This window comes from Yersinia thracica, from assembly GCF_902170565.1.
Lineage (GTDB): Bacteria > Pseudomonadota > Gammaproteobacteria > Enterobacterales > Enterobacteriaceae > Yersinia > Yersinia thracica.
Genome location: NZ_CABHXX010000012.1, coordinates 1 through 43192, shown reverse-complemented (window position 1 = coordinate 43192; position 43192 = coordinate 1). Strand labels below are relative to the sequence as shown.

Below are 43192 nucleotides of genomic sequence, written 5' to 3'. Positions count from 1 at the left end.
TTACCAATAATCAGGGTGGTGCACTTTTACACCATAATTCCCCGATCCCTTGGTCTACTTTTGCACAATATTTAACAAGTGGTGAGCATTTAAGCAAATTCAGTGGCATTGTCACATTTCTGGCACACGACACAGAAAATGCTGATAGTAAAAACAGAATGTTTATCGTAAGTTGATGTATTTAAAATAAATTACTGCTCACTATCAATCATGCAATAAGTAACATAATCAGAGAAACAGTCTGATGTTGCTATTGCCTGATCACACAACAAGCGTGACCTAAAATTTACGGGGTGACCGGCTCTTGCGGTGCCCGTGGATTACGGCTGATAAACATGGCATCGCCGTAACTGAAAAAGCGATATTGCTCTGCAACCGCCTGCTGGTATGCATTCATAGTATTTTTATAACCAGCAAAAGCAGAAACCAACATTATCAATGTTGATTCAGGCAAATGGAAGTTGGTTATTAATGCATCCACAATCTGATATTGATAGCCCGGATAAATAAAGATGCGAGTATCACCAAAGAAAGGGGCTATCAAGCCGCTATCACAGGCCTTAGCGGCACTTTCCAATGAACGTACTGATGTGGTGCCCACTGCGACGACGCGATTACCACGGGCCTTACAGGCTAAAACCGCATCAACCACCTCTTGCGGCACTTCTGCATATTCAGAATGCATGATGTGCTCTTCAATGGTATCGACTCGCACTGGCTGGAACGTCCCCGCACCAACATGCAAAGTCACAAAAGCCATCTCAATGCCTTTTTCCCGCAAAGCCGCCAACATCGGTTCATCGAAATGTAAGCCTGCGGTTGGCGCTGCGACTGCCCCAGGGCGCTGGCTGTATACCGTTTGGTACAGCTCGCGATCAGCATCTTCATCAGGGCGATCAATATAAGGAGGCAAAGGCATATGGCCGACTGCATTCAAGATAGTAAAAACATCTCGCTCATCGTCAAAACGCAGCTCAAACAGTGTGTCATGACGCGCCAACATGGTGGCCCGAATGCTCTCATCATCACCTAACAGTAACTCAGTGCCGGGTTTAGGGGCCTTTGACGCTTTGACATGAGCCAAGACGCGATGATCATCTAAAACGCGCTCCACAAGCACTTCAAGTTTGCCGCCACTGGCTTTGCGACCAAATAAACGCGCCGGAATAACCCGCGTGTTATTGAACACCAGCAGATCACCGGGCACCAGTTTATCCAGCAAATCAGTGAAAATGCCGTGCGTTAATGTTCCCGTAGGGCCATCCAGTGACAATAAACGGCAACCGCTACGCTGGGGCTGGGGGTAATGGGCAATTAAAGATTCTGGGAGCTCAAAAGAAAAATCGGCAACACGCATGGCTTTCCACTTCATATCAGAACAGACCCGGCCAACAGATATCAGGGGCCGGTTCACAAAAACAGGCGGCTAGTCTAGAGCCCTCAAGGGCTGGCTGCAAGAAATAAGCATATTTAGCCTCTATTTGCATTATACTCAGCGGATGAATTTTCTTGCTCACCTCCATCTTGCGACACTGGCTGACAGCTCTTTATTGGGCAATTTACTGGCTGACTTTGTGCGCGGTAATCCACAAGGGGAATATTCCCCTGAGATAGTCGCTGGCATCATGATGCATCGGCGCGTTGATGTGATGACGGACACATCGCCGCTCGTTAAAGAGGCCCGAGGTTATTTCAGTGCAGATTATCGCCGGGTTGCCCCCATTACTCTGGATGTACTCTGGGATCATTTTCTGGCGCGCAACTGGGATAAACTAGTACCCGCCTGCTCGCTGCCCGATTTTATCGAGCAAGCGCAATACCAAATTTTGCCACACTTGTCACTGACACCGGCTTGTTTCCAGAACCTTAATGCCTATCTGTGGCCAGAGCGTTGGCTGGAACGCTACGCTGAACTACCCTTTATAGCTGATGTGTTACAAGGTATGGCTAACCGTCGGCCTAAATTAGCAGCGCTTGCAGGTTCTTTTTACGACATAGAACAACACTATCAGCCGCTAGAAAGACTCTTTTGGGATTTCTATCCTGCAATGATGCAGCAAGCACAGCATAAACAAATTTAGACAAAAACATCTTTATCTATATGGTTATCGGCTCTAAGTCACTTGCGCTTTCTGTCAGAATGGGTATCTTAACAAGAGTACGAAACTAAAATCGTTGTAACAATAGGTAAAAGCTATCACAGCGATTGGTATTTATCTCTTTATTCATTGCGTTTAAATACCTATGCTGTGCCGATACTTTTGAGACAAATGGTTAATCCATCCCTAATTAACAGGAGTAATTTATGGTTCTGGTAACTCGTCAAGCCCCTGATTTTACAGCAGCTGCTGTTCTTGGTAGTGGCGAAATCGTTGAAAACTTCAACCTGAAAAAACACCTGAACGGCCGCCCTGCCGTCCTGTTTTTCTGGCCAATGGACTTCACTTTCGTTTGTCCTTCAGAGTTGATCGCTTTCGACCACCGTTACGAAGAATTCCAGAAACGTGGTGTTGAAGTTGTTGGTGTTTCTTTCGACTCCGAGTTTGTACACAATGCATGGCGTAAAACTCCGGTTGATAAAGGCGGTATTGGTGAAGTTAAATACCCAATGGTTGCTGATATCAAACGTGAAATTCAGAAAGCTTACGGCATTGAGCACCCAGATGCTGGCGTTGCACTGCGTGGCTCTTTCCTGATCGACAAAAACGGTATTGTTCGTCACCAAGTGGTTAACGATCTGCCTCTGGGCCGTAACATTGACGAAATGCTGCGTATGGTTGATGCACTGCAATTCCACGAAGAACATGGCGACGTTTGCCCTGCACAGTGGGAAAAAGGTAAAGCAGGTATGGGCGCATCTCCAGATGGCGTTGCTAAATATCTGTCTGAAAACGCCTCTAAACTGTAATAACGGTTTATGCCACCCCTGATTGACTCGGGGGTATCAAGCCAGTCAGTTCATTCTGACTGGCTTTTTTATTCTTATGTAGATTGAACATGGGTGCTTGAAAACTGCTACCTGACAACGAAAGGCGGGGATTGCTCCCCGCCCCGGTTGCCTTACCGTTCAGATTCGTAGGCTAAAATGGCCGCAACCTCTTTGCTTCCATCTTTTAGGCGTAATTCACATAGTGATTTATGCGTAATTAATGTAAATGCCAGCACTGTTATACAAACAATTAACAGGCATATAACAAACGTATTTTGTGGCATATTCAGCCTCCTTGCCTTGCCTTTCGGCGGGTATAAGGCTACCGTAACGTTGTCTGGCGTTACAGAGAGCCTCGTATTGATTAATTTTAATACGGGGCTTTTCTCTGCCTGCCTTCAGCCGGACATAAGCACTTAAAGCAGACAGCTTCAAGCACCCGCCGCAGAGTCTATATAATAATCAGTTTTATTCCCAGCTTATCTATTTTGAGAATATATCTTTATTTTCAATTGGTTATTTGCATCCATCTGAACTTCACCTGAGTAAAAATCACCCTATCAGTTTCAGTAAAACCCTCTCCCTCCCCTCCTGTTGCCAATTAATTAGCAGCCATAAACATTAATTCTGCTATTAATTATTACTGGCGTGTGTTTTGCACACACCATAAGCAGCGCTTTTAAGCTGCCAGACAAAAATGACCGGGTAACCCTCGGCGGGCAGGAAATAACAGGAGTCAGAATGCATTTGCAAAAATGGAACAAACCCTTGGCTGCATTGGCTTTACTGGTCAGTGGAGCACTGCATGCGGCCTCAACACCCGCAGTGGAAGCGAAAAATGGCATGGTGGTGACATCCCAGTATCTGGCTTCACAGGTTGGGACTGATATCTTAAAAATGGGTGGGAATGCAATTGATGCTGCGGTGGCCGTGGGTTATGCCCAGGCGGTAGTGAACCCTTGCTGTGGCAATATTGGCGGTGGCGGTTTTATGACCATTCACCTTGCAGATGGGACGGATACATTTATAAACTTCCGTGAAACCGCCCCTGCCGCCGCCAGTGCCGATATGTATTTGGATAAAGAGGGTAAAGTCACCAAAGATGCCAGTCTGTATGGCTATCTGGCCGCGGGCGTGCCCGGCACAGTCTTGGGAATGGACAGCGCGCAGAAGAAATACGGCAAATTAACTCGTCAACAGGTCATGGCTCCGGCAATCAAACTGGCACGGGAAGGATTTGTGTTAACCCGCGCCGATACTGACATTTTGGACACAACGGTTAAGCGCTTTCGTCAAGATCCTGAATCGGCGCGTATTTTTCTACGAAAAGACGGCGAAGCTCTGCAACCGGGTGACCGCCTGATTCAAGCTGATCTGGCTGATACTCTGACAGCTATCTCGGAGAAAGGGCCGGATGCATTCTATCAGGGGAAAATACCGCAAGCAGTTGAAGCCGCAGCCAAAAAAGGCGGGGGTATTTTGACTGCGGCCGATTTTGCCAATTATAAAATCACGGAAACCGCCCCTATTACCTGTAGCTATCGTGGCTATAAATTCGTGTCATCCCCTCCACCTAGCTCCGGTGGCGTGACCTTGTGCGAAACTTTAAATGTCCTTGAGGGCTATGACCTGAAGAGTATGGGTTTTAACTCTGCCGCTTACATCCATACACTGACAGAAGCTATGCGCCATGCCTATATGGACCGCAATACTTTCCTCGGTGATCCCGAGTTTGTTAAGAACCCGACGGACCGCCTGCTGAGTAAAAGTTATGCCGCTGATATTCGTAAACAAATCGTCGCCAACAAGGCCACGCCATCAGCAGAAGTTCAGCCGGGCATGCAACCACATGAAAAACCTGAAACAACACATTATTCCATCGTTGATCATGATGGCAATGCTGTCTCCACCACCTATACCGTGAATGGCCGCTTTGGTGCGGTAGTGATTGCACCCGGCACTGGCTTTTTCCTGAATGATGAAATGGATGATTTTACCGTCAAAGTCGGTGAGCAAAACCTGTATGGTTTGGTTCAGGGAGCTACCAACTCCATCGCCCCCGGTAAGCGCCCACTATCGTCTATGAGCCCGACATTAGTGACCAAAGACGGTAAGACATTTATGGTCTTAGGCTCACCGGGTGGTTCGCGGATTATCACCATTACCTTGCAAACGGCATTGAACGTCATTGACCAGGGTATGGCACCACAAGAGGCCGTGGATGCACCTCGCATTCATCATCAGTGGCTACCCGATGAGGTCTATTATGAACAGCGCGGAGTGTCCGCAGACAGCCTTAATCTGCTGAAAAATATGGGATATAAAATGGTCGAGCAGAATCCATGGGGCGCTGCGGAGCTAATTTTGGTCGGTTTAGCCGGTGTTGAGGGCGTCAGCCCTGCGAACTCGGGTAATGATTCAGCGGTCTCCGGCAAAGTCCGCGAGGGCTATCTGTATGGCGCTAATGATGTTCGCCGCCCCGCCGGTGCAGCCATCGGCTACTGATAGCTATTGATTACCAATGTCACTCATCCCCCATCAATGTATTGGTGGGGGAAGTTTATCATTCTATTTATACCCCAAATTATACCCCAAATAATTCGAATTGCAGGAAGGCGGCAATTGAGTAAATCCCGATGAGCTTACTTAGGTAAGTGATTCGGGTGACAAATCTGCCGGGAGTAGATTTGAACGCTGTTTGCAGCGGCCTCGCAGAGGCGAGGCCCATGGACGGGCCGAGTAACGAAAGCAGCCAACGCACATGCAGCTTGAAGTATGACGGGTATATATTACCAAGGCAATGTATGCCCCTGGTAATCAATAAAGCCGTGACCGCCCTTACCGGAAGCGCGCTCGATTTGGTCAACAACCCCCCTCACACTGGTCGCAATCGTCAGTGGCGCAGCATCCCCGCCCATATCCGTTTTTACCCAGCCCGGATGAATGGATAATACCGTCAGTGACGGGTCGGCTACCTCAGCAACCAAATTGCGCGTCATCATATTCAATGCCGCTTTACTAGCTGAATACAAAGGCTTATGGCCGGAAGCATTATGCCCAAGACTCCCCAACTGCGAAGACATAAAGGCTAATACACCGCGGCTTGGATTGCGCTGTGCCAGCAGATGCTGGGCAATACGGATGGGTGAAATCGCATTGGTTTGGAATAATTCGAGGATTTCCTCTGGTTTGGCATCAACCGCTGATTGATGTTCCGGCCCAGAGATCCCGGCATTAATAAATATCAGATCAAAAACCTGCCCCTGCACCTGTGGTAAAAAAGCTTTAATACTTTCAGGCTGGTTAATATCCAATGTTAACCAATGGGCAGCATGTGCCGCGGTATCTTTTGCTACACCGCGAGTCGTCGCCGTCACTGACCATCCCCGGCGGTTAAGCTCATCAACCAGCCCCAGACCCAAGCCCCGAGAGGCTCCGATAATCAATGCCTGTCTTTTAGTTGTGCTCATTATATTTTCCCTTCGGTGGATTTACCTGGCAACTGTCGGTGCCCGTCATATACATCATATCTCACCCAAAGAAAAAGCGGCGCTTAGCCGCTTTTAATATCTTTATACTGCGTGGCCAACTCTTAAGTTAGCACTCACTATGGCTAATAACTAAGATTGACCGCGCCACAATGTGACACTCTCGCCAGACAATTGCAGACTGATGCCCTCGTCAGTGATATTCAGCTCGGACGCCCCCTCCAAACGTTGCCATTGCGTAACATTCAGTAAAGGAGAAACCGGCAAGAAGATATCACTAGCATGATTGCGTTGTATGGCGACCATCACCCGCTCGCGCTGATAACTGCGAATAAAGACCAGAGAATCGCCATTGGCGTGAATAACTTGGCAGCCGCCACGCCGCAATGCCAAACTATTGTGCCGTAAAGCCGCCATGCGCTGACATAATTTCAGCAGATCGCCATCCCACAGCGCCTCATCCCAAGGGAAAGGTTTACGGCAGAATGGGTCATTGCCGCCATCCAAGCCGATTTCATCACCATAAAATAAGCAGGGCACACCAATCCAGCTAAACAGCCATATCAATGCCATTTGCATGCGCGTTTTATCGCCATTCAGCAAAGTGATAAAACGGGCGGTATCATGGCTATCCAATTGGTTAAATGAACGCAGCTGATGACCATGAGGTAATCCGGCGCGGTATTCATCCATCCAATAAGCACAATCCTCGGCGCTGAGTTTTATGGGATGGTAGGCAACATCACAACCCGCCAGGAAGCTACGTACTGGCAAAGCAAATCCCATATAATTCATTGCCGCGTCTTCCACTCCGGCATGTAACCAATTTCGTGCATCGCCAAAGTGTTCGCCCAGAATATAAGCTTGAGAATTTTCCGCTTTCGCCGCCTGATAAATCCCCGCCAAATGGTGTAAATTCCCTTTCGCGCCGCCCTCTTCTCCTAGCATGTGCACCACATCCAGCCGCCAGCCGTCAATACTGTAAGGCGGCTTCAACCAATGGCGCACCACACTGTCTTCGGCACGATAAATTTGATTAACCACCTCTTCATTAGCGAAGTTAAGTTTTAGCAAGCTGGCATGGCCTTTCCAATCCAGTGCCCGCCCATCGGGGAAGAAATTAAACCAGCCCCGATAAGGTGAGTCGGGGTGATGACAAGCGCCATTTTCCCCTTGCTGATGGCGATCAAACCAATGGTGGGAATCCCCGGTATGGTTAAACACGCCGTCGAGCACCAATTTGATACCGGCATCGCGGGTGGCGCTGCGTAGTTGTAGAAATGCACTCTCGCCGCCCAAGTAGGGATCAACCTGATAATAATCTTGCGTATCGTATTTATGTACACTGGGCGCGGTGAAAATAGGGTTGAGATAGAGCGCGGTCACCCCTAACTGTTGTAAATAGGGGAGTTTTTGGCTGATACCGGCTAAATCACCGCCATAGAATGTCGAGGCAGCATTCACATCATCCAGTGGCTGTTGCCAGTCACGGCGTGCGACCGGATGACCGGCGGCCTGATGAATATAACTGCCATTTTGCACCCCATGCTCACCCTGGCTGCTGGCAAACCGGTCGGGGAAGATTTGATAAAAAATCTGGTCGGCAACCCAGTCTGGGCCGCTATCGGGTAACTCAATAGCAAACTGAGCCAATTGCGCCGGAGGAACGACCGAAAATCCTAATGGGCCGAACCACTGTTGGTCATCATTCCACAACAGTTTGAAGCAATAACGCCGCGCGGGCTGACCTTCATGCAACTGCAATTTCGCGCGATAACGCCAGAAGCCATTGATCAGCTCGCCCTTCATACTGAGCAACCATTCTTCATTATCTGGCTCACAGCGTAAGAAAACCTGTGCCGGTAAATTATCACCCTGTAACCACTCGCCATCTAACCACAGTGTGATATGTAACGCATCGCCGCGCTGACGGACAAAAGGCGCAACCGGTAAATGCCAACCACTAAGCATAAAACTCTCCTGCTTTAACCAAAACGCTTGCTGTTAAGGCTATCTGGTGCAGACATTAACGCCGCGACACATTCACCTGTATGAATAAATAGGTATCAACAATGCCATGTTGTGAATAGGTATCCCTCATCTATCAGCATAAATATTGAGGATGAGGGCGGGGGCGGAGAGAATTATTGAGTTACTCAATAAAAAAGACAAAAAAGCCGGGACATCTCCCGGCTCAGACTGCTGACTAAATCAAATGAAGGGGAAACGTGCCGTTGGGGCCGTAGTTGCGTAAGCGACCGGAGCGCCCCTAGGTACGGTCAACCCTTCACTCACGGAGCTATAAATCGCGTTGTCATTAACCTCAAGCCGGGACATTTCCCGGCTTGATACTCGATATTGATTCGGTGTTACTCTGCGGTTTTCAGCGCCGCCGCTTTCTTCTTCTGATGACTGACCTTAAAGTAATATCCCACCAGCAACAGGACAATCCACACCAGCCCGACATACAATGAGATGCGCGTTGTTGGGAACCAGCCAATCAGCCCAATGATAAACACCAAGAAAATGATAGCCACCACCGAAGTAAAGGTGCCGCCACGCAGCGGGAAATCCAGCGCCTTAACTTGATCTTTGCTCAACGAGCGGCGGAAACCAATTTGGGAGAACAGGATCATAATCCACACCCAAACAGTCGCAAAAGTCGCGAGCGAGGCAATCACCAGGAACACATTTTCCGGCATAATATAGTTGAGATAGACCGCCGTTAGCATCGCCCCCATCATCACCAACACCGTGACCCACGGCACTCCGCGTTTAGAAATGGCGGCAAAAGCTTTCGGCGCGTGGCCCTGTTCGGCCATCCCGTTAAGCATACGGCCCACCCCGAACACATCACTGTTAATGGCTGATAATGAGGCGGTAATCACCACAAAGTTCAGAATCCCAGCAGCAACAGTAATCCCCATGTGCTGGAAAGTCAGGACAAATGGGCTGCCGTTAGTGCCAACTTGGTTCCACGGGTAAATAGACATAATGACAAACAAGGTGCCGACGTAGAACATCAGAATACGCCATGGCACTGAGTTGATAGCTTTCGGAATAGACTTTTTCGGATCTTCAGCTTCACCGGCAGTAATACCGATAATCTCAATCCCACCATAAGCAAACATCACCAGTTGCAATGACAGAACCATGCCGACAAAACCGTTGCTGAAGAAGCCGCCATTAGTCCATAAGTTATGAATACCGGTCGGCTGCCCGCCATTACCAATACCCCAAACAATGATACCAATACCCGCTAAAATCATGATGATGATGGTGGCAACTTTGAAAAATGAGAACCAGAACTCCAGCTCGCCGAACACCTTAACACTCATCATATTGACAGCACCAATGATGAGGACAACACTTAGCACCCATATCCAATGGGGCACATCCGGGAACCAGACCCCCATATAGATACCGAATGCGGTCACATCAGCAATAGCAACAATCAGAATCTCAAAACAATAAGTCCAGCCGGTGATATAGCCCGCCATTGGCCCAAGGTAATCTTGTGCATAACGTGAGAAAGAACTGGCTTGCGGATTATTGACTGACATCTCGCCCAGGGCGCGCATGATGATAAATGCCACCACGCCACCAATCAGGTATGCCAATAATACGCTTGGCCCCGCCATTCTTATCGCATCAGCCGAACCATAGAATAAGCCGGTACCTATTGCTGACCCCAATGCCATAAAGCGGATGTGGCGTGTCGTCAGACCGCGTTTCAGCTTATTTTTGACTGGTAATTCCATGAACTTTGTCCCGTCTTTTTTCAGCAAAAAGCCACGGGGATGAGCCGTGGCTAAAAATATCCAATGACTGTGCCGTTATTGCTTAGCAGCAATTTCCTGGCGACAGCACAGGCGATCGTACAACCCAATGACGACGAATACCAGTAGGGATGGCGATAACCATGCCAGACCTTGCTCAGCCAATGGCAGATTCTGAGTCCATTCCGGCAGGTAATGTGCAAAAGTCGAGGCTTTTACCGCATCAAGGATACCGAACAGCAAGCTGACCAACATGACCGGGGCCACAATACGGGAAGCATGATGCCACCAGCGCAATGTGAAACTCATCAACACCAATACAATGCAGGGTGGATAAATGGCGGTCAGCACTGGAATAGAAATCTGAATCAGATGGCTCAGCCCCAGATTCGACACCATCATTGAGAAGATACCGAGGATAAACACCAGTGCGCGATATGACAGCGGCAAGTACTGCGCAAAGAATTCAGCACAGGCGCAGGTCAGGCCCACCGCGGTCACCATACAGGCGATGAAAATCAATGCAGCCAGGAACACGCTGCCCAGACCACCAAAGGTGTGTTGAACATAGGCATGCAATACCACCGCCCCGTTTTGGGCATCGGGTACCAAAGCACCGCTGCTTGAACCCAACTTAAACAAGCTCAGGTAGACCAACGTCAACCCGACACCGGCAATTAAACCCGCCCAAATGGTATAGCGCGTCAGCAATCCAGCAGAAACCACACCGCGTGACCGGGCAGCATTGACGATGACGATACCGAACACCAAAGCGCCCAAGGTATCCATGGTCAGATAGCCATTAACGAAACCAGAAGAAAACGCAGCATTCTGATAAGCATCAGTAGCCGGAATCAACGGGCCGGCGGGCCAAATCAAAGCAGCAAGACCTAAAAGAGCCAGCGCCAGAATCTTCATTGGGGCCAAGATATGCCCGACTGTGTCGAGCAAACGCCCGGGGTACAAGGAAATCCCGATAACCAACGCGAAGTAAACCACACTGTAAATAAACAGTGGCAGCGGGCCATTACCGGTTAAAGGCGCAATACCCACTTCGAAAGAAACTGTTGCCGTACGCGGGATAGCAAACAGAGGGCCAACGGCCAGATAGCAGACGGTCGCCAGCACCAAACCGGCACCGCGGCCAATGGGAGAACTCAGAGCATCAATCCCCCCGCCCACTCGAGCCAGCGCGATGACGGTGATGACCGGTAATCCAACGGCGGTAATCAAGAAGCCCAGAGCGGCCCACCACACATGTTCACCCGACTGTAAACCGACCATCGGTGGGAAGATGATGTTGCCAGCTCCAACAAATAAGGCAAAGGTCATAAAACCTAATGCAATAATATCTTTAGATGATAAACGATGACTCATAGTGATGTGCGTTGCCTGGTTAAATGATCAAAAGAAAAAGTCCTTGAGTTGTGGTCTTTCCTACGTGATCGAAACGACACAAAGCTCTGATAAACGCAAACTCCGGCGGTTAATAAGCAATCTATTTCGTCAGTATGCAGTGTTTTTGGAGTTATTTGCAGGTGGAATAGGCCAACAACGGCGGTAAGTAGACCGTTTATAGCGGAGAAAGGCAAGTCAGGATCACAAAAGCAGAGTTTTCATCTATACAATTTCCTCAAACCAGTTAATCGTGCCAGATTTAGAGAAATACACACCATATGATTTGTATCATTTATACCCGTCATACTTCAAGCTGCATGTGCGTTGGCTGCTTTCGCTACTCGGCCCGTCCATGGGCCTCACCTCTGCGAGGCCGCTGCTAGCAGCGTTCAAATCTGCTCCCGGCAGATTTGTCACCCCAGTCACTTACTGGTGTAAGCTCCAGGGGACTCGCTCAATTGCTGCCTTCCTGCAACTCGAATTATTTAGAGTATATACCCAACCGTTAACAATTTATGGCCGGTACACTAGAACAAACCCAGCCAACTTAATAGGCGAAACCCAGCTCTTTTCGAGTGTCATTCAGGACGTCTGGCGGCAAGGGTAAATAACCGTCATGAGTCACGCGCTTTTGCCCTTCTGGTGATAAAACGCGCTCAAGAAAGGCGGCAGTCAGCGGTTCTGGCGGCTGGCCCGGTGCTTTATTGATATAAATATACAGATAGCGCGACAAGGGATAGCGGCCAGCTTTGACATTTTCGGCGGTCGGCATCACATAATCCTGACCATCCGCTGACAGTAATAGGGGTTTAACACCACTGTTGCGAAAACCAATACTGGCATAACCCATTCCATTTAATGAACCGGCGACCGCTTGCACCACAGAAGCAGATCCAGGCAATTCATTGATATTATTTGTAAAATCACCATTACACAGCACTCGCTGCTTGAAGAAACCATAGGTTCCTGAAGCTGAGTTTCGGCTATAACGCTGCAAAGTGCGCTCCGCCCACGGCCCTTTCAGGCCCAGCTCACCAAAGCGCTGGATCGGATGAGATTCGCCACAAAGGCGATTTTGCGAAAAAACAGCATCAAGCTGAGATAAAGTGATTTTATTCAGTGGATTATCTTGATGGACAAAAACCACTAAGGCATCCACTGCCACAGGAACAGCAAGCGGTGGATAGCCATAACGCTGGATAAATGCGGTGATTTCAGCCGCTTTCATTGGGCGGCTCATCGGGCCGAGTTGAGTTGCCCCTGCCGCCAATGCCGCAGGAGCAGTAGAAGAACCTGCCGCCTGTATTTGCAAATTAACGCCGGGGTAATGATGATTAAAATCATCTGCCCATAAAGACATCAAATTCGCTAAGGTGTCTGAACCGACACTGGAAAGATTACCGGATAGAGTATGTGGTTTTGGCGATTGAACCTCTGTGGCAGGTGAAACTGCTACAGATTGTGCTAAAACGCCGTAGCTAAACCCGAGCAGGGCATGCAGCAGCGCCAGTTTTCCCCATCTCATCAGCTTGATGTCCATGCAGTCTTAGGATTTGACTGCATTCTCGGTTAAAACCGTCGGAACAATCAATCGATTCGGCAAGGTAAAAATAAATCTCGTCCCCAGACCGATTTCACTCATGACATCCAAACGTGCGTCATGGTGGCTCAGAGCATGCTTCACAATTGCCAGCCCCAACCCGCTGCCCCCGGTTTGCCTTGAGCGGGCCTTATCCACTCGATAGAAACGCTCAGTGAGGCGCGGCACATGCTCAGGGCCAATGCCCGGCCCATTGTCGCTCACCTGAAATTGTGCGCCTTGCGCAGTTTTCTGCCAACACACCTCAATTTTAGTGCCATCAGGCGTGTGATTGACTGCGTTATAGACCAGATTAGACACCGCGCTGCGCAGTTGGTCTTCGTTACCAAATACCTTCAGTTGATCATTAACCCGGAAAGTAATTTCATGACGCCCACCACTTAGCGCCTGCACCTCATGCTGTAATATTTTCAGCATTCGCGGAATATCAACCTGTTCATTCATATCTACATTAGGAGCTGCTTCAATTCGCGACAACGTCAATAATTGCTTGACCAACCCATCCATTCTCTTGGTCTGTTCCTGCATCGTTCCTAGTGCTTTATCCCGCAATGGCCCCGCCAATTCTTGGTCGTGCATCATTTCCAGATACCCTTGTAGCACCGTCAGGGGGGTACGCAGTTCGTGGCTGACATTGGCAAAGAAATTACGCCGCGCCCCTTCCAACTGGCGCATTTGGGTAACATCGCGGGCGACCATCAATAATTGCCCTTCTGAATAAGGCATCACCCGAAACTCAACGTAATAGCCATTATTGAGTTGCAAGGTCAGTGGGCGGGAAAATTCTTGCTGTTGTAAATACTGACTGAATTCGGGGTAGCGCAATAAGTTAAGAATATGCTGGCCATTATCCTCCGGCCAGCGGAACCCCAGTAATTGCTGAGCCAAACCGTTGCACCAGAAAATATTACCGTCAATGGTGGTCATCACCACAGCATCGGGTAAAGATTCAGCACCACTGCGGAACCGTTTGATAAGTAAAGCTAATTCACGCCGCCGCCGCCGATTTCGCAGTTGCATCTGATATAAACCATAAAATAAAGGTTCCCAACTCCAACGCCCTGAAGGCGGAGTCATGCTGCGGTCTAACCACAGCCAGTAAGATAATTTGAGTTGGTTATAGAAATTCCAGACCAGCGCTGCAACCACTGAGACTAATAATAGCCAAGGAAGATACCCGATAAAGGCACCTAACAGTAATGCGGGCAAACAAAAAAGAGCCAGCTCTAAAGCCAGCGTTTTCCATGATAAACGTTCTAACACAACGAATTCTCCGGCACTGAAAACTCAGTAGCGCGTTGAGAAGCGGTACCCGGTTCCCCGGACAGTTTGTACCATTCTGTCATGACCATCAGTTTCAAGCGCCTTGCGTAGCCGACGAATATGCACGTCAACAGTACGATCCTCTACATAAACGTTAGTGCCCCAGACATAATTAAGCAACTGTTCGCGGCTATAAACTCGCTCTGGATGGGTCATAAAGAAATGCAATAATTTAAATTCGGTCGGCCCCATATCCAGCGCTTGCTCATTGGCCATAACCCGATGTGAAGAGGGGTCAAGGCTCAGCCCTTGCATTTCAATCACCTCTTCCACCGCCATTGGCGATATCCGGCGCATGACGGCTTTAATCCGCGCCACCAGCTCTTTGGGTGAAAAAGGCTTAGTAATATAATCATCAGCGCCCACTTCTAAACCACGAACTCGGTCTTCTTCTTCACCACGGGCGGTCAGCATCATCACGGGAATATCTCGGGTCAATGCTTCGCGTTTCATATGCTTAATAAACTGAATCCCCGAGCCTCCTGGTAACATCCAATCCAGCAACACCAAATCAGGGTAAGGCTCAGATAATCGGGTTACTGCGCTGTCATAATCCTCGGCTTCTAACGGTTGGTAGCCATTTTGTTCCAACACAAAGCACACCATCTCACGGATTGGGGCTTCATCTTCCACTACCAGTATGCGTCTTGCCATCATCAACCCTGCCAGTAAGTTAGTGGTCACTATTTGATTTCGGAAATCATTATGCGTCAGTTTTGTGACATTTTTATGAAAAACATCGCGCTCTTGCAAGCAATAAGCATAGTGATAAATTTTATGATAATTGCAAAATGCAGCACTCAAGTTTGCGAAGCGTCTCGGAGATTTCACTCACACTCTTTTTTTAGCCGCGACATCCGGCGGGCAGTGTTTATAATCAGCGCCAATATCTTTGGAAAACAACCTGCCCTAGCGGGAGATTTATGCGCATTATTCATACCTCTGATTGGCATTTAGGCCAGCATTTCTTCACCAAAAGCCGTGCGGCTGAACATCAAGCATTTCTGCACTGGCTCATTGAACAGATCAAAGAAAATCAGGTAGATGCGCTGATTATAGCCGGTGATATCTTTGATACTGGCTCCCCACCCAGCTATGCCCGTGAGCTGTATAATCGCTTCGTGGTTGAACTCCAACCAACAAATTGCCAGTTAATTGTTTTGGGGGGGAATCATGATTCAGTCTCAACATTGAATGAATCTCGGGGTTTGCTTTCTTATTTAAATACCACGGTCATTTCCTGCGCCAGTAGTGATTTAGCCCAGCAAGTTATTATTTTGAAAAATCGTCAGGAGCAACCAGCGGCCATACTGTGCGCCATCCCCTTTTTGCGCCCACGCGATTTAGTCACCAGTCAGGCTGGCGAATCCGGCGGGCAAAAGCAACTGGCATTACAAGAAGCCATTGCGGCTCACTATCAAGCACTCTATCAGCGAGCCGTTGAGTTGCGCACTGAGCTTGGCCTGCCCTTGCCTATTATTGCTACCGGGCATTTAACCACCGTGGGGGTCACCACCACAGACTCGGTTCGTGATATTTACATCGGCACATTGGATGCTTTCCCCGCTCAAGCTTTCCCCCCGGCGGATTATATTGCTCTGGGCCATATTCACCGTGCTCAGCAAGTTGCTAAAACCGAGCATATTCGCTACAGCGGCTCGCCAATTGCCTTGAGTTTTGATGAGTTAAGTAAAGAGAAAAGTGTTTATTTGGTGGAGTTTGCCCAGCAAGCATTAGCATCAGTGACCCCGCTATTCATCCCACAATTTCAGCCGATGCAGTTAATCAAAGGCGATTTAACCCAAATAGAGCAACAGCTGGCTGCATTTTCTGGCCATCAGGGGTTACCGGTATGGCTGGATATTGAAGTCGCCACAAAAGACTATCTCACTGATATTCAAAGGCGAATTCAAGCACTAGCCGCAGAGCTTCCGGTGGAAGTGGTATTATTGCGCCGCAGTAAAGAATTGCGTCATAACAGCATTGAGCGACAGGAAAAAGAAACACTCAATGAGTTGAGTGTCACTGATGTATTTGAACGCCGGCTGGCGCTGGAGGCGGATTTAGCCGAACCTCGTCAGGAACGCATGCGCCAAATGTTCAATCAGGTAGTTGAGGATATATCGCAAGATAAAGATGCCGCAGAGGAGCAATCAGCATGAGAATTTTAAGCCTGCGACTAAAAAACATTAATTCTCTACAGGGCGAATGGAAGATTGATTTCACTGCTGAGCCCTTTGCCAGCAGTGGTTTATTCGCAATCACCGGCCCGACAGGCGCCGGCAAAACTACCCTGCTCGATGCTATTTGTCTCGCGCTATACCACCAAACTCCGCGTTTGACTGTCTCGCCTGGCCAAAATGAACTGATGACCCGCCATACTGCGGAGTCGCTAGCTGAAGTTGAATTTGAAGTAAAAGGCACGCGTTATCGGGCATTTTGGAGTCAGCGTCGTGCTAAAAATAGCCCGGAAGGGAATCTGCAAGCCCCCAAAGTTGAATTGGCACTGTGCGAAAATGGCAAAATCCTGGCCGATAAAGTACGCGATAAACTGGATATGGTGGCGGCAATCACTGGGCTGGATTTTGGCCGTTTTACCAAATCCATGATGCTGTCGCAGGGGCAATTTGCAGCTTTCCTCAATGCCGATGCCAATGACCGTGCTGAATTATTGGAAGAATTAACCGGCACCGACATCTATGGGCGGCTATCTGAACATGTATTTGAACAACATAAGCTGGCTAAGCTCGCGCTAGATACATTGCACCAACGCGCCAATGGTATTGAACTGCTAAATGAAGAACAGAGTTTAGCCCTGACAAAACAATTAAACTCGCTCGAAGAACAAGAAAAGCAGCTTTCCTCAGAACAGCGGGTGAATCAAAACCAAATAAATTGGCTCACCAGTTGGCAGCAGCAGCAAAAAAATGCATTGGAATATCAACAACAACAGAAACTTATTGAGCAAGAATATCAACAAGCACAGCCCGAACTGCAAAGATTGGCCCGCAGTGAGCCCGCAGAAAAGCTGCGCCCCCTGTTGCGTGAGCGCTCGCGCAGCCTACAGGATTTGCAACAAATACAACTGCGCATCACCACACTAACCGGGCAACAGCAACAACTTCAGACGCAACTCACGCCACTGGCTCAGGCGCTGGAGCAAGCCAATCTTGCTCGCCAACAACAAGCCGCCCAGCAGCATGAACAAGAAACGCTGATCGAGCAAAAAGTCGTTCCGCTGGATAACCTTATTGCTCAGCAGCAACACTCATTAATGCTGCTTGGCACGCAATTACAGCAGTTACAAACTAAAGAACAGCAAGGCAAACAGCAGCTTGAGCTGAACGGGCAGCAGCTAAAGCAAACCCAGCAGCGCCTGCAACAACTGACTGAGTACAGCCAGCAGTATGCCCACCATCAGCACTGGGAAAAGAATCTGCCTTTATGGCGTGAGCAGTTCCGCCAATTACACATACAGCAACAACAAGCGGTTAACAGCGAGCAGCAGTTACAGCAACAGGTTGCGTTAATCACGACCTTACAACAGCAAATCGACACACTGAATAAACAAGATACACAGCAGCAAACGGCATTAGTACAAGCCCACTCACAGACAGGTAGCATTCAGCAACAATTGACCGCACTTGAGCAACAGCACCCCTCAGCGCAGCTACGCCAACAACTGTTCGATCTCCAGCAACAACGGTCAGTGCGGCAACAATTAGCGGCATTATCACCACTGGTGCAGCAAGTTCAGGCACTGCATGATAAACAACAACAGCAAGCAGTCAGCCAGCAGCAACAACTCATACTACTCGAGCAGCAATTGGCCGAGAAACGTCAGTTATATAAACAACAAAAACAACATCTGGCGACTCTGGAAACTTTGCTGGAACGCGAAAAACAAATAGTCAGCTTAGAGGCAGAAAGAGCCAAACTGCAACCGGGAGAAGCATGCCCGCTATGTGGTGCATTGGATCACCTGGCTATTACGGAATATCAGGCGGTAAAGCCCTCAGAGACCGCTATCCGTGTTGAGGAACAGCGCCTACAAGTTGAGCGGCTATCAACTGAGGGTTCCGAACTCAATGCCCAGACTCAAAGCTTGCAACAACAACTCAAACACCTGGAGCAAGAGTTACAGCACAGCAATCAACAATTAGCAGATTACCAACAGCAATGGCAAACACTGACCCAGCCATTAGCCCTGAGCTTTGCTTTAAATGAACCTGCGGCCTTAATCCTCTGGTTGGAGCAACAGGAACAATCAGAGCAACGCTGTCAGCTAAAACTGGCTGAATATGAACGGCTGAATCAGCAATACCAGCAAGCTAAAGATATTCTGACTCAAGCAGAACAACAGCAACAAAAACATCAGCAGCAGTTGGCATTAATCCTTCAACGCCAACAAGATACGCAAGAATCCCAGCAAAAATTGCTTACACAGCATCAGCATCAACTCGCTGAGTTAGCAAAAGTGCACCAAGACGTTAGCCATGCTCTGGCTGGGCTATCACTCTCATTGCCTGAAGCAGATCAACAACAAAATTGGCTGTCATCACGGGAAGAGGAAAACCAGCGCTGGCACCAATATCAGCAAGAACAACAACAGTTGGCGCTGGGGCAAAAAGCACTGGAAACTCAGATTGAAAATGAGCGCCGCCATTTACAAGAATGCGGGGAACAATTATCTCTGCTTACTCAACAACATCAACAAACTGAAGCCCTGTTACAGCAACAAAAGCAACAACGCCAGGCACTGTTTGGTGACGACAATGTTATTGAGGTACGTCAGTTATTACGTCAACAACAGCAACAAGCGGAGCAGGCGCTGCAAAATGCAGCACAAACTCTGCAACAAGCGCAATCTCAACTTAATTTACTCTCTGGTGAGCTAGCAGGCCTGGAACAGCAGCAGCACCAATATCAGCAGCGCGCGGCTACTGCTCAAGCGGAATTACAACAAGCACTGACAAGCAGTGAATTCGACGATGAGGCCGCCTTAACCGCCGCTCTACTGAGTGAAGAGGAAAGGCAACGTTTACAACAATTGAAACAACAATTGAGCGAGCGGCAACAACAAGCACATATCCGCCAGCAGCAAACCAGTGAGGCAATGGAGCAACTTATACAATCCTGCCCAGTTGGGGTCAGCCAAACATCTGAATTAGTTGTATTGCAACAGCAGTCAGAGCAATTACTCGCCCAACTAAAAGCCAATACATTACAGCAAGGCGAATTACGCAATCAGTTAGAAAGCGACACTGTTCGCCGTAGCAATCAACATGCGCTGTTTGAGCAAATTGAATATAGCCAGCAGCAATATGATGACTGGAGCTACCTAAATCATTTAATCGGCTCCAAAGAGGGTGATAAATTCCGCAAATTTGCACAAGGTTTAACCCTCGATCATTTAGTTTATCTGGCAAATAATCAACTCGGTCGGCTGCATGGACGCTACCAATTACAGCGTAAAGCCAGTGATGCACTGGAGCTGTTAGTGGTGGATACCTGGCAAGCGGATGCTATGCGCGACACTCGCACATTGTCAGGGGGGGAAAGCTTTCTGGTGAGTTTAGCGCTGGCTTTGGCGCTATCAGATCTGGTCAGCCACAAAACCAGTATTGACTCACTGTTCCTTGATGAAGGATTTGGCACGCTGGATGCAGAAACACTGGATACTGCGCTCGATGCTCTTGATAGCCTGAATGCATCTGGTAAAACCATTGGTGTTATCAGCCATGTTGAAGCTATGAAAGACAGAATCCCGGTGCAAATTAAGGTTAAAAAAGTCAATGGACTGGGGGTTAGCCGGTTAGATAATGTCTTCCGAGTCAATCAAGACTGAATATAGGCCGCCCAGAATGAGGGGCATCAATCCCGAATCACTTAATCAAGTCAGTGATTCGGGTGCGTGAGCGCCGCTAACAACGCTGCAGCGTCAAGGCCGAAAGTACTACCCAAAGTCATTGGCGTTGCAGCTAGGCAGCAAGCGAATAAATCCCGATGAGCTTACTCAAGTCAGTGATTCGGGTGCATGAGCGCCGCTAACAACGCTGCAGCGTCAAGGCCGCAGGGTAGGCCACAACCAGGCGGCCCCCCGCACACCACTAGAATCCCCATGCAAAGCTTTACGGATTGGGGTTTTGCACTCGCCACCAAAGACCCAAGGGCTGATTAACGTAGGCAATGTTTTATACAGGCGGTCAATATTACTCATTCCCCCGCCTAACACGACGATATCAGGGTCAAACAGGTTAATGACATGGGCTAATGACTTAGCTAAACGTCTCTCATAGTTAACCACCACCTGTTCAGCCAGCACATCACCCTGTTCAACTAACTCCATGATTTCATGCCCCTTGAGCGACTGCCCGCTCAAACGAAAATAATCAGTGGCAAAGCCAGTGCCGGAAACAAAAGTCTCAATACAGCCTTTTTTCCCGCAATAACAAGCGACTTCCTGCTGATACTGCCGCTCTTCCTCATCTTGCCAGGGTAGCGGATTATGCCCCCACTCACCGGAGATACCATTGCCGCCAGCATGTACACGCCCGTCAATGGCAATACCCGAGCCACAACCTGTCCCAATAATGACCCCGAATACCAGATGCTTTCCGGCTCCGGTGCCATCCGTTGCTTCAGAAACAGCAAAACAGTTAGCATCATTAGCCAGACGCACCTGACGGGAGAGTAATGTTGACAAGTCTTTATCTAGCTCTTGCCCATTCAGCCAAACAGAATTGGAATTTTTTACCTTGCCAGTAAAAGGAGAGAGTGTGCCCGGAATACCCACACCAACACTGCCCTGCTCCCCAGTCGCTTCTTCTGCATCGGCGACTAACGCCGCGATCGCCTGCAAAGTTTTTTGATAATCATGGCGCGGGGTGGAAACCCGTTTACGGAAAAGCTCCTGTCCATTATTTGCTAAAGCAATGACTTCTATTTTAGTACCACCCAGATCTATACCAATGCGCATAGCGCCTTACCTCATCGACAAGATTATTTGTTGTTTATGGTAACTGATTTTAACGATAAACATCCTTCGATATACCAAGACAATGATGATAATAAAAGCCTTATCCTTACAGTTTGTGACCGTGCGCTATAACGCCACAATATTTGTCACTCGCTATTGGGTATTCGATGGTGATTGAATCCCAGTAAAGAGGAAGAGGGTTATGCAAATTGCGAGCTGGCTCTGTTTTTTTCTTATTCTTTTTACTAGGGACAGGCGCGTCAATTCGTTATCATGCCGCACTGCGTCTGATTAACTCGCGCGCTTTAAGCGCGCCGGAGCCTGGGATAACACTATGTTGTGGTTTAAGAATTTAATGGTTTACCGTTTAAGCCGGGAAGTTTCGCTATCTGCGGATGAAATGGAGAAACAGTTAAGCGCCCTCAGTTTCACCCCCTGCGGCAGTCAGGATATGGCAAAAACCGGTTGGGTATCACCGATGGGTTCACATAGCGATGCATTAACACATACGGTTAATGGTCAAATCGTCATTTGTGCGCGAAAAGAAGAGAAAATATTGCCATCGCCGGTGATTAAGCAAGAGTTACAAGCCAAAATTGAACGCCTCGAAGGTGAACAACATCGCAAACTGAAAAAAACTGAAAAAGACTCATTAAAAGATGAAGTTTTGCACAGTTTATTGCCGCGTGCATTCAGTCGCTTTAACCAAACATTCTTGTGGATTGATACTGTCAATGATTTGATTATGGTCGATGCCGCCAGTGCCAAACGCGCTGAAGATACCCTGGCATTGCTACGAAAAAGCTTGGGTTCCTTGCCGGTGGTGCCACTGACATTAGAAAACCCGATTGAGCTGACCTTAACTGAGTGGGTTCGTAGCAAAGAATTACCTGCTGGCTTTGCACTGATGGATGAAGCTGAACTGAAAGCCATTTTAGAAGATGGCGGCGTGATTCGCTGTAAGAAACAGGATTTATTCAGTGATGAAATTGCGGTGCATATTGAAGCCGGTAAACTGGTCACTAAGTTGGCACTGGACTGGCAAGAGCGTGTTCAGCTAGTTCTGTCCGATGACGGCTCGCTGAAACGCCTAAAATTCTCTGACACCCTACGTGAGCAGAATGAAGATATCGATCGGGAAGATTTTGCCCAGCGTTTTGATGCTGATTTTATTCTGATGACCAGCGAGTTGGCTGCACTGATTAAAAATCTGATTGAAGCCTTGGGTGGCGAAGCTCAGCACTAATATTGGCTGGCATTAAGAACGAAGAATATCGCCCTCTCCATATTTGAGAGGGCAAGTTTGAAGAGTGAACTAGCTCAAGTATTTACACAAATATGAAGATGCTTCAGCAACTTGCAAATTAAACTCACTCTCCGCTGGGATATAAAAAGTCTCACCGGGTTTGAAAACTTCCCAGCCAGCTGAACCCGGAATCAGTACTTTTAAGCTCCCGGTAATCACTGTCATTTCTTCCGCTTTCGCTGTACTGAAAGTGTACTCGCCCTTTTCCATCACCCCAACGCTAGCTGGCCCAATACTGTCACTGTCAAAACCAATAGATTTCACTTTCCCGGTAAAATACTCATTAAATTTCAGCATAGTTTTGCACCCGCGTCTTAATCAAGATTGAGCTTTTATATTAGGGTCACTATAAATGTTCTGTCACTGATTATTATGGCGAAATGCGATCATAACCGAATTCACTGCTACAGTTGCGGATAAAGCATACAATTTTGCCTCTATCGGCCCTTTCTCCACCGGTAAAAAGTCGCTATTCGGCTAAAATGTAGGCAACGACAAATCCTTTCACAGCATAGGGTGAAGGTTGATAAGTCGAAAATGAGGAAATATTAGAGATTGCGTAGAATGTACAGCGCCAGCGAAGTTTCAAAAACAACAATCAATATTGACCAAAATGCTGGCATAAAATTGGTATGTTGCTGGATAAAGGATTTGAAGGTTTTCATCGGCCCGCCTTGGTGGCCTTGCCTTAATTGGCATTAATTGACGCAAATAATTTACGTCGAAATGATTACGTAGGTGATAATTGTACGCTTCGTATAATTAACAGGCAATCAGATAGGCGGGCAATTCCTGGCATAAACAGCAAATTTTAATTAAAGACCTATTGGGGCGCTTGGCTATTTCACCTTTTCATCGGCCAAAATCTGCAAAATATGTTCAACGACCACTTCAAGGGATTGAGTAGCATCCAGCACATGATGAGCAACTTCCTGATATAACGGCTCCCGACTGGCCAGTACATCCCGCATTTCCTCAACTATTGGTTTACCTGTCAGACTTGGCCGCTGGGCATCCTCAGGATCTTCCGCCAGACGTTCTGCCAGTACATGGGCTGATGCTCGCAGATAAATAACCACCCCGTTTTGGCGCATAAATGTACGGTTATCAAGAGATAACACCACGCCCCCGCCAGTAGCAACCACTGTTTTAGGCGCGGTCACGGTCTGTAAGGCTATGCTTTCTCGCAGACGGAAACCCTCCCACCCCTCGCGGGCGACTATTTCGGCCACACTCGACTGCAAAGTTTGCTGCATAAATAAATCTGTATCGATAAAGCAATATCCCAACGCCTGTGACAACGCTTTCCCTGTTGTTGTCTTACCTGCACCACGCGCGCCGACCAAAAAGATAGTCTGTGTCATTACTTGAAAGTCCTTTCGCATCCACTTTTGAGGATAAATTCTCGACATCAAAAAACCGGCCACTCTGGTTGGCCGGTTAAACTGGATAACACTCAGCCCTACGCTGTAGGTGCAAATCATACCGATAATTGAGGGTAGTGCAAACTTTACAATATTGTAAAATTAACGATACAGATTATAAGTAGTATATTTCGCCATCACCCGATGTGCAGTATCAATTCATATCGGGTAATGACTGTAATTAGAAATCAACACTGGCACGCAAAACAAATTGTCGAGGTTCACCAACAGCAACTCGCAAATTACCGCCACTTGATGGGTAATAGGTTTTATCAAAAAAGTTCTTCACATTGAGTTGCCATTTCACCCGATAATTATTAATCGGTAATGAATAGGAAATAAAAACATCGGCCACCCTGTAATCATCCAAAGTAAAACTGTTGGCTGCATCACCGGCTCGTCGCCCAACATAACGGGCACCCGCGCCAATCCGCAAATCATCACCGCCCAGCCAACCGGTAGACCCCAATGCTTGCGTCAAGAATAGAGACGCACTATTGCGCGCCACATTAGCCATCTGATTGCCTTTATTATCAGGACCTTCCGTGACTCTGGCATCAGTATAGGCATAAGTGACAATCGCACTTAAGTTATCCGTCAACTGCCCAGCGACATCGAATTCAACCCCCTGCGAACGTACTCGGCCCGCAGTGCGTGTTATGGTTTCGCCATTCACTAACTCATTGACCATGACATTTCGTTTTGCAATATCAAACAATGCCAAAGTCCCCGTGACCCCATTAACTAACTCCACTTTGCTACCTATTTCCCAGGATTGGCCTTGCTCCGGTGGCAGCGAATCTATTTGGGTAGCAATAGATGAATTAGGCTTGAAAGACTCACTGTAACTGCCATATAAAGAGACTTCAGGGGTCAGCTTATAGACTACGCCGGTGCGGGGAACTAATTTGCTGTCAGAACTATCAGTGTTGGTGATGAAAGGCCGGCCTTTACCCGCGAACACATCAAAACGATCGTAACGTAAACCTGCCAGTACAATCCATTTATCCGTCAGCTCAATAGAATCTTGCATAAACCAGCCATAACTTTTCAGGTTTTCGCGCTGGTCACTGTCTTTAGCACTGACGGCGGTTGAAGGTGGCATCAAGGCAAAAAACCAATATAAATTGAAAATAGCGCATGCATTTCACATCATTAAAAAAAACAGATGCGCTTGGTAATCATTATCATTGGTGTTTTCAATTGAATTGGCTGTCGCCTTGAGATATGAGGAAAAGTCGCCGAAAGTTCCCCTCAGCTTTGCCCTTGGTCAAGAAAATTGCGCTTTTCGCCTGATAATCCTCTGGCAAACCAGAGGGTATGGCGCAGTTAATATGAGGGTAATATCAAGATTACGCCTTTAACGAGGCTGGCAAATATAGACTAAAGCTGGCGGAAAATTACGCACCACGCGTATCTTTTTCCAAGTGAAATAACGGGATAATAAAGGCTCGGAAAGGTGGCTGTATTGGAATAAGACCAAAACGCCCTTATTTGCCCGTAAACGCTGCTGGGCCTGCTGTAATATCCTGATACTTATCTTGGTCGGGATTGATAACAGTGGCAGACAGCAAAACACCACATCGTAATCTTGATCCAATTGTTCGGCGGATCGAAAAGCGACCTGCAAACGTGGGTCATTAATCTGATGCAATGAATGTACAAAATGTGGCTGAATCTCGTAAGCCTGCAAGCGGGAGTTTTCTGACATGTGCGACAAAATTCGCTTTGTGAGCACCCCATCAGCCGCCCCTAGCTCAGCTATATTAAGGTTTTTTTTCCAATCTACCTGGTTCAACATCGCCTGACATAACCAAGGCGAAGAAGGTGCCAATGTCCCCACCGTGCGTGGTGAAGCAATAAAACGCTGTAAATAAGAAAACTGACTTTTAAAATTACGCCGGACAGTGTTTAGCATGGCCACTCCTCGGAAACCCGGATGGACTACAATAACACCTTATTTTCCGTAAGTTCTCATTAAGATTGCTCTAATAGTTAACTATTTTCTGCATATTTTTAGAAGAAATTTGTTTTTATGAATACCGGCAGCGCTGAAACAATCAAGCCCGATAAAACAATGAATTACCATTGTCATATCGGGCTTATAATCAATACCAATACTGTATCTAACTATTTCATTAACTCTTACTTATAGTGAAAGATTAACGGTAAATCTCAGCGCTGGCACTGTAATGACTCGAATCACCTGGGTTACTAATACCAATGACTCGGTAGTGGCTAGCACCATCGGCATCCGCTTTCGCATTCAGTGCCGACTCCACATCTGTCGGTGAACCACTGACATTAGAAAGAGAGATAACCCCCATGCTTTGCAATTTAGTCGCTTGTTCTGGGCTGACTTCTTGTGCAGCCATAGTGGCGAATGAGGCGGTAGCAATAAGTGCAGCGGCGATGATAGGTAATAGTTTCATAATATGCTCCAACTAACGGGTGATATATAATGTCTTTGTGAGGTTAATTATGAGCGAACCAATGCAAGGGGACGTAATGCTATGTAAAGAACATCAATCATTGTGAGGAGAATAAGGAGGAAATAAATTAATCTATGTCACACGAAAAAATAAAGAGGAATAACAAAGTGTGGGCATCGATATAATATACCGCAGCCCAACTTTTGATATATTTAGCTACGTTTTGCAACAATCATCATAATATCGCTGGTAAAAGAGCCATCAGCTTGAATCTCATAATGGTTAATCACGCTATCAGAGGCTAATTTTTGTAACTCACTGATTGCAGTGGCAAAATGTGCTGGCGTGCGCATTCTGGCAATCCAACTACTGAACTCCAAATATAACCGATCGGAAGTCACTTCATTAATAGCCAGTCCTGCCTCAGTAAACAGTGCCAGCCATTCGCCCGGAGCGTAATTACGGACATGCGAAGTATCACGTAGCACCTCCACAGTTTGTAGATAAATATCTAACACTGGATGACCGGGGGAAACCACGTCCATAAAGATAACTTTGCCACCGGGGCGTAATACGCGCTTAACTTCGCGCAAAGCCTGGCCGACATCATGCCAGTGATGGGCTGAGTAGCGGCTGATGACAACATCAAAGCTCTGATCATCAAAAGGCAATGATTCAGCCAATCCTTGTTTTACCTCAATATTTGTCAGTTTTTTATCCGCTGCCGCCTGGCTGACAACAGTTAACATTTGTGCGGAGAGATCATAAGAAACCACAGAGTTAACCACGGCCGCAGCGGCGAAGCTGGCATGTCCAGCACCACAGCCGAGATCAAGCAGACGGCCATCACCATGGGGTTGCAGTAGGGTCGCCAGGCGCTGTAAATCTTTACCCTGAGCATGTACCGCACTGGTCAAATAGGCATTTGCCTGATCACCAAACTGCCTTTCAACTGCATCTTTATGGCTATTTTGTGTTGTCATTACATTCCCACCGATAATTTATTTTATATATTTTACTATCTGAAAAGCGTTACTCTGTTTTTACCCAATTAAATCTGCTCGGATCAAGACTGAATAATCACAATAGCGCGTTTTCATTAGGAAAAACATCATGGTCACACTCAGAGCAATGCGCACTGACGAACTCTGCAACTATCGGAATTTATTTATTGCCGAGTATGCGCAAGATTTATCATCCAACAGCAACTATAGCGCCGAACAGGCCGTGGCTCATGCCACACACCTCTTTGATAGCTACCTACCAGATGGCGTTAATAGCTCTGGCGATCATTTGTTTTGTCTTGAGAATAAAAGTAACACCGAGCTTGATGAACAACTAGTGGGCTATTTGTGGTTTGGTTTGGGGGCAAATGATAGCGCGGCCTTTATTAAAGATTTCTATGTGCTGCCACAATATCAGCGCCAAGGTTATGGCTCGGCCTGTTTACAGGAATTGGAAAAACTGCTGGTTGCCCAAGGGATATTTGAAATAAAACTGCGCGTCGCGGCAGATAACCCACAGGCGAAGAGATTATATGAGCAAATGGCATTTGTAGTGACGGGATTTAATATGTCTAAATCGCTGAAATCGACTGACCCGTTATAAATAAGATAAAGTTATAAGTAAGATAAAGGCAATAATCAGAATGCGTTTGCAAGACTGCAAACGAAAACAGAGAAAAAGGCTGAGAATCGGACGAACAGTTCATCAGGTATTGCACCTGCTGTTCTTCTGATCAATCAGTCTAATTGATGTGTGAGTATTGGATTACACCATTTTGTCATCGCCCATCTGTTGCAGTTGATCCTTGTAAGATTTCACTTTCTGACGTTTTTTCATCCAGATTGAGAATGACACCACAAAAATCCCACCCGCTAAGGTTAATACACCCAATTCATGCTGGTAAAACAGCATAATAATGAAATAGATAGCAGAGATGATTGCTACCCATTTGGCCGAATGACCAATCGAGCTTTTCTCATCAGTCAGACGGCGGATACTCTCTTCTTCGCTGATCCCCATACTTAATCCTCCTTATTATTCTGCTTATAATATTGGGTCAGTTGCATGATAATTCAACATATTTTTTAGTTTTTATTTTGTTAAGTCGAGATAGCGCTGATTGACTCTTTGACTGAATCAGTCGTGTCTATCTCGACACAGTTAATCACCGTTACAAAATGATAATCAGTTCGTACTCTCCTCCATCCAACGCGACCCGTAATCCATCGGGCTGATAGGAGAGAGGAGAACCATTCAATGTCGCTGAACTGATCCCCTGGCAGCGCTGCGCCGGGCTTTCGACACGGATAGCATAGCGCGTATTCGCCAGGTTAATGCTCGCTTCAAACCCCGGCCAACTAGCTGGAATACAAGGATTAATCACCAATTCTTGCCCTTCGCGTCGGATCCCCAGAATACCTTCAATACCCGCACGATGCATCCAACCTGCTGAGCCGGTATACCACGTCCAGCCACCGCGCCCGACATGCGGAGCAACAGAGTAAACATCCGCGGCCACCACATAGGGTTCAACTTTATAACGCGCAATTCCCTCTGGGGTATTCCCATGATTTATCGGATTAAGTAAGGCAAACAAATCACGCGCTTTATCCCCCTCCCCCAACTCGGCAAAAGCCAGAATTACCCACATTGCAGCATGGCTATATTGCCCGCCATTTTCACGCAATCCCGGTGGATAACCCTTGATATAGCCGGGGTCATCCGGCGTTTTATCGAAAGGAGGAGTAAACAACAACGCCATTCCATCATCGGGGCGAATGAGATACTGCTCCAGCGAGGTCATGGCCTGCACAGCTCGCTGGGGATCGGCTGCTCCGGATAACACCGCCCATGATTGAGCAATAGAATCTATGCGGCACTCTTCACACGCTTTGGAACCCAACCAACTGCCGTTATCAAAAGTGGCACGCCGATACCAATCACCGTCCCATGCTTCCCGTTCCAATGCTGCAATTAATCCGGTGAGATGGTGCTGCCACTGGCTGGCCCGCTGCGGATCACGCTCTTGCGCCAACGAAATAAACATTTTCAGTGTCGCCACCAGCAACCAACCGAGCCAAACACTTTCGCCTTTTCCCTCTTCACCGACCCGATTCATCCCATCATTCCAGTCGCCGGTCCCCATCAATGGCAAACCCAGCTCACCAGTCAGTTCAATGCATTGATCCAGCCCTTTGGCGCAGTGTTCAAACAGAGAGGCGGTTTCTTGCGCCACTAATGGCTGGAAGAAAGCATCGTGTTCACCTGAATGCAATATTGGCCCTTCGAGGAAGGGCACGATTTCATCCAATACTCCGGCATCACCGCTGGCCAGTATATAAGTGGCGGTTGCATAAGAGAGCCAAACCCGATCATCAGAGATTCGGGTGCGCACCCCCTGCCCTGAATGCGGTAGCCACCAATGCTGAACATCGCCCTCAATGAATTGCCGCCCGGCTGCCCGCAGCAGATGGTGGCGGGTGGTCTCCGGCAGAGCAAAGGTGAGCGCCATGCCATCTTGTAGCTGATCACGGAAGCCATAAGCGCCACTGGCCTGATAAAACGCCGACCTTGCCCAGACTCGGCAGGCCAGTGTTTGATACAGCAGCCAGCCATTGAGCATGATATCCATTTGTCTGTCCGGCGTTTTCACCTGAACCGCTTCCAACACCCTGCGCCAATAATCAATAACTTCCGTCAGCACCGCATCCAGATTTACGGCGCGGTAGCGCGTAATCAATGTCTGCGCGTCACTCACAGAAGAGCTCTGCCCCACAAACCAAACCACTTCAACCTGCTCACCGGCGGCCAGTTCAAGGGTCTGCTGTAGCGCACTGCATGGGTCAAACCCCGCGCCTGTCGCACCTGATAGCGGTATTTTTGCCAACAATGAAAGCGGCGCGGCGCTATTGCCATAATGGCCGAGGAACTCGCTGCGATCAGCCGTCCAGCTGTTTTGCTTGCCATTAAGGTCGGCAAAAGAAACTCTGCCGGGGAATGCGGTGCTCCATGGATTACGCGCTAACATCGCACCGGTAGATTGATCCATCTCGGTGATTATAAATGGCCCGGAGGCACCGCGCGACGTCGCTAAGACCCACTCGGCGTAGGCCGTAACGGAGATACGCCGTGGTTTATCCGACATATTATGCAATGTCAGCCGAGATATCTTGATGGGGTCCGCCAGCGGCACATATTGCAGCAGCGCCATACCAATACCATTGGTCTGATGCTCAAACCGGCTGTAGCCATGACCATGGCGAGCAATGTAAGTGCCGCCATCACGGATTGGCTGCGCCGTCGGGCTCCACACTTGACCGGAATCTTCATCACGCAGATACAGGCATTCACCGGACGAATCGATGACCGGATCATTCAGCCACGGTGTTATCTGGTTTTCCCGGCTATTTTCGGCCCAGGTATAGCCACTGCCGGTTGCGGAAACTTGGAAGCCAAAGGTTTGATTTGAAATAACATTGATCCAAGGCGCTGGCGTATTTTCCCCATCATTGAGGTAAGTGACATATTCCCGCCCCTGTTGACCAAAACCGCCCAGCCCATTGAAAAACTCCAGATTGTCGGGCTGCGGTAATAATGTTTTCGCTAGCGGCAATGGAGAAGTTATCGGCGAATTGGCAGATTTAATCAGGGAGAAACCCATTTTTTTATCTTGTCCAATCAATCGCTTATCAGATAAGAATGATTTTTTATCTGATGTGAATAGCTTTTTATTGGACGGAAGCACTTTTTTGTCGAGAGTGAACAATAGATGATTCAGTTGATTACCCAAGGTGCCATAACGAGCGGAGAGTACCACCCGCGCAACCGAGCGCAATAATGCGCGCGTTTCTGCACTCATCAAATCAGCCCGCAAGGCATATGCCGACCCCTGGCGGAATTCATCACCAAAACGAGGGCGCGATTGGCTACTGCGCACCGCGGTTTCAATCGCAATTTGCAAATCCTGCACATAAGAAGAGGCCCGCTCATTGATGATAACTAAATCAACCGCCAGGCGTTTCATGCGCCAGTATTCGTGGGCGCGCAGTAATTGCCGCACTTGCTCAATGTCCTCAATATCTTCAATACGCAGCAAGACGATGGGCAAATCGCCGGAGATTGATTGCGCCCATAACATTGACTGGGCCCCCGCCCCGCGCATGATAGACGTGGACGGCGAACGGAAGCGGGCATCGGCATACAGAACCGGCGCAGCCAATTGCTGAAAATCGGCCGCTTCTTCCGCTTTGATGTCCAGATGGCGCAATTGTACCTGAGCCTGAGTCCAGGCCAGTGTTTTCGCCCGTTCATAGGCGCTGCGGTCACGGTGTCTATCCACACTGTCCAGCAACGCTTCTTTCGATGATGCAATCAATGTCCAGAAGGAGACAGTGACGGTCTTACCGGCCGGAACCAGTAAGCTTTGGCGCAATGAGAATATCGGGTCAAGCACCGTCCCCACGGTATTCGACAGTGACTCTCCCACTTGCATCGCTGTTGAGGTCGCCACCCGATTACCGCGGCCAATAAATTTCGCGCGGTCGGTTTCATATTGCAATACTGATACCGGCAAACCATCGGCCACCATGAAATGTGCCGCCCAGACCTGAGGTTCCTGCGCCGTGCGAGGCCGCCGTGTCGCAATTAATGCCCCCAGTTCCGGTAAGAATTCGGTGACCACAAACATTTTGGCGAATGCCGGATGGGCATTGTCGGCTGCCGCCGCAGTGAGCACCATTTCAGCATAAGAAGTCAGTTCAATCTCCCGCGCACGGCGGCCAGTGTTCAGCAATGAAATTCGGCGAACTTCACCATCGTCCTCACTGGAAATCAGCACATTCATGGTGCTGGTGAGTGTGCCATCGCGGCAGATAAACTCAGCATGATCTTCACCAAACATGACCTCGCGATGCGCATTATCACTGGCGGCTAATTGCGCCCCTGCCGACCAACTGCGGCCACTGCGCAAATCACGCAGGAAAATAAAGGAGCCGTAATTATCACAGGTGGCATCCTCCCGCCAGCGGGTGACCGCGACATCCAGCCAGCGGCTATAGCCTGCACCGGCGGTAGTCAGCATCACGGCATAACGGCCATTGGATAACAAATGAGTGATAGGCGGCCCGATAACCAGTGCCCCGATATCTGGTGCCCCTATAACGGGTGAATGAAAGCGCCGCACAGTGGGCAACGCGCTGTCTGCCACGGCGGAAAGCAAGACTTCCTCGGTACGCGGGTAAGCAATGGCCACATTGCGCGGCATGCGTTCTTGGAGCAATAATTCACAAGCTTGAATCATCGGCTCACGATGGAAGCGGTTGCGCATCCGCCCCTGCTGCACTGTGTTGGCGATAGCCACAATGGTCATCCCCTGATGGTGCGCCATATAATTGCGGACAATCACCACCAGCTGATTTTCCGGCAAGCGGGAGCGGGTAAAGTCGAGTGCTTCATAGAAACCATAACGCCCCAGCGCCCCCATCTTGGCCAGCCGCTCATAATTTTGCAATGCGCCATGGGGGTCAATCATGGTCGCCAAGCCGGTCGCATAAGGCGCGATGACGGTGTTTTCTGATAAGCCGCGTTTTAGCCCAAGCCCCGGCACACCAAAGTTAGAATATTGATAGGTAAACTCGATATCGCGCGCACTGTATGCCGATTCAGATATCCCCCATGGAATATTCAAACTGCGCCCATAAGCCTGTTGCCGCTCCACCACTAACTGATTGGTTTGCTCCAATAAACTCCCCGCTGGCGCTCGCATCACCAATGACGGCATCAAATACTCGAACATCGAGCCCGACCATGAAATCAACGCCGCCCCTTTGCCGATGGGGGTTGCTGCCCGCCCTAGACGGAACCAATGCCGGGTGGGCACATCGCCTTTGGCGATAGCAAACAAGCTGGCGAGCCGGGCTTCAGATGCCAGCAAATCGTAGCAACTTGGATCAAGGCTGTTATCCACCAGCGAATAGCCGATAGACAATAATTTTCGTTCAGGATCGAGCAGGAAAGCAAAGTCCATCGCCAGCGCCATATGGCGGGCTTCGGCGGCTAGTTTTAGCAATCGGTCAGCGACCTGTTCCTGCATCTCTTGGGTCAATCGCTGGTCATACTCATGTTCAGCGGCGGCCACAATCAGTGTTTCAATCCAATAACTTAAATCAATAAATGCATTGTCATCGATTGGACGAGCAACGCCATGCACCATCGCGGAGGCTTTCGCCAACAAAGGTTTCAATGTCAGCGGCAGCATTTCAGCTTCACCGACATTTTTTAAATCCATGCGGATTTGCGCCAGAATCGCCCAGAGTTTGCGTTTAAAATCATCATCCCCCGGCGGTAACTCTCTGAATGCGGCTTTCGCTAATAATAGGTTATCCATCAACCCCTTAGCACCGTTAGCTGCTAGCGGTTCTGCCGCCCACTCTTCACACGTATTGGCCAATACAATCAAATGCCCGGCCAGATTCCCACTGTCGACGGAAGAAACATAAGCCGGTTCCAGCGCCCGCAAATCCTGTGTGTCATACCAGTTAAAGAAATGCCCACGGAAACGAGCCAATTTATGAAATGTGTCAAAGGTGGTTTCCAGCCGCACCAATGTGCGATACGTCCCTGCCCAACCAAAATCACGCGCCACCAAGGTCGAGAGCAAATACAGTCCCATGTTAGTCGGCGATGTTCGGTGCGCCACCACCGGTTTTGGATCCTCCTGAAAGTTATCAGGCGGCAGCATATTTTCGTCTGGTGTGACAAAGGTTTCGAAGAAACGCCAGGTGCGGCGGGCAATTAAACGCAATTCAGGAATATCGTCCGCTGTCATCGGTTTATGCTGCGCCACCTGATGGGTACGGCTGGCCCACAATGCAATCGCGGGGGCCAACAACCAAAGTAGCGCAAAAGGCAAAATCAACGGCCAGGCATTTGGGGAGGCGATAAATGCAATAATGGACATCATCAGGCCGAATAATGTGCCGCCGGCCATATGGCGATAAAAACCGGATAAACCGGGGCGCGGCTGCCCTGCGGATTGGGCCGCCGTCATCCATTCCAATAAGTTTCGATGAGTAATAAGCAGGCGAATCAGTGTTCGACCAATAGCATCCGCCATTTGCCAGGCATGGTCGGCCAAAAAGACCAGCGAAAGGAACATTTGACTCGCGGCGCGTTTGGCATCCTCTAATAAAGAGCGAAAATGGTTACTAAGCCGAGTATTTTGGGCCGGCCACAAGGAGAATAAAATCGGCAAGAATGGGGGCAAAGCGGCTAACAGCATGACCAACAGCACGCCGACCCACGCGGCGGGCATCGGTAGCATCCAACTGATCCCCAGCAACAGCAAGGTGAAGGGCGCAACCAGCGAACGCCGCAGGTTATCAACCATCTTCCAGCGGCCCAACAGCGGAACACTTTTGCTGTCTTGGTCAGTTTGAGTAATGGATGATTTGATAATCCATGGCAGCAATTGCCAATCACCCCGCGTCCAGCGATGTTGGCGTTTGGTAACCACGTCATAGCGTGCCGGCGATTCCTCAACCACTTCAATATCCGAGGCTAAGCCCGCACGGGCAAAAACCCCCTCAAACAGGTCATGACTGAGCAAAGTATTATCCGGCACCCGGCCCACCAATGAAGCTTCAAAGGCATCAACGTCATAAATACCTTTGCCGGTGTAAGAACCTTCACCAAAGATATCCTGATAAACATCTGAAACTGCAGCGGCATAAGGATCCATCCCCCCAGGGCCGGAAAAAACCCATTGATACAATGAGCTACCCTGCCCCATCGGCAATGCCAAGGTCACTCGAGGCTGGAGAATACCGTAGCCATCAACCACCCGTTGTTGATCAGCACTAAAACGCGGCCGATTCAGCGGATGTGCCATTTTGCCAATCAAACGCAGTGCCGCATCGCGAGGAAGGCGGGTATCGGCATCCAGCGTAATGACATACCGCACATCTGCGGGCACCTGCGGCTCACCGGCGGCGGTGGCAATAAATGAAGTATCTGTTGCTCCGCGTAACAGGCGGTTAAGCTCATGCAACTTACCCCGCTTGCGCTCCCAGCCCATCCAGCGATTTTCGCTTTCATTAAATATCCGCTGCCGGTAGAGCAACAGGAAACGCGGGCCAGCCGGGCCGGGGCCATATTGTTGATTCAGCCGGGCCATGGCTTCATCGGCCAAGGCCAACAGCGGGCCATCACTGGCTATCACTTGGGAATCTGCATCAACCCCATCCAGCAATAGGGCAAAAGTCAGAGAGCCGGTGGTGCCCGACAAATGATGAACTTCTAGTTGGTCGATTTGCTCCAGTAAATCTGCCTTACTGGTCAGCAAGGTCGGCACCACCACCAAGGTGCGCAACTCATCGGGTACACCACTGGCCAATTCCAGCCCCGGCAAAATAGTGGCACCGAAGCTCCAGGTAATCACGCGATTTATCAGCGCAGTCGCCACTTCAGTGGCCGGAATAAAGCCAACGAATGCTAATAACACCAGCCATCCGGTAGCCAAACCGGGGAACGAGAGCGCCCACAGCGCCAATGCCAGTAATCCAGCCGTGACCAGTAAAATCGCCCCCATATAGCCGCCAACCCCGAGGCGGATACTCAAGCGGCTAAACCATAATCGCATTGACGGGCTGAATCTGATCTGATTTTCCAATTCGCGCCGCCCGGCACCAATTAAGTGATAACCGGGGTCACGGCAGCGGTCGACGTTTTCAAGTTCCGCCGTAGCGGCGGCATTCTGCGCGGCTTGCAAAGCAAGGCTGGCAATTTCCAGCTCAGTGAAAGTCGAGCCACGGCATAATTGTTCGATAGCACTGCGGTACAGATTGCGAGTTTGAAAATCCATGCTAGCAAAGGCGCTTCCTTGCTGTAAGCATTCGTCTACCAGACTGACACTCTCAAACAAATCAGCCCAATCAATATCCGAAATCAGCCGCATACTGGTTATTACATTGCGGACTGAAACGTTGGAAGCCCCTTGCCGTAATTGGGCATGCTGCACCACTTCACTGACCGTTACGCCTTGTAATTTAAGGCGATCTTCCAACCATCCTAACGCGGGGGTGGTGCGCGGATCCTGGTCTCTAAGCCGCTTTGCCAACTGAGATGCAAATTGCTCAGATAAAGGCTCTGTGGAGCGCATCGCAATATCGGACTCCAGCGCTAATCGGCTGTCTCCTGTTTTTAATAGCTTATTTGCCAGCGCCTCAGCATCTGCACGCGCTTTACGCCCTTGTGTTATTTGATCGGCAAGGCGGCGTAAGTTCTCTATCAGCACGATACGCAAAGTGATCGCGACCGCCCATAACTCGCCGATGGTCAGCGGTTGAACTCGCTGATACGCCATAATAAAACGGCATAAAACATCGGGATCCAAGTGACTGTCAGTGTGCGCCACAAATGCCCAGGTAATACCCAAAACACGCGGATAACCAGCAAATGGCCCATCGGCTAATTTCGGCAATTGACGGTAATAACCCGGCGGTAAATCATCGCGAATCTCGCGGATCTGTTCTTCGACCAGATGATAATTATCCAGCAACCACTCTGCCGCAGGGACGACTGCGCGGCCCTTTTCCAACTCTGCGGCACTGGCCCGATACGCCGCCAACAAGGTATTGGCGTTATCATCCAGGCGGGCATGCAAAGTGGACACCCGTGGCGGATGGGGTGTTATCGACTGAGCTTTGGCAAGGCTTTCAGCATGTTGCTCCAACCGTTCCACACTGAATAATTCTTCCCTAACCGGGGCAAAATCATGCCAGGGAGTGACTGTCGTTCGTGATCCCCACAGGGGGCGCTGCCCAAGAATAGTCTTAAGAAATAATTTCATAGATACCTTCTAGTCCGGTGCTCATACAGTCTCATCGCAATCTGCATAACAAAAAAATCGGGGATAGCGGGAGAAAAGCCTATCCAATCGAATGACTCAGGTGAGCATCCTGAGTGGTGCGAGCCGCGTAATATTGAGCAGGAAACGCCCCTACAGGCAGAATGCTGTCAAAAATGCTGAGTGAAGGTGGAAAGCAAAAGGCTGACACGTAAAAACGTTCAGTCAAAAAAGAGGCGAGTAAAGGCTGACAATGCGCATAAAGACGCAACAGCAATAAGCTGAAAAATATTAATTATAGCCCAAAGAAAAAAACAGGGATCTGGGCATGAAATGAGAGAAAGAAAACAAAGGGTTATAAACATAACCAGAAAGGGAATTGAAATACCTGCTGTCTGTCTACTATACACAGACCGCAGGTAATCACCCTATAGTTTCAGAAACTAAATACCCTCCTGAAATTTTCGGGCTTTGGCGGTTTGCTGTTTTTCCAGTTCAAAAATAGCCCGCTGCAATCCTTTTTCCTGAATTGGGCTTAAGCGAGGAAATTTAAAACTCAGGCGCTGCACGGTGAGAGTTTCACCTTTGTTATTGACCACTTGTTTATCGATGGCCCGGATAAACTGTAAGTCTAATTTAAAAATACCAAAGCCACATAAATCAACTGACACATCACGCAGAATGCCACACCCTTGGACTGGGAACTCGCTGCCCTTGACCGCATACACCCCCATTCCCCCCAAAGAAACATCCGCTAATGTGTAAGAGAATTTAGTGCCATCGGCGAATCTCCCTGCACAATAATAAGCAGGCCATTGAGGAATACTGACCCGGAAATATTCCCGACGTTGAATAAAGTAGAGGCTGTCAGGAATGAAAGTGCTGAAAGCAGGTAAAGATAAATACGTTATTTCTTTCAGTGGATTGCAGGTAAATTCAATTTTAGCACCGGTAGGCTCTGCAATAATTGTCAGTTGGCTGGCAGCCAGTGCTGCGATGTTCTCATGAGTAACACTGCCAAAATCAAAAATAAATTGATCCGAGTCAGGAAGCACATCCAGAATGCGGCTAATAAATTGCCCACGAGCATGGGTGACCATCACTGCGGTATCGTTCTTCTTTAGATCACGAAGAATTGCACAGATCGCTAATTTGTTGGTTTTTACAAAGTTCTCTTTAGACGTTTCGCTCACCTGCCATTCCCCACCTTTAATTTATTGCCCTGGCTAACCAGATTATTATTAAAAAGCATATAAATATCAGACATCAATATCGGCAGATTGCGGGAATACTTTAATGATTCTTTTATAAAGCGTGAGTCCTTGGTGTTGGGCTGACATGGATTTGATACACCGTTACAGTCCCAATAGACCATAACGGTATTTAGTCATAGCTAGTTCAACGTCCAGTAGGATTTATTAGCTTCAATTAAATCATCTAAAATCAGCTTCGCCACTTTGGCACTTGGAATAGTTTTAGACAATGTCAGTGCTTGCCACAATTTTTGGTAGGACTTTTCAATCCAAGCATCTACCACTAATTTTTCTACTGCATGTTGTTGATATAACAGGCCACGCTGGAAAGTCGGAATATCGCCAATAGCCAATGGCTCAACCCCTTCAGACCCCACCAGACAAGGTACCTCAACCATCGCATCATGATCAAAATTACTGATAACACCTTTATTAGGCACAATCAGTAACATACGGCGCTTGGTATTAAATGCAATAGCCTGTGCCAAATCAACGATATAAGACGCATGTTCATCAATTTTAAGTTGAGTATTTTCCGCACTGCCCTCAGCAATAATTTTGCGACACTCATCAAACACAAATTTTTCCCGGCCTTCCATCACTTCATTTGCACGGGAATGGTCTGGTGAGGTATGCGCCACCATATCGTCGCCGTACAGATAATATTGCAAATAGGTATTTGGGAAGCTGCTGGGATCTAGCGCAAAACTATCGCGAGCTTTAGCAAAAGTTTCATTCCAACTTATTTCTTCTTTACCCTCACCTTGCTCATCAGCATAACCATATTGGCGTACGTGTTCAGCCAATTTCGGCATTAAATCTTCGCCGGTAGTTTTATCACGCACAGAACTCCACCAGCCAAAATGATTGAGTCCGTAATAACGAGTTTCTAAATCTTCCGCGGAAGAGTAGTGCAATATTTTAGCCATTGCCTCTTCAATACTGATAGGCATATCGCAAATATGATAAATACGTGCGGTGGGGCGTAAACGACGAGTGGCCTCAGCAACAATAGCGGCCGGGTTAGAGTAATTTAGCATCCAGGCATTCGGGGAATATTCTGTCATATAATCAAGAAGTTCCAGCACTCCGCTAATAGAGCGCATACCATAGGCAATCCCCCCTGCACCACAGGTTTCTTGCCCAACACAGCCGTATTTCATTGGGATTTTTTCGTCTTTTTCACGCATCGGAAGTTTGCCCTGCCGAATATGTGCCATCACGAAATCAACCCCGCTAAAAGCAGCTTGAGGATCGGTGGTGTAAGAGAACTTTATTCCGCTGGATTGTTCACGCAGAATAATCTCACAAGCTTTGGCGATAATTTCTTGGCGTGGGCCATCATTGTCATACAGTTTTATTTCCGAAATAGGGAAACGGTGTAAATTATCCAACAGCATAAGAATAATGCCATGGGTATAGGTTGAACCACCACCAGCAATCAAAATGGATGATTTTTTCATCTAAAAACTCCTTAATTCATCAACTCTGCAAATTGTTCATAAATATGCGTTACATTGTTGCCAACAATCACCTGCACATCATTGCCATTTTTATAAACCTCAATCGCGGAATAGGCTTTAAATGCTGTACTTGGTTGAACACGGCTAATGTCTTTTACAACTAATCTTAAACGGGTAAAACAGTGGGTATAGCTGGCAATATTGTCCTTCCCACCGGCTGCGTCTAAATAAGCACTGGCACGCTGTTGGAACTCATCCCCCTGATTTTCTCCTTTCTGCTTGTAATCTTGTTTTGAATAAAGCTTGAGATCACTGTCTTCACGGCCCAATGTTTTGAAATTAAATTTGAGAATCAAAACACGGAATATCAGGAAGTAGACGCCACTAAAAATAACACCAACAATAATTTGAGTTATCATGACATTGGCATGGTTACTGAACATCGGTATCCAGTTTTGTGTCGCCCACTCGAGTATTCCAGAACCAAAGTTCCCTACCACACCCAAGCTATACATCACGACGGTCATGGTGGCTGAAAGCATGGCATGCACCACAAATAACGCTGGGGCAATAAACAGGAAGGTAAAGTCCAGCGGCTCAGTAATACCGATAAACATGCTGGTAATTGTTGCCGGAATCAGCAGGCCCGCAACTTTGGCTTTATTTTCCGGTTTTGCAGTGCTGTATATCGCCAACGCCATTCCTAAACCACCAAATACCGCACCATTACCCTGCATGGCAAAACCACCTGCTGGGAACAGCTGTTTTAAAGGTTCAGTAGATTGGCTGAATTCTTGTAAATGCGTGAGCCAATACAGGGTAGTGCCACCGGGTACAGCAACATCGGTATATTGGAAAGGACTATAAACAAAGTGATGAAGGCCAGTAGGCAGTAAAATCTTTTCCAGGAAGATATAACACCAGATACCAAAGTTACCGGCATGTAGAATAAAACCTTGCAATGAAATCATGCCTAGCTGCACTTTTGGCCACAGCATTAATGTTATAAAGGCCAGCGGCAACATAACAATAAAACCAAGAATGTTAACGAAAGCCGCGCCCTGGAAGATACTAATATAGTCAGGTAATTTGGTTGAGTAATAACGGTTATGAATCCAGGTAACCAAGCTGCCACACAGAATTGCGCCAATCACACTGGTATCCAGTGTTTTAATACCGCCAATCATTGCCAGGCCACTGGTGCCACCTGTTTCTTGTGCGAAATTAACCCCCCAATGTGCGCCCCAAACTTCACACATTGCCCCGAGAAAAGCATTGAAGGTCAGATAGGTAATTAAAGAAACCAAACAGGCTGATGCTGGCGCTTTATTTGCCAATTTAATAGGTAAGCCAACAGCGAATAACAGCCCCATATTGTTAAATACAGTCCAGCCGCCGGATTCAATGATTTTTAATAATTGGAAAAATAAACCGTCTGGACTGGCAAAGGTCGGATTTTGCAGCACCAAAGATAGCCCGACTATCATCCCAGCAAAAGGAAAGAGTAGCACCGCACCGAGCATCGCCCCGCCAAACCGATTAAACGAACTTAACATGACAGCTTCCCTCTTGAGTGTGAACAGTCATCACTCTATGGAATAGACAGGTTATGATTTGGCGATTGATAAAAATATGTGACCAACATTGCATTAAATCGTTAGCCACACTTGTATATTATTTCCTTAAAAGTTAGACATTTTAACTATTTTTTATACCGCTTGAGTTTTACTGATTAATTATTAGTATGTTATGAAAACACTTGTGATGAACATCTCCATCCAAATAGGTATAAAAATGGTATATAAAAATCTAGTTACCAATATTAGAAAGTTAATAAATCATCAAGATGTTGCTGTGGGTGATTGCTTGCCCTCTGAAATTCAGTTAGCTGAACGTTTTGGTGTATCACGAATGACGGTCAGAAAAGCATTGGATGTTTTAATTCAGGATGGTTTATTAGAGCGCCAACAGGGCCGAGGTACTTTTATTATCGGGAAAGATCTTAAACACGATAATAATCATCTGAACAGTTTTACTGAACATATGAAGATGCTTGGAAAAACACCGCATACAGAAGTGTCTGAATTCAAAATTATTAGGGCTCCGCAGGCTATCGCCAGCCAGTTAAATATCCAACAAGACGATAAAACCTATTATATCAAGCGATTACGCTATGCCGACAAACAGATTATTCAAATAGAAGAAAGTTACCTACCAGTCACTCTGATGCCGGATTTAACCTACCATCATCTTGAATCATCAAAATATGACTTTATTGAAAAACATGCTAATTATCAGATTGAGGGTTGCCGACAAACATTCTTACCCATTGTTGCCAGCCAGGAGTTCGCTCTACAACTCCATTGTGACCCACGGACCCTATTAATGCAATTATTGGCAGTGTCTAATACCACTGATGGAGTGGTTGTGGACTTTTCGGTGATTACCTTTAATCCGGCTGATTATAAAATCAGTTATTACCTCAAGCGCCATCCATTAGATTAAATATGAAATAAGTGCACTACCCCATCTATCGATAGATTAATGCACTCAGTGTTATGTTGACCTAACGATATTGCTTATCACCTACCCCGGTAATAAGCGCCCCAGACCGATAAACAAACCGGCAATAGTGGCACTCATCAGGTTAGATAATGTAGCCGCTAATAATGCACGGAATCCTAAGCGGGCAATGTCAGAGGCTCTTTCAGGAGCAACGGCGCTAAATGCCCCCACGACCACAGCAATCGAGCCAAAATTGGCGAAACCGCACAGAGCAAAAGAAATAACAGCAATAGTTTTTACCTCTAACGTTCCGATGGTTTCTTTCAGATAAGAAGAGAAACTTAGATAGGCGATAAGTAATAAGATGTACATCCCTGCCAAACTACGCAATAAATCCATAAATCCCCCGAAGTACCTATACAAGTTATTCATATTATTAAATTAAAACAATAATTATCTTATAT

The 43192-nt window shown here is 47.9% G+C and carries 28 protein-coding genes and 2 pseudogenes; 8 read left to right on the top strand and 22 right to left on the bottom strand.

Annotated features, from left to right (window positions below):
• Positions 1 to 286: 286 nt before the first annotated feature.
• Positions 287 to 1357, bottom strand: a complete 1071-nt coding sequence (gene queA, locus FTA91_RS02100) for a tRNA preQ1(34) S-adenosylmethionine ribosyltransferase-isomerase QueA (protein ID WP_050113253.1) — start codon at positions 1355 to 1357, stop codon at positions 287 to 289.
• 142 nt (positions 1358 to 1499) lie between these two features.
• On the opposite strand from queA, the gene FTA91_RS02095 reads away from it, so the two are divergent.
• A complete protein-coding gene (locus tag FTA91_RS02095; protein WP_145535120.1) occupies positions 1500 to 2081 on the top strand; it encodes an acyl carrier protein phosphodiesterase in 582 nt (193 codons plus the stop codon).
• 224 nt (positions 2082 to 2305) lie between these two features.
• Positions 2306 to 2908 (top strand): peroxiredoxin C, encoded by a 603-nt coding sequence (locus tag FTA91_RS02090; RefSeq protein ID WP_050113251.1) that lies wholly within the window; start codon positions 2306 to 2308, stop codon positions 2906 to 2908.
• A gap of 152 nt (positions 2909 to 3060) precedes the next feature.
• On the opposite strand, the gene FTA91_RS02085 is transcribed toward FTA91_RS02090, so the two are convergent.
• On the bottom strand, positions 3061 to 3213 hold the full coding sequence (locus FTA91_RS02085; protein ID WP_072082502.1) for a type I toxin-antitoxin system Hok family toxin: 153 nt from the start codon (positions 3211 to 3213) through the stop codon (positions 3061 to 3063).
• 457 nt (positions 3214 to 3670) lie between these two features.
• Between FTA91_RS02085 and ggt the strand changes: the two genes are divergently transcribed.
• A complete protein-coding gene (ggt, locus tag FTA91_RS02080) occupies positions 3671 to 5434 on the top strand; it encodes a gamma-glutamyltransferase (protein ID WP_145535123.1) in 1764 nt (587 codons plus the stop codon).
• Positions 5435 to 5718: 284 nt separating this feature from the next.
• Here ggt and FTA91_RS02075 read toward each other — a convergent pair whose 3' ends face one another.
• The 7 genes from FTA91_RS02075 to phoB all read right to left on the bottom strand — a co-directional run bounded on the left by FTA91_RS02075 (position 5719) and on the right by phoB (position 15171).
• Positions 5719 to 6399, bottom strand: a complete 681-nt coding sequence (locus FTA91_RS02075) for an SDR family oxidoreductase (RefSeq protein WP_050113249.1) — start codon at positions 6397 to 6399, stop codon at positions 5719 to 5721.
• 150 nt (positions 6400 to 6549) lie between these two features.
• Positions 6550 to 8388: a maltodextrin glucosidase gene (malZ, locus tag FTA91_RS02070; protein WP_145535126.1), complete on the bottom strand. Its 1839-nt coding sequence runs from the start codon at positions 8386 to 8388 to the stop codon at positions 6550 to 6552.
• A gap of 398 nt (positions 8389 to 8786) precedes the next feature.
• Positions 8787 to 10178, bottom strand: coding sequence for a proline-specific permease ProY (gene proY / locus FTA91_RS02065; RefSeq protein WP_050113247.1), 1392 nt, complete (start codon positions 10176 to 10178; stop codon positions 8787 to 8789).
• 75 nt (positions 10179 to 10253) lie between these two features.
• Positions 10254 to 11573 carry a branched-chain amino acid transport system II carrier protein gene (gene brnQ, locus FTA91_RS02060; protein WP_050113246.1) on the bottom strand — a complete coding sequence of 440 codons (1320 nt, stop codon included), beginning with the start codon at positions 11571 to 11573 and terminating at the stop codon, positions 10254 to 10256.
• 568 nt (positions 11574 to 12141) lie between these two features.
• Positions 12142 to 13119, bottom strand: a complete 978-nt coding sequence (locus FTA91_RS02055; RefSeq protein ID WP_050113245.1) for a PstS family phosphate ABC transporter substrate-binding protein — start codon at positions 13117 to 13119, stop codon at positions 12142 to 12144.
• 21 nt (positions 13120 to 13140) lie between these two features.
• Complete coding sequence (gene phoR / locus FTA91_RS02050; protein ID WP_145582830.1) at positions 13141 to 14457, bottom strand: phosphate regulon sensor histidine kinase PhoR; 1317 nt, start codon at positions 14455 to 14457, stop codon at positions 13141 to 13143.
• Between the two features lie 24 nt (positions 14458 to 14481).
• Positions 14482 to 15171 carry a phosphate response regulator transcription factor PhoB gene (gene phoB / locus FTA91_RS02045; protein ID WP_049557982.1) on the bottom strand — a complete coding sequence of 230 codons (690 nt, stop codon included), beginning with the start codon at positions 15169 to 15171 and terminating at the stop codon, positions 14482 to 14484.
• A 269-nt stretch (positions 15172 to 15440) separates the two neighbouring features.
• Between phoB and sbcD the strand changes: the two genes are divergently transcribed.
• Positions 15441 to 16679, top strand: coding sequence for an exonuclease subunit SbcD (gene sbcD, locus FTA91_RS02040; protein ID WP_050113244.1), 1239 nt, complete (start codon positions 15441 to 15443; stop codon positions 16677 to 16679).
• Positions 16676 to 20365: an AAA family ATPase gene (locus tag FTA91_RS02035; RefSeq protein WP_145582828.1), complete on the top strand. Its 3690-nt coding sequence runs from the start codon at positions 16676 to 16678 to the stop codon at positions 20363 to 20365. The genes sbcD and FTA91_RS02035 overlap by 4 nt, the downstream gene beginning before the upstream one ends.
• A gap of 216 nt (positions 20366 to 20581) precedes the next feature.
• On the opposite strand, the gene mak is transcribed toward FTA91_RS02035, so the two are convergent.
• Positions 20582 to 21496, bottom strand: a complete 915-nt coding sequence (mak, locus tag FTA91_RS02030) for a fructokinase (protein ID WP_050113242.1) — start codon at positions 21494 to 21496, stop codon at positions 20582 to 20584.
• A gap of 334 nt (positions 21497 to 21830) precedes the next feature.
• On the opposite strand from mak, the gene rdgC reads away from it, so the two are divergent.
• A complete protein-coding gene (gene rdgC / locus FTA91_RS02025; protein WP_004392281.1) occupies positions 21831 to 22742 on the top strand; it encodes a recombination-associated protein RdgC in 912 nt (303 codons plus the stop codon).
• Positions 22743 to 22811: 69 nt separating this feature from the next.
• Here rdgC and ppnP read toward each other — a convergent pair whose 3' ends face one another.
• The 6 genes and pseudogenes from ppnP to FTA91_RS01995 form a co-directional block, all read right to left on the bottom strand.
• On the bottom strand, positions 22812 to 23099 hold the full coding sequence (gene ppnP / locus FTA91_RS02020) for a pyrimidine/purine nucleoside phosphorylase (RefSeq protein WP_050113241.1): 288 nt from the start codon (positions 23097 to 23099) through the stop codon (positions 22812 to 22814).
• A gap of 542 nt (positions 23100 to 23641) precedes the next feature.
• Positions 23642 to 24166, bottom strand: a complete 525-nt coding sequence (aroL, locus tag FTA91_RS02015) for a shikimate kinase AroL (RefSeq protein WP_145582826.1) — start codon at positions 24164 to 24166, stop codon at positions 23642 to 23644.
• A 241-nt stretch (positions 24167 to 24407) separates the two neighbouring features.
• Positions 24408 to 25337 (bottom strand): annotated as a pseudogene (locus tag FTA91_RS02010) (TonB-dependent siderophore receptor); the annotation flags it as partial.
• Positions 25338 to 25586: 249 nt separating this feature from the next.
• A complete protein-coding gene (locus FTA91_RS02005; RefSeq protein ID WP_050113239.1) occupies positions 25587 to 26144 on the bottom strand; it encodes a class I SAM-dependent methyltransferase in 558 nt (185 codons plus the stop codon).
• Between the two features lie 244 nt (positions 26145 to 26388).
• Positions 26389 to 26658: a YdgH/BhsA/McbA family protein gene (locus FTA91_RS02000; protein ID WP_050113238.1), complete on the bottom strand. Its 270-nt coding sequence runs from the start codon at positions 26656 to 26658 to the stop codon at positions 26389 to 26391.
• Positions 26659 to 26870: 212 nt separating this feature from the next.
• Complete coding sequence (locus FTA91_RS01995) at positions 26871 to 27641, bottom strand: class I SAM-dependent methyltransferase (protein WP_050113237.1); 771 nt, start codon at positions 27639 to 27641, stop codon at positions 26871 to 26873.
• Between the two features lie 130 nt (positions 27642 to 27771).
• Here FTA91_RS01995 and FTA91_RS01990 point away from each other — a divergent pair, with 130 nt between their 5' ends.
• Complete coding sequence (locus FTA91_RS01990) at positions 27772 to 28266, top strand: GNAT family N-acetyltransferase (RefSeq protein ID WP_050113236.1); 495 nt, start codon at positions 27772 to 27774, stop codon at positions 28264 to 28266.
• Between the two features lie 162 nt (positions 28267 to 28428).
• Here FTA91_RS01990 and FTA91_RS01985 read toward each other — a convergent pair whose 3' ends face one another.
• From FTA91_RS01985 to FTA91_RS01965, 5 genes are all read right to left on the bottom strand, one after another.
• Positions 28429 to 28683: a hypothetical protein gene (locus FTA91_RS01985; RefSeq protein WP_050113235.1), complete on the bottom strand. Its 255-nt coding sequence runs from the start codon at positions 28681 to 28683 to the stop codon at positions 28429 to 28431.
• A 151-nt stretch (positions 28684 to 28834) separates the two neighbouring features.
• Positions 28835 to 37510: a GH36-type glycosyl hydrolase domain-containing protein gene (locus tag FTA91_RS01980; protein ID WP_145582824.1), complete on the bottom strand. Its 8676-nt coding sequence runs from the start codon at positions 37508 to 37510 to the stop codon at positions 28835 to 28837.
• 440 nt (positions 37511 to 37950) lie between these two features.
• Positions 37951 to 38700, bottom strand: a complete 750-nt coding sequence (locus FTA91_RS01975) for a flagellar brake protein (protein WP_050113232.1) — start codon at positions 38698 to 38700, stop codon at positions 37951 to 37953.
• Between the two features lie 200 nt (positions 38701 to 38900).
• Positions 38901 to 40223 carry a 6-phospho-alpha-glucosidase gene (locus tag FTA91_RS01970; protein WP_050113230.1) on the bottom strand — a complete coding sequence of 441 codons (1323 nt, stop codon included), beginning with the start codon at positions 40221 to 40223 and terminating at the stop codon, positions 38901 to 38903.
• Positions 40224 to 40234: 11 nt separating this feature from the next.
• A complete protein-coding gene (locus tag FTA91_RS01965) occupies positions 40235 to 41779 on the bottom strand; it encodes an alpha-glucoside-specific PTS transporter subunit IIBC (protein WP_145582822.1) in 1545 nt (514 codons plus the stop codon).
• Between the two features lie 238 nt (positions 41780 to 42017).
• Between FTA91_RS01965 and FTA91_RS01960 the strand changes: the two genes are divergently transcribed.
• A complete protein-coding gene (locus FTA91_RS01960; RefSeq protein WP_072082500.1) occupies positions 42018 to 42728 on the top strand; it encodes a GntR family transcriptional regulator in 711 nt (236 codons plus the stop codon).
• Positions 42729 to 42809: 81 nt separating this feature from the next.
• Here FTA91_RS01960 and FTA91_RS01955 read toward each other — a convergent pair.
• Positions 42810 to 43124, bottom strand: a pseudogene (locus FTA91_RS01955) (nucleoside transporter C-terminal domain-containing protein); the annotation flags it as partial.
• Positions 43125 to 43192: the final 68 nt, after the last annotated feature.

What these genes read in the sequence shown, in the direction of transcription:
- queA (WP_050113253.1), bottom strand. Translation starts at nt 1,357, where the DNA reads ATGCGTGTTGCCGATTTTTCTTTTGAGCTCCCAGAATCTTTAATTGCC.
- FTA91_RS02095 (WP_145535120.1), top strand. Translation starts at nt 1,500, where the DNA reads ATGAATTTTCTTGCTCACCTCCATCTTGCGACACTGGCTGACAGCTCT.
- FTA91_RS02090 (WP_050113251.1), top strand. Translation starts at nt 2,306, where the DNA reads ATGGTTCTGGTAACTCGTCAAGCCCCTGATTTTACAGCAGCTGCTGTT.
- FTA91_RS02085 (WP_072082502.1), bottom strand. Translation starts at nt 3,213, where the DNA reads ATGCCACAAAATACGTTTGTTATATGCCTGTTAATTGTTTGTATAACA.
- ggt (WP_145535123.1), top strand. Translation starts at nt 3,671, where the DNA reads ATGCATTTGCAAAAATGGAACAAACCCTTGGCTGCATTGGCTTTACTG.
- FTA91_RS02075 (WP_050113249.1), bottom strand. Translation starts at nt 6,399, where the DNA reads ATGAGCACAACTAAAAGACAGGCATTGATTATCGGAGCCTCTCGGGGC.
- malZ (WP_145535126.1), bottom strand. Translation starts at nt 8,388, where the DNA reads ATGCTTAGTGGTTGGCATTTACCGGTTGCGCCTTTTGTCCGTCAGCGC.
- proY (WP_050113247.1), bottom strand. Translation starts at nt 10,178, where the DNA reads ATGGAATTACCAGTCAAAAATAAGCTGAAACGCGGTCTGACGACACGC.
- brnQ (WP_050113246.1), bottom strand. Translation starts at nt 11,573, where the DNA reads ATGAGTCATCGTTTATCATCTAAAGATATTATTGCATTAGGTTTTATG.
- FTA91_RS02055 (WP_050113245.1), bottom strand. Translation starts at nt 13,119, where the DNA reads ATGAGATGGGGAAAACTGGCGCTGCTGCATGCCCTGCTCGGGTTTAGC.
- phoB (WP_049557982.1), bottom strand. Translation starts at nt 15,171, where the DNA reads ATGGCAAGACGCATACTGGTAGTGGAAGATGAAGCCCCAATCCGTGAG.
- sbcD (WP_050113244.1), top strand. Translation starts at nt 15,441, where the DNA reads ATGCGCATTATTCATACCTCTGATTGGCATTTAGGCCAGCATTTCTTC.
- FTA91_RS02035 (WP_145582828.1), top strand. Translation starts at nt 16,676, where the DNA reads ATGAGAATTTTAAGCCTGCGACTAAAAAACATTAATTCTCTACAGGGC.
- mak (WP_050113242.1), bottom strand. Translation starts at nt 21,496, where the DNA reads ATGCGCATTGGTATAGATCTGGGTGGTACTAAAATAGAAGTCATTGCT.
- rdgC (WP_004392281.1), top strand. Translation starts at nt 21,831, where the DNA reads ATGTTGTGGTTTAAGAATTTAATGGTTTACCGTTTAAGCCGGGAAGTT.
- ppnP (WP_050113241.1), bottom strand. Translation starts at nt 23,099, where the DNA reads ATGCTGAAATTTAATGAGTATTTTACCGGGAAAGTGAAATCTATTGGT.
- aroL (WP_145582826.1), bottom strand. Translation starts at nt 24,166, where the DNA reads ATGACACAGACTATCTTTTTGGTCGGCGCGCGTGGTGCAGGTAAGACA.
- FTA91_RS02005 (WP_050113239.1), bottom strand. Translation starts at nt 26,144, where the DNA reads ATGCTAAACACTGTCCGGCGTAATTTTAAAAGTCAGTTTTCTTATTTA.
- FTA91_RS02000 (WP_050113238.1), bottom strand. Translation starts at nt 26,658, where the DNA reads ATGAAACTATTACCTATCATCGCCGCTGCACTTATTGCTACCGCCTCA.
- FTA91_RS01995 (WP_050113237.1), bottom strand. Translation starts at nt 27,641, where the DNA reads ATGACAACACAAAATAGCCATAAAGATGCAGTTGAAAGGCAGTTTGGT.
- FTA91_RS01990 (WP_050113236.1), top strand. Translation starts at nt 27,772, where the DNA reads ATGGTCACACTCAGAGCAATGCGCACTGACGAACTCTGCAACTATCGG.
- FTA91_RS01985 (WP_050113235.1), bottom strand. Translation starts at nt 28,683, where the DNA reads ATGGGGATCAGCGAAGAAGAGAGTATCCGCCGTCTGACTGATGAGAAA.
- FTA91_RS01980 (WP_145582824.1), bottom strand. Translation starts at nt 37,510, where the DNA reads ATGAAATTATTTCTTAAGACTATTCTTGGGCAGCGCCCCCTGTGGGGA.
- FTA91_RS01970 (WP_050113230.1), bottom strand. Translation starts at nt 40,223, where the DNA reads ATGAAAAAATCATCCATTTTGATTGCTGGTGGTGGTTCAACCTATACC.
- FTA91_RS01965 (WP_145582822.1), bottom strand. Translation starts at nt 41,779, where the DNA reads ATGTTAAGTTCGTTTAATCGGTTTGGCGGGGCGATGCTCGGTGCGGTG.
- FTA91_RS01960 (WP_072082500.1), top strand. Translation starts at nt 42,018, where the DNA reads ATGGTATATAAAAATCTAGTTACCAATATTAGAAAGTTAATAAATCAT.